We start from the raw sequence: 56,083 nt of genomic DNA, 5'->3' as shown, positions 1-56,083 counted from the left end.
GCAGGCGGAGCGGTATTGTGTCCCAGCAACTCTGCGAGGAAGGGACCCGCTTCCCGGTAGCGTTCGAACAACGCTCCGGTGAGGGCTTTGGTTCCCCGCAGCGGCTCCCTGGTGGGGACCCGCTGGAGCCGCCCATATCCGGGAACGTCGAAGATCACCGAGTCCCAGCTCGCGCCCACCACGTCCTTGCCGAAGCTGCTGATGCACTTGCCCCGGAAGAATGCGCGGGTATCGGCCGGGGGCTCCCCGACGGCGGCGGCGATCGCGGCGTCGTCCACGATCCTTTGCATACGGCCCCTCGCAAGGAAGCGGTAGTACAGCCCTTTTTCGGGCCGGATGTCGGACCATTGCAGGTCCACGAGTCCCAGCCGGGCGTCATCCCAGTCCAGGTTGTCCCGCTGGCGGTATCCGTCCAGGAGCGAGAGTTTCGCGAGCCACTCAACGGAACTGGCTGCAGCCGCCCGGTTGCTGTCCAGTTGGGTGAGCACGGTGGCCCACCGCTCCAGGACATCATGAGTGTGTCCGTCCCCGTCCACGGCATCGCCGACGCCCGTATCCTGTGCCAGCTTGGCTGCGGCCTCGTGGTACATCCACTGCAGGTCCAGGGCGGTGACCCGCCGGCCGTCGAGCAGCCGCAATGTTGCCGTCAACGACGTATCATGGCTGACCGTCTGGAGGGCCTGCACGGGTTCGTAAACCTCGACTTTTGGCGCCAGGCCTGCCTCGATCAGGCTGAGGACCATGGCAGTTGTGCCGAACTTCAGGTAGTTGGATACCTGGCTGAGGTTGGCATCGCCAATAATCACGTGCAGGCGCCGGTACTTGTCCGCGGTGGCGTGTGGCTCGTCGCGCGTGTTGATGATGGGCCGGCGGATGGTTGTTTCCAGGCCCACCTCCGCCTCGAAGAAATCCGCCCGCTGGCTGATCTGGTAGCCGGAGGCGGAAGCGTCCTGGCCAATCCCCAGCCGGCCCGCCCCGCAAAAGATCTGGCGGGTCACGAAGAACGGCGTCAGCCCCCGCACGATGTCGCCGAAGGGCACCGAGCGCGGCATGAGGTAGTTTTCGTGGGAGCCGTAGGACACCGACTTGTTGTCCGTGTTGTTCTTGTACAGGTTTACCGGCGGGAGGTCAGGGTCCGCGGCCAGCCGCCGTACGGCCGCCAGCCCCACCAGGTCGCCGGCGGCATCCCAGGTGACTGCGTCACGCGGGTTGGTGACCTCGGGGCTCGAATACTCGGGGTGGGCGTGGTCCACGTACAGGCGGGCACCGTTGCCGAGGACCATGTTCATCAGGAGCGTGCCGGACTCGTCCTGCCCGTCGAGTTCGAGTTCCTCACGGCCGTACGCCAGGGCTACCGCCTCGGCGTCCAGGACGGGCGGCTGGTCGGTCAGCTGACTGGGGTGTGCCGCGCCGCGGTCCAGGGTCCAGCCGCGGGCGTCGTGCAGCGGCTCCTCGTCGGTGTAGTCCCAGCGCGTTTCGGCGCCCCCGGCGGCGCGCTGCCGGGTGACCTGGGCGTAGGCCTGGACCACCCGGGCACTCATCATGGTGGCGTTGGCGGAAGGCGCGGACGGGGCATGGATGCCGTATTCGGTTTCCGCGCCCATCACCCGCATGGCCCCGCCGGCGGGGAGTGCTCCCCCGGCGGCGGGTTCCGGTGCAGCCGTCATAGATACTGTCCCGTGGTGGGCATGGTTTCGATCGACTTGCCAGGCTCCTGGCCGGCCTTGCCCTGCACGATGGTGCGGATGTAGGTGATCCGCTCGCCCTTCTTGCCGGAGATCCGGGCCCAGTCATCGGGGTTGGTGGTGTTGGGCATGTCCTCGTGCTCACGGAATTCGTCCACGACAGCCCGGAGCAGGTGCTCGATCCGGAGCCCCTTCTGGTGGGTGGTCAGGAGGTCCTTGATGGCGTACTTCTTGGCGCGGTCCACAACGTTCTGGACCACGGCGCCGGAGTTGAAGTCCTTGAAGTACAGCATCTCGGTGTCACCGTTGGCGTAGGTGACTTCCAGGAATTCGTTCGACTTGTCAGTGGAGTACATGGCCTCCACCGTCCGCTGGACCATGGCGTCCACCGTTGCCTGGACATCACCGTCGTGCTCGGCCAGGTCGGATTCGTGGAAGGGCAGGTCGGTGGTGATGTACTTGTTGAAGATATCGGCCGCCGCTTCGGCGTCCGGGCGGTGGATCTTGACTTTGACGTCCAGCCGGCCGGGCCGGAGGATGGCCGGATCGATCATGTCCTCGCGGTTGGACGCGCCAATGACAATGACGTTGTCCAGCCGCTCCACGCCGTCGATTTCGCTCAGCAGCTGCGGCACGATGGTTGTTTCGACGTCGGAGGAGATGCCGGTGCCGCGCGTGCGGAACAGCGAATCCATCTCGTCGAAGAACACTACTACCGGGCTGCCGTCCGAGGCCTTTTCCCGTGCCCTGGAGAAGATGAGGCGGATGTGCCGTTCGGTTTCGCCGACGTACTTGTCCAGGAGTTCCGGACCTTTGATGTTCAGGAAGTAGCTCTTGAGGTCCACGTTGCCGGAGCGCTCCGCGGCGCGGGCGGCGAGGGAGTTGGCAACGGCCTTGGCGATGAGGGTTTTGCCGCAGCCCGGAGGCCCGTAGAGCAGGATGCCCTTGGGCGCCTTCAGCCCGTGTTCCCGGTAGAGGTCCGGGTGCAGGAACGGAAGTTCGACGGCGTCGCGGATCTGCTCGATTTGCGGGCCGAGGCCGCCGATGTCCTCGTAGGTGATGTCCGGGACTTCTTCCAGGACGAGGTTTTCCACCTCGGAGCGGGGCACCTTTTCCAGCGCGTATCCGGTCCGGGAATCGATGGAGAGCGCATCGCCCACGCGGAGTTTCTCGGCAAGGAGGGCGCCGGAGAGGCGGACCACCCGTTCTTCGTCGGCGCGGCCCACCACCAGGGCGCGGTCCGCACCGAGCATTTCCTTGAGCGTGGCCAGTTCGCCGGCCCGTTCGTAACCGAGTCCGGCCACGATGAGGAGTGCTTCATTCAGCAGGACTTCCTGGCCCACGGCGAGCTGGTTGATGTTCACCAGCGGGCTGATACCGACACGCATTTTCCGGCCGGCGTTGAAGATGTCAGCGGATTCCTCCGTGGCAGCCTGCCCGCTGCTGCCGGGAGCCGGAGGGCGCTTGGGGTTCAGTTGGAGGATGGTGCCGAAGCTGTACGGCGGCTGTCCTTCCTGGTCCAACGCGTTCTTCAGCCGGAGGATCTCGGCTTTCGCGGTCTCAAGCATACTGACCAGCTTGGTGTTGTTCTGCGTTGCGGCAGCCAACTGGCGGTCGATGTGCCTGAGCTTGTCCCGGAGGATGTTGACCTGGCGGTCGGCAACCGAGAGGTCATTGGCGGCAGACTGCTCTGCCGGTGTACGTCCGGAGTCCTGGTTTGGAGTCTCCATTTGTATCAGCCCCTTCCTGCGCTTCTATTAAGACATTAGCCCCAAGAAGGCAGGTAGGGACGGCGACTCCCGAAATGTGGACTAGTTCGTGACCTCAGGGCCGTCCTTGACATTGGTCCCGGCAATCGCGTCGCGGGCGGCGCGGCGCAGCTTCTTGTCGGACACCAGCCGCTCCCCCACGGCGCCGGGCGTCCAGGCGTTGACGTCTTCTTCGTTGAATTCGGTCTTTGACGGGCGGCGCTTGACCGAGATGCCGGTGACGCCGTCGGCCAGCCTGCGCGTGACCAGGAGGAAACCGGTGTGGGCCACCATGCGGTGGTCGGGGCGGACGGCCAGTCCCTCGAGGTGCCAGCCGCGGACCAGGGACTCCCAGGCGTCCGGTTCGGTGAAGCGCCCGTCTGCACGGATGGCTTCGGCCGTGCGGGAAAGCTGGGTGACCGTGGCGACGTAATTGATCCAGACGCCGCCGGGGGCCAGGACGGTGGCGACGGCGTCGAGGCACTCCCAAGGTGCCAGCATGTCCAGGACCACGCGGTCCACTGAGCCGGGCGCCTCGCTGCGGACCACTTCCTCCTGGAAGTCACCGAGCGAGATCTGCCATGCGGGGTGCGGGCCGCCGAAGATGGTTTCCACGTTTCCGCGGGCGATGTCCGCGAACTCCTCGCGCCGTTCGAAGGAGTGCAGGTAGCCCTGGTCGCCTACGGCGCGGAGCAGGGAGATGGAGAGGGCGCCGGAGCCCACACCTGCTTCCACCACGCGGGCGCCCGGAAAGATGTCCGCCATGGTGACGATCTGGCCGGCGTCCTTGGGGTAGACGACGGCCGCGCCCCGCGGCATGGACAGCACGAAGTCGGAGAGCAGCGGGCGCAGGGTCTGGTACTGCTGGCCAACGTTGTTGACCACCACGGAGCCGTCCACCTTGCCGATGATGTCGTCATGGTTGAGGAAGCCGCGGTGGGTGTGGAACGCGCCGCCGCGCTCAAGGGTGACGGTGTTCATGCGTCCGCGCTCGTCGGTGAGCTGGACGCGTTCGCCTTCCCGGAACGGCCCGCGGCGCCTGGCCGCTCCCACCGGCTGCGAGCTGCCGGCGGCGGCGCCGGACCCGGCTGCTGCTGTGGCGTCGTTGACGGCGGTTTCGCTGCTCATGATGTTCCTCGCTCCTGTAAACCTGTGGGCCGCGCAGAGATGTCCTGTGGCAGACATGGTGGCTTCTGCGGCGGCGATGCACACCGGCAGGTAACTCTACCGGTTCTGGCCCTGCGGGCGCCTATCGGGCCGCGGCCGCTTCCCCGTAATGGCTGCCAGCACCGCCTCCTGCGAGAGCAGGCCGGTGACCCTGCCGTTATGGTCGATCACGGCGTAGTGGTGCCCTGCCACCTGGGAAAGGAAGGTGATGAGCTCCTGTCCTTTCGCCCATTCCGGGACGTAGGCGCCGGGGGCCAGCGCAAAGGAGACTGCTGTAACGGGGGTGGAAGGGGCGGCAGCAGGCGGAACGGCAGCCAGTGCCGTGGCATCCACCACAGCCTGGGGCCGGCCGTCAGGTCCGTACACCACCACGAAGCTTTGTCCCGCGGCCCCGTGGCGCAGTGCGTCCTGGACCGTCGCGGTAGCGGGAAGTCCGACGGCGGGGCTCGCCAGGGCCTGCGCGCTGACCAGTGGCAGACGGCGGCGGAGCGTGCCCTGCTGGATTGAAGCGGAGGCGCCCATCCACAGGAACCCTCCCACCAGGACGGTGATCAGGACCAGGCTGAATTCAGGTTCTTCGCCGGCGAGCAGGGGGCGGAGAAGGAACCAGTACGCAATGGCGATCACGATGATACGGCCGCCCCAGCCGGCGGCGATGGTTCCCTTGGCTTGGCTTCCGGTGGCCTTCCAGACTGCAGACTCCACCAGCCGGCCGCCGTCGAGCGGCAGCCCGGGCAGCACGTTGAAAACGGCGATCAGGAAGTTGGCCCACATGAAAATGTTGATGAGGATATCCGCCACACTGCCCAGCGTTACAGAGGAAAGCAGCAGCCAGGCGCCGCCGGCCAGCACAAAGTTGGCTGCAGGCCCAGCCAGGGCCACCAGCACCGACCTTCCCGGCGAAGCGGTGAAGCTTTCGAACTGGGTGTGGCCGCCCCAGAGGTTAAGGACAATCTTCTGCGTGGGCCAGCCGTAGATCCTGGCGGTCAGGGCGTGGGCCAGTTCGTGGACAAGCACGGAAATCAGGAGCAGGACTGCGTAGGCGAACGCAATGATGTAGGCGCTGGCGCCGAGTGCAGGGTTGCTGCGGCTAAGGACCGGGCCGTAAGCGATCACTGTGAAGGCGGCGATGATGAACCACGAGTAGGCGAGCACCACGGGCACGCCGGCGATCCGGCCGAGCGGGATGCCTTCGCGGCGCACTGGAGTGGGAGTCTCAGTCACGGGCATGTCCGACGGCGGAGGCCGGCTCCCATGCGTTGCCTGCGGCAAGGGCCTGGCTTGCTGGCAGGAGGGCCTCCAGGTCAGGCAGGGACCGGCCGGAAAGGGAGTCCCACAGCGTGTAGCGGCTGTCCTCCGGCAGCGCAACAATGTGGGGTATGGCCACCGTGGGCACCCCAGAGGCAACGGCTGCTGCCACGCCCGGCGCCGAGTCCTCCAGCGCCACGCAATGCTGGATGCCCAGGTCCGGGTCGCGTTCCTGCAGCCGCTCCACCGCCGTAAGGTAGGCCTCGGGGTGGGGTTTTCCCCGGGACACGGTATCGCCGGTCACGAGGATTTCGAAGTACGGGCGGGGCAGGCTGTCCACCACCTGCCGTGCTAGGGGGCCCTCGGACATGGTGACCAGGGCGCACCGGACCCCGGCCTGGTGAAGCTCCTCAAGGAGTTCCCGTGCACCGGGCCGCCAGGGCACCTGCTGCCGTACGCTGCTGATGACCGTGGAGGTAAGGCTGTCGATGATCTCGCGGATCCCCATCCGGACCCCGGCCTCCTGGAGGAGCCCCGCCGAAAACGTGAGGGACTGACCCACCAGCTGCATGGCCTGTTCATGGGACCATGAGCCGCCATGGGCTTCCACGAGTGCGCGCTCCGCGGCGATCCAGTAGGGCTCGGTGTCCACGATGGTCCCGTCCATATCCCAGAGGACGGCTTTGAGCGGGGTACTTGAGGCAGGCGATCGCATGTGCCCAGTCTACGGGGACTTGCTGGACGGACTCTGTGGGCTTACGCCCTTGGCCGAATCCGGGATGGTTCCCGGCCGCTGGATGTGTATCCGGTGATTTGCGGCGCTTCAGTCATGCGCGGGGAAGCACCTTGGACGTAGGGTGAAGAAATGAATAGCTTCGAGGGAGACACCGACGCACCGGGTGCCGGACCCGAGCGGGAACGGTTCCTGCAGCCCGTGGCTGACGGGGAACGCGTAACCGTGATGCTTGCCGCCTTTGAAGGCTGGAACGACGCCGGGGAGGCGGCCAGCGATTCGCTGCGCTACCTGAACAAGCTGTGGGGTGGCAAGAAGGTGGCGTCCATAGACGCCGATGAGTACTACGACTTCCAGTTCACCCGCCCTACGGTCCGCAGGAATGCCGCCGGCGAACGCAAGATCAAGTGGCCCTCCACCCGTATCTACAAGGCAAGCGCACCCAACTCCAATGTGGACGTTATCTTCGTCCAGGGTACGGAGCCGTCTTATAAATGGCGCGCCTACACCGCCGAGTTGCTGGTGCATGCGGAAGCGCTGAACGTTGACTACGTGGTGTTGGTGGGTGCCCTGCTGGCGGACGTCCCGCACAGCCGGCCCATCCCGGTCAGCACGTCCTCCGACGATGCGCTGCTGCGGGAACGCATGAACCTTGAAGCCTCGCAGTACGAAGGTCCGGTGGGCATTGTGGGCGTTTTGGCCGAGGTGGCGCTTCTGGCGGGCATTCCCACCGTTTCGCTGTGGGCCGCCGTACCGCACTATGTGGCGCAGGCGCCGTCACCCAAGGCACAGCTGGCCCTCCTGCACCGGATCGAGGAACTGCTCCAGGTGCCGCTGGATACGCACGAGTTGGCAGAGGAAGCGGATGCCTGGGAGCGGGGCGTGGACGAACTTGCCACCGAAGACCCCGAGATCGCAGCGTATGTCCGTCAGCTGGAGGAAGCGAAGGACACCGCGGACCTGCCGGAAGCAACCGGGGAATCCATTGCCCGCGAGTTCGAGCGCTACCTGAAGAGACGGGGCCAGGACAGGCCCTGACCCGGCAAAACCCGATACAGCAAAGGGACCTGACGGGAAAAACGTTCCCGTCAAGTCCCTTTGCTGTTAAGCCCCGGAACCGTGCGTGAAGGCCTAGAGGCAGATGCCCAGGAGGGCGTCCACCGCATCCTTCACGAGGTCCCGGTCGGCGGGGCTGGCGGCAGCACCGCCGTCGTTCGCCTCGCGTGCCCACCGCGACACTGCGGCAACGGCCGCCGGTGCGTCAAGGTCAGCGGCCAGCGCAGCCCGCATGTCGGAGACCAGCGGTTCGGCGGAACCTGACGGGGCGTGCTCGAGGGCCCGGCGCCAGGCCGCGAGATCGGCTTTCGCAGCGCCAAAGCCTTCGTCAGTCCAGGACCAGTCGGAGCGGTAATGGTGGGCCAGGATGGCGAGCCGGATGGCGCCGGGGTCCTCCCCGGCGGCCCGCAGCTTGGAAACCAGCACCAGGTTGCCCTTGGATTTGCTCATTTTCTCGCCGTCGAGCCCCACCATGCCCGCATGCGCGAAGTGCCTGGCCAGCGGCACACCCGCGAGCGAGAACGCGTGGCCGGCACCCATTTCGTGGTGCGGGAAGATCAGGTCAGAGCCGCCGCCCTGGACGGTGAACGGGGACGGCAGGTACTTCTGCGCGATCACTGTGCATTCGATGTGCCAGCCGGGCCGTCCCGCGCCGAGGCTGCCGCCGGGCCAGCTCGGCTCGCCGTCGCGTGCCACGCGCCACAGCAGGGGGTCAAGGGCCTGGCGCTTGCCTGCACGGCCGGGATCGCCGCCGCGTTCCGCGAAAAGCTCCAGCATTTCGCTCTCCGGCAGTCCGGAAATGCTGCCCAGGCTCCATGCTCCCGGTGCCACAGACTGCTTGCCGGCCGCTTCGACGTCGTAATAGACGTCACCATCCGGCTCCCCGTTGGTGCCCTCAACCGTGTAGGCCAGGCCGAGGCTGACCAGCCGCTCCACCTCGGGCACGATCAGCCCAATGGATTCAACCGCACCCACGTAATGGTCCGGGGAGAGGACGTTGAGCGCTTCCATGTCAGTCTGGAACAGCTCAATCTGGCTGGCGGCGAGGTCCCGCCAGTCCACTCCGGTGGCCGTGGCCCGTTCCAGCAGCGGATCGTCGACGTCGGTCACGTTCTGGACGTAGGAGACTTCCTTGCCAGCATCGCGCCACGCCCTGTTGAGCAGGTCGAAGGCCACGTAGCTGGCTGCGTGGCCCATGTGCGTGGCGTCATAAGGGGTGATGCCGCAGACGTACATGGACGGCCGGGCCTCAGGCTCAAGTTCCACCTCGCGGCCTGCCGCGGTATCGAACAACCGGATGGCAGGCATGCTTCCGGGCAGGGCAGGAACGGGGCGGGAAGACCAGGATTTCACACACCAAGCCTAGTGCTAGGCGCTGATGACTCCGAAACCGAGCAGCAGGTACAGGCCCAGGCCCAGCAATATGCGGTACCAGACGAACAGGCGGTAGCTGCGGGTGGAGACGAATTTCAGGAACCAGCCGATGATGATGTAGCCCACCACGAAGGCGATGGCCGTCGCCAGGGCCGTTTCAGGCAGTCCGTAGGGTCCGGTGATGCCTTCCTTGGAGACCACCTTGTACAGCTGGTAGAGCCCGCTGCCGAATACTGCGGGGATGGCGAGAAGGAAGGAGTAGCGCGCTGCGGCCTCACGGGTATATCCCATGAGCAGGCCGAGCGTGATGGTGCCGCCGGACCGGGAGACGCCGGGAATCAGTGCCATGGCCTGCGCGAACCCGTAGAGGATGCCGTGCTTGTAGGTGAGGTGGTTGAGGTCGCGCTTCTGCTTGCCGACCGCGTCAGCGATGGCCAGGAAGAGGCCGAAGACGATGAGCATGGTGGCCACGATCCACATGCTGCGCAGCACCGACTCGATCTGATCCTGGAACAGCAGGCCGAGCACGATGATGGGAAGGCTGCCCAGGATGACCAGCCAGCCCATCCGGGCGTCGGGATCCTGCCGGGACACTTGTCCACGCAGAGAACCTGCCCAGGCTTTGGCGATCCGGACGATGTCCCGCCAGAAATACACCAGCACAGCCGTTTCGGTACCCAGTTGGGTGATGGCGGTGAAGGCTGCCCCCGGGTCAGCGGCGTTGGGAAGGAATTGACCCACGATCCGCAGATGCGCGCTAGAAGAAATTGGAAGAAATTCGGTCAGTCCCTGCACAAGGCCCAGCAGGGCCACCTCAAACCAGTTCACGCTAAGACCCTACGGCATGGGTACGGGTGGTTCTGCCCGTAAGCTTGCTGCTATGCAGCAGCGTTACGTCGGCAACAGTGGATTGCGTGTTTCAGCCCTCTCGCTCGGCACCATGGACTGGGCCGGCGAGACCGACGAACAGGACGCTTCCGAGCTGCTGCGCACCTTCCTCAACGCCGGCGGGCGGCACGTGGATACGGCAGCCTCCTACTCCGAAGGACGCGCCGAAGCCATGCTGGGTTCGCTGCTGGGCGACGTGGTGGCCCGGACCGAGGTCACCATCTCCACCAAGGCGGGAATGACGACGCCGGATGGCCGTCGCGCCGTCGATACCTCCCGTAACGCGATGCTCACCGGGCTGGAGGCCAGCCTGGCCAGGCTCGGCACCGATTACGTGGACATCTGGTTCGCCCAGGCCTGGGACGGGAACGTTCCGCTGGAGGAAACCCTGTCTGCCCTGGAGTATGCGGTCCGGACAGGCAGGGCCCGGTACGCGGGTGTGTCCAATTTCACCGGCTGGCAGGCGGCGAAGGCGGCGGCTGTTGCGGGCTTCCCGCTGGTGGCGGTGCAGGCGGAATATTCGTTCGTCCAGCGGAAGCCGGAAGCCGAGCTCATTCCGGCCGTGGAGGATGCCGGCCTGGGCCTGATGGCCTGGGCTCCGCTGGGCCGCGGCGTCCTGACCGGAAAGTACCGCGGCAGCATTCCGTCCGGGTCCCGGGGCGCTTCCGCTTCCGGGGCGGCGTATGTGGAGCCGTACCTGGCAGAGCAGCCCTCCCGGACGGTAGAAGCGGTCTGCATGGCAGCAAAAGGGCTGGGCAGGTCACCGCAGGATGTGGCGCTTAGCTGGCTGCTGTCGCAGCATGGCGTGTCCACCGCGATCGTGGGCGCACGGACACCCGTGCAGCTGAAGGAAATACTGGAGGCGCAACTTGCGCCGCTGCCGCCTGAAATTGCCCTGGCCTTGGAGGACGTGTCCGCGGTGCGGTAGCTTCAGTCCGATCCGCTGTCCCGGGAGTTACTCCTCGACGATCTCCAGATCCTCGTCGTCCACGTCGCTCTCCTCGTCCTCTTCGTCCTCGTCATCAAAGACCTGCAGCGGGGTTACTTCGTTGTAGGCCTCGTACAGTGCATCTTCATAAACTTCGAACGCATCTGCCACTGCGAAAAATGCTGCCTCAACGGACGGATCACCATCTCCGCGGCGGTTGGATGCTGCTATAAGGTGTTCTTCCAAAGCGGTGGTCAGGGACGAAAGCGCGACACGCGGATCGATGCTCATGACTTCACGTTAGCCGGAAAAGGACGAAAATGGAGAGCAATGAAGGAACAATTTCTCACCAGCTCGGTCCAGCGGGAACGGGACTATTTGAGGCAGTACGAGTACCTCGTACTGACGGTGAGTGCCGACGATTCGCTTCATGACGCACGGCGCCGCCTGGTGGAACACTCCGAGTACGGCAAGTGGGAACTGGAACGCAGCAAGCTGTATGTGGGCGGCGGCCGGCGGTTCTGGCTCCGCCGCAAGGTGTTGCAGGTCCAGCGGACCGTCTAGGCATTCATCCGCCCAGCGGACCGTCTAGGCATTCATCCGCCCAGCGGACCGTCTAGTTCTCGAGTGGCCCCAGCCAGGCGTTCGCCACCGTGTTGTGGGCTGATTCGTCGTCGGACGGGTGGAACATGCCGGCGAGGACATCCCGGTAGAGCCGCTCAAGTTCGGAACCACGGAAATAGCTGGATCCGCCGCTGACCCGGATGGCCAGGTCCACCACCCGCCGGGCCGTCTCGGTCGCATTGACCTTTAGCCCCACCAGCTTCGGGAACCACTGGGCGCCATGGTCAGCAACGGCGTCCACGTCCGCGGCCACCGATTTCAAATGCGGGTAAAGGTTGTCCATGGCCATTGCTGCCTCGGCAACCTTCCAGCGGATGTCCGGATCCTGGGCGTAACTCCGGCCGCCGTTCTTGAATGAGGTGCGGCGCGTAACGGTTTCGACGCCCACAGCCAGCGCCCGCTCCCCCAGTCCCGTGTAGACGGCGGCCAGCAGCGTTTCAAAGCAGGCAAAGATGGCGAAGACCAGGGGATCCGGGTTGGGCCCGACGGGAAGCTTGCGGAAGATCCGTTCCGCAGGGACCTGCACGCCCTCGAGGACAGTGGTGGCGGACTGGCTGGCACGCATGCCCAGGGTGTCCCAGTCATCGAGGATGCGGTAGCCGGCCGTCTCGCGGGTGATGAACCCGTGGACGAGTTCGCCGTCGCCGCCCCTTGCCTCCGGATCCTTTCCGAAAATCCCCAGCCGCGTCCAGGCCGGTGACAGGCTGGTGAAGATCTTCGTGCCCGTGAACGAGTAACCGCCATCCGGAAGAGGAGCAGCTTCGGTGCGGGAATCGAAAAGGACCGCGTCGTTTCCAGCCTCGGAATTGCCGAATGCGAAGACCTCGCCCTCTGCCGCTTCCTTGAGGACGAACTCCAGCGAGCTGTCCCCGCGGGTCTTCAGGACATGGGCGACGCCGGTCCATACCAGGTGCATATTCACGGCCAGGGCGGTGGCCGGGGCAGCCGTTGCGAGCCTTCGCTGGCACTGCGCCGCCGCTTCCAGGCCAAAGCCCATGCCGCCGTCGGACGCGGAGACAAACAACTTCAGGTGACCTGCGGCAGCAAGCTCCTGCAGGTCCTCGTGGAAAAAGCTGTTGTCCCGGTCGTAGCCGGCTGCCCTATTGCGGATCCGTTCCAGGAGGGAGTCCGGCAGCACGTCTTCAGGCGTCATCGGCTTCCTTGGTCAGTAGTTGGTGAGCAAGGTGTTGAGGACCCTGGCGCCGAACTTGAGCGAGTCCGCGGGAACGCGCTCATCGACGCCGTGGAACATGCCGGTGAAGTCGAGTTCGTCCGGCAGCATCAGGGGTGCGAAGCCGTAGCCGGTGATGCCCAGCCTGCTGAGGGATTTGTTGTCCGTGCCACCGGACAGGGTGTAGGGCAGTACCTTGGCTCCGGGGTCTTCGGAGTGGAGGGCGTCGATCATCGCGTCCACGAGGTTCCCGGCGAAGGGCACCTCAAGGGAAACATCCTGGTGGACGTAGCTGACATCGACGCCGGTTCCGGCCAGTTCGCGGACGATCTCCAGGACCTGCTCCTGCTGGCCGGGCAGGGTCCGGCAGTCTATGAGGGCTTCTGCCGATTCTGGGATGACATTGTGCTTGTAGCCACCCTTGAGCAGGGTGGGGTTGGTGGTGTTCTGGAGGGTGGCGCCCACGAAACGTGACACCGTGCCCAGCTGGTCAAGCAGGCGGTCCGGATTGTCGGCGTCGAACTCCACTCCCGTGAGTTCGGTCACGCCGTCAAGGAACTGGCGCGTGGTGGACGTCAGTTCGATGGGCCACTTGTACTCGCCGATGCGGGTGACGGCCGCGGCCAGGCGGGTGACGGCGTTGTCCGTGCTGATCTGGGAGCCGTGGCCGGCGCGGCCGTGCGCCACGAGGCGGAGCCAGGAGATGCCCTTTTCCGCCGTCTGCAGGAGGTAGGTGCGCTGGCCGCCTATAGTGGCGGAGAACCCGCCCACCTCCGAGATCGCTTCCGTGGCCCCCTCGAAGAGTTCGGGGCGCTTGTCCACAGCGTAGCGGGCGCCCAGGGCCCCGCCTGCTTCCTCATCGGCGAAGAAGGCGAAGATGATGTCCCGCTTGGGCTTCTTTCCTGTCCGGGCGAAGCTGCGCAGGACGGAAAGGATCATGGCGTCCATGTCCTTCATGTCGACGGCGCCGCGTCCCCAGATCAGCCCGTCCTTCAGTTCGGCACCGAACGGGTCCACAGACCACTGGTCGCGAAGGGCGGGGACGACGTCCAGGTGGCCGTGCACCACCAGGGCGCTGGCGGACGGATCCTCGCCTGCCAGGCGGGTCACCACGTTCGCCCTGCCCGGGGCGGACTCGAAGATTTCTGCGTCCAGGCCCACTTCCTCGATCAGCCCGGCGGCGTATTCAGCGGCCGCCCGCTCCCCCGGCACGGACCCGTCCCCGTAGTTCGAGGTATCGATCCGGATGAGTTCCTGGCAGATCCGGACAACTTCATCCTCGGGCAGGACGTCAGGCATTGAGAGCTCCTCGTTAGGGAATGACTGGCTGGCACGGGCGGAAACCGCTGCCCTCAGCCTACCCAAATGGCCCGATTCGTTGTTCCCGGAAAGTCGTGTTAGAGTTTTTCTCGCTGCTTCGGAGAGGCGCGAAACACCGGAAGGTGTGAACGGCTCCCGGAATACCACCTGCGCGGGTGGCGGAATGGCAGACGCGCTAGCTTGAGGTGCTAGTCCTCGAAAGGGGGTGGGGGTTCAAGTCCCCCTCCGCGCACAAACGGAAGCCCCGGAAAATCACAGATTTTCCGGGGCTTCTTCGTGCCCTCCCCCATACCCTCTCGGGCAGGGTGTGTTGGATACGACATTGCCGCAGGTCCCCGTCCTCCGGATGCGCGTTTGCCGCTCCCGTGCCGGGGAGTAGCGGGTGAGTGACCGCGGCGCGGGCGCAAAAACACCGGATCCGCTCATGCCACACCTAAGCTGGTCCAGTGGATCCGAGTCCCTCCCCCAGCCCCGTCCAAGTCATAGTGGACACCGGTCCGGCTGAGTGGTGACAGATTCTGGCGGCCCTGGGTCCGCTGGCCGTGCTGCTTGGTGCCCTGCTTGCCGCTTTCATCGGGTGGAACACCCTCCGGCAGCGGACCACGGCCGACGAGAAGGCCCTCGCGCAGAAACGGGAGGCTGACAACCGGGCAGAATGGTGGAAGCGTACGCAGTGGGCGATCGACAGCTCGATGTCCGACGAGCCTGACCGGGCGAAGCTGGGGCTTCGGGTGATGTCGGTTCTGGCCGAGAGCACCCTTGCGGGGCCGGAGGAACTGCAGATCATCACGTCCGCGTGGGTGGACCCGCTGGAGGTAGCCGAGCAAACCCGGGCGGAATTGCGTCACCAGGCGCGTCCGGGCAGGGTGGACGATGGGCCGGAACCGGGCGACAATGAATGAACAACCAAGGATGAGGTGTAGGAGGCGATGAGCATGATGACCGCCCCGGAATCAGACCGCGACCATGACTCGAATGGCGCCGCGGTGAAAGAACCCAAGCATGCCGCTGGCTCCGCGAAACTCTCCCACCGGCCCGCGTCCTATGACCGCGGTGTGCAGATCGCGGCTGCTCAGTTGAGGCTGGTGACTGACCGCCGGCTCGGAAGAACCACTCCGGAGTGGATCAAGGAACTCGCCCGGGAAGAACCGCAGGCGTCATAACACGAACTTTCCACACGGAAGAGCCAGCTCCACCGCGAACGGGGGCTGGCTCTTCTTGTTGCGGAGTCTGCTACGTCAACATTTGAGTGGAACCCGGCCAGGGCGGTCAGCAGCCTGTCCCCCATTCAAAACAGCTGTAGTGCCTCCTGCAACATCCGGTTGGCCCTGGGACTCAAAGCGCTCGTCGCCGATCAGGTATGCCCAAACGGCCGTGCCCACAACTTCACGCCGGTCCAGCCAACTCAAGGCCTTAGCCGTCACTGCCGCTTCGTATTTCTCGTCAGCCCGCGAGTCCTGGCTATGTAGTGTCTTCAGGATCTTGCCGGCCTGTGCGTGCGTATCCCCGTCCAGTTCAAGTCCGGTGCCCCCGACCAGTTTCCCGTCCAGGTACTCAAGAACCAGAAGGTTCAGCTCCCGGCTGGAGTCCAGCAGCCGGGCCACCCGGCCCTGGCTGACCAGGGGCCCGATGTAGGAGGAGTGGGCCGTGATTTCCCGGCCAATATGGTGGTTGTCCTGCCCTGCAGCTTTGACGATGACATCCGTATCGCCGTCGCGTACGTGCAGTACTTTGGTGTCCACCTGGCACCATGACAGGTCAGCGATGAGCTCGGGCGAGCCGTGCCGGGAGCTGACCAATTCTGCCTGCTGCTGTGACAACCGCCCGGCATCCCATCGCCCCATGCGTCGGAGCCTACCAACATGTCGCCCCGGAAGCGCAGGTGGTTGTTTTGAACAACCTGGGTGCCCACCATGGAAACGTGGACATGAAGCACAGCCGGCACGGACCTGCGTTTGCGCTCTGCCTGCTGAGCCTGCTTTGCAGCACTGCCGGGTGCGTCTATGACTACCCCGAGCCCTTGGAGCCCACTGCTTCCGGACCGCCGGTTACGCCAACAGCAGGCCGCCCGTCTCAAACAGCCACCCTCGAGCCTTACAGCGATCCGCAGATCCTGGAGCAGGAGGCCCAAAATTACGCTGAGCTGTACCGGCTCCTTAGGGCATCGCCGGGTCCAGTCCTCCTCTTTGAGGTAGGGCCACTGGACGGACCTGTCAGGGGCTTCGGCGCGACGGCTGCGGTGCCTGCCTCCGGGCGGTACACCGTCACAGCAGCCTGCGTCGGCGCCTCCGGGGCGAGGGTCTCGGTGGGCCAGGAGCATCCAGGGGCCCCTTTTCGGCCGGTGGAACTCGCGCTGGACTGCACCGGAACCACTTCCGAAGTTATGACCCTTCAACAGGGGTCCGTGTTTGCTCATCTGGTGTTGCCCGGCCCGGGAGATACGCCGTGGACCGGGGCAGTGGGCGGCGTCCGTGTGACTGGGGCGGGTTGACGCGTCTAACGTTCCCTCTGTGCTTACTCCCCGTCGTCCTTGGACTCGGGCCGGTATCGGTGGCCCATGGCAGCGCAAAAATCATGATCGGATAACACCCGTCGAGCTGCCATTACGGGTCCGTAACCCTTGGCGCCGGAGCAGCTTTCAGTGGCACACCTGCTCCTACACTGAGCCATGGATACGATCACTGGTGTGGCCCTCATTATCGGGGGCGCCTTGGCCTGGATAGGCATGACGGTTTTCGTTATCCTGAGGCTGCGGCGCCGCCGGAACGGGTCGACCCTCGTGGCCTCCGCTCCCCGGCCTGCTGACAGCGGGAGCCTGCACTACAGGCCCTGGCGGCGCGTCCGTCCAGCGACGACGCGGACTTCCCCCCGTCGCCACCACAGACCGCGCCTGAAAAAAGTCCGGTGATGACCCTTTCCGCTCTCCGCCGCAAACCCCAACAGTTTGCTGGCAGCAAAAAGCCCGCCTCCAGGGAAGCGGGCTTCTTGCTGCTTAGGCCGGGGCTAATAGCCAACCGGCCGGTCGAAGCGCTGCCCGGCAGGGTTGGACGGCAGGATCGCCATAACGATCAGGGCCAGTGCGCCGAGGAATGGCACCAGAATCAGCAGGGCCACCCAGCCGCTCAGGTTGGCATCATGCAGTCGGCGGACCAGCAGGGCGATGGACGGAACAATGACGGCCAGTCCCCATACGATCAAAAGGATGCTCCCCACGAGCGCTCCGGGGCCGGGAACCGGCGTGCCGTCGGCTGTCACCGTGGATCCGGCAGCGCCGGCCACGGAGGTGATGACGTTGAGGACGGCTCCTACGGCAAAGGCAACAAGCGCCCACCACCAGTATTCGCTCCGGCTGGCCCGGCCGGAGAAGGTGGCGTACTTCTTGAAAAAGCGCCGGACGGCCACGGGCAGCGTGGCCCCGTAGTAGGGCGCCCACAGCGGCGGCTCCCCGGCCGTGCCGGGCTGGTAGGACTGTTGCTGCTGGCTCGGGTATTGCGGATAGCTCATGGTTTCCCCCGGAAGTTTGTTGAGTGACGAGACCAGCCCATCCTAGGACCACCCTGCACCCAAAGTCCTTTCGATGGATAAACTTCATCAAATATTTTCCTGGCTTTGTCGCTGGTAACTGCCGGCGGCCCGCGGCACCATGGGCAGATGGAGGAGATGACGACGGCGGATGCCATTCCTGGCCACGTGGTCTTGCTGGGTGATTCCATCTTTGACAATGCCGCCTACGTTGACGGCGGCCCCGACGTCGTTAACCAGTTGAGGCAGGAACTGCCATCCTGGCGGTGCTCGCTGTTGGCCCTCGACGGCGACACGATAGCGGGCGTCCACCGGCAGCTCCGGGCGCTGCCCGGGGACGCAACCCATCTCGTGGTCAGTGCCGGCGGGAACGATGCCCTTGGCTATGCCCCATTGCTGGAGGAGAAGGCCCCCTCGGTTGCAGGGGCGCTCGCAATGCTGGCACGGGCACAGGAAAGGTTCGCCGCGGAATACGACGCCATGTTCAAACAGTTGGCGGCAACCGGCCTGCCCTGCGCTGCCTGCACCATTTATGACACGCCCCCATCCGGACCAGACCATCCGGTCCTCAAGGCAGCTTTGTGCCTTTTCAATGATCCGATTACCAGGGTGGCCTTCTCCCGGCGGGCAACCCTGATTGACCTCCGCCTGATCTGCAGTGAAGACGGGGATTACGCGAACCCGATCGAACCCTCGTCACAGGGCGGGCTCAAGATTGCCAAGGCCGTCGCAGAGTTCGCGCGAATGCCGCAGCAAAGCGCGAACTCCGTTGTGGTGCTGGGGCGGCCGCAACAGCGGCACCCGCTGCACTAATGGGGCCTTAATCTCCGTGGATGCCTGCCCCGTTCCCCCGGGTCTGCACCGGATACTGCCGGACGGAACTGAACCCGGCGGTGCTCTATACGCTCCGCGCGCTTCTGCTGCCGGCGCGCCTTGCGCTCGGAACGGTCGATGGCCGAAAGGATGCTCAGCGTCACCGTGACCCACAACAACGCTGCCAAAAACACCAAGCCAATTTCCATCTCAGTGCCCATGCTTAATTTTAGGCTGCCGCAGCCCCGCCGGCGGGGCTGCGGCGACAATTTATGAGCGGTCCCGCCGATCAGGGTGATCACCACCTAGAACAGGCCCAACTCCCGAACGGCAGCCAGAACGTCCGGGACCTTAATCGCCAGCAAAGCAGGGTCCGGCTCCGCTGAGAACGTGTCACCCCGCCGCAAATCCGCACGCGTCAGGACAATATGCGGGCCCGGCGGAGGCCCCCAGATTTCAGGCGGCGCGGGCCCGAACAGCACCACGGACGGGGTGCCGTACGCCGAGGCCAGGTGCGCGGCCCCGGTATCCGCAGAGATCACCAGGCGTGCCGCGGCGATCGTCGCCGCGAACTCCCCCAGCGAAAGTTCACCGGCCAGCACAGCCCCGGGCGCGAGGCCGGCCCGGCGGCACACGTCCATGGCCCTGTCCTTCTCCCCGCTGCCCCCCGTAAAGACGACCTTGTGGCCAGCTTCCACCAGGATGGCGGCAACCGCAGCGAAACGCTCAGCCGGCCACAGCCGGCTGCCGTAGGCTGCCCCGACGTGCAGGACCGTGGCGCCGGGAACGGGGCTGGGGACGTGCGGCAGGTGCAGGCCTACATCCAACGGGTCCGCGTCGATGCCATGCCACTCCAGGAGCCGGACCCAGCGTTCCCGTTCATGCAGTTCCGCGCGCCACGGCGGCCCTTCCCGGTCCGGGCTTCGATGCCCGATGGTCCGCCGGGCCTTGAGGGCGTCGATCCGTCCCTGGCTTTCCGGGCCGCTTCCGTGCAGATTGACCGCAACATCCACCACTCCCGCTTCCACGGCAAGCGGCTCGTCAAGGCCGTGGGTGGGCAGCAGTTCGTAACCGCCCACCAGGCCCAAAGCTTCCGAAAGCCACCCCTGCGCCGCATACCGCAGCCTGTGTTCGGGATACGCCCGCCGGAGCGCCTTCAGCGCCGGGACAGCAACCAGGAGGTCACCCAGCTTCAGGGCACGCAGGACCAAAAGCTCCGGTTTTCCATCGATGACGTCGCTGCCAGGTTCAAGGTTCTGCCCTACGCTCATGCGCCCTGCCTGACTGCTGCCGTTGCCATCAGGCTCCGCACATCCTCGTACACATCACGCACCGGGACGCCTGCAACAATGGAGTCGTTGTGCACGCAGCGCGGGGCGGTCCAGCCCACCTGCGTGACATCGATGCCGCAGGTGGGGCACGTGGTCACCCAGGCGGCATGGATCCGGTGCAGGCTTCGGCCCAGTGCCCCAGCATTAATAACGTTCCCTGCCCAGAAGATTCCTACCGTGGGCACGCCGAGGGCTTGGGCAAGGTGGCGGGGACCGCTGTCATTTCCGACCACCACGGCGGCTTCCGCCATCAGGCACACTAACCCGGCCATGTCCAGTGCCCCGGCCACCGAGGTGACGGCTGCCGATGCCGCCTGTTCCGCAATCTGCTCCGCCAGTTCCTGCTCGCTCTTGTCCCCGACGATCACCACCCGGCAGCCGTCGGCCGCGCAGGCGGCTGCAAGTTCGGCGAATTGCCCAACCGGCCAACGACGGCGGGGATCAGTCGCGCCGGGATGGATCACCACGAGGGGCTGGCCGCCGTCGTCCGTACCGTTATATTTGCCGCGCAACTTTGCGTGAGGTTCGAGGCGGGCCTCGAGGTCAACCGGGAACGCGCCGGCGAACCCCGCCACCTCCACTGCCCGGAGGGGTTCGTGCTGGTAGTAGAGGTATGGAACAGTCCGTTCCAGGCTGGCGGCGTCGGGCGTCCGGGTACCCACCGTGTGACGGGCTCCGAGCCGGAGCAGGAAAGGGTTTGAATATCTGCCCCCGCCGTGCACCTGGACGGCGAGATCGAAGTGCCGGGCCCGCATGTCCGCAAAAAAGGCCTCCAGCGCTTCCGGGTCTTCATCACCGGGACGGACTCCCTCTGAATACGGGAGTATGCACACCTCGTCCACCGGACTTTTCACTGCCGCCAGCAGCGACTTATGGATTGGTGAGCCCAAGAGGGTCAAGGTGGCATCCGGATATGCCGCCTTCAGGGCGGCCATGGCCGGGATGGCGAAGATCAAGTCGCCCAAACCGCCGCCCCGCAACACAGCGATCCTGGACACGGAATCGAACTTTTCCAGCACCGGGCCGACTCCTACGCCAACCTGCCCGGCACCACCGAACTCTGCAGTGAGCTGCTCCACATACGCCCCTTCGATTCGGGCGGAGATCGCGCCGCTTGCCGCGGGCCTCCGCTGCCTGCGCGGCCATCACACCCGCCGGGTGTGATGGCCGCCTCCCCTGAACCCGTACCCAGGCGGGGGCAAATATACTCCGCCTATTGGGGAATAGCCGTCCGATGCTGTACGTTTCATACGCGACAGGCGAACCAAAGAAAAGAGAAGCACCCAAAGTGGCAACCGATTACGATGAACTGCGCTCCGACGTCAAGGAATCGCAGGACAACTCCCTCGAGCAGCTCCAGTCAGCAAATGCTCCCGACGCGCGCAGCGTCGTCCTTGAGCTGGATGAAGCTGACGGGCTCGACGGCGCCGGCGTTCCCGGTGGCGAATTCGTCGCCGAGGAGCTCGTGGTACAGGTCATTCCGCAGGCTGACGACGAGTTCACCTGCTACTCCTGCTTCCTTGTCCGCCACCGGTCGCAGATTGCCCGCCAGAAGGATGGGCACAGCTACTGCACCGAGTGCGAGGGCTAGGAAGACAGGCCAGACGCGGCGCTGCGGATTAGTCCGTGGCCCCGCCGGCTCGAATGGCACGCTGCCCGGCAGCGTGCCTTTCCGCTTTTAAGCCGGCTTCAAGGCAACGTCCAGCAGCCGCTAGTACTGTAGGCGGCTATGGAATTGTGGCAAACCCTGGTCGTCTCGCTCCGCCGTACGGAGGTTCCGGCCATTACCTTCCAGGAGCTCCTGCTGGTGCTGCTCGTGGCAACGGCGCTCTCCATTCCCCGGCGCTCCTGGCGCTACTTCGGCCTGCTGGCAACAGCGGTCCACGAGCTGGGCCACGCCTTCGCCGCAGTCACCAGCGGGCAACGGCTGTCCGGCATCAGGCTTCGGCTCGACCATTCCGGAACCACCACCAGCTACAGCCGGAGCAGGGCCGCGGCGGCCTGGTCCTGCTTCTGGGGTTACCCCGTGCCCGCCATCGTCGGCGCCGGATTCGTGATCGCCGGTTTCAGCGGATGGGGACCGGCAGCGATTGCGGCCAGCACCCTTGTCCTGGCGGCATCCATGCTCTTCCTCCGGAACGTGGCGGGATTCCTTGTCACCGCCCTTGCCATTGCCTGTGCGCTGGTCCTCATCCTGCTGGTGCCGGACGCTTTCGTGGGCCATGTCGCCGTCGTCCTGGGCGTGGCCATGCTGGTGGCAGCCGTCAGGGACCTTTTCAAACTGGCAAACGTCCACCTCCGCCGCAGGGACCGGCTGGGGACGTCCGACGCCTACCTCCTGTACCGCGCCACCGCCGTGCCGTCCGCTGTATGGATTGCCCTGTTCGCCGTTCTTGTGGCCGGCTCCTGGTTGGCCGCCTGGCAGCCCATCTCCCTTATCCTTGCCCGGGGCGCTTAGGCTAGTGCCATGAGCCAGGAAACGGACAGCATCCAGCAGGCCGCCAGCGGCACGACGGCGAACCACAGCACCCGTGGCGCGTACGTGACCGGGGGTGCCGAATTCACCCGGGATACCAACTACATCGAGGACCGGATCACCCGGGACGCCAGGCCCGGGGACAACGGAGAGCCGGGCTGGCTGGTGGAAGCGGGGCGTTACCGCCTCATTGCAGCGCGCGCATGCCCCTGGGCCAACAGGGCTGTGATCGTCCGGCGCTTGCTGGGCCTGGAGGACGCCATTTCCCTGGGACAGCCTGGCCCCACCCATGATGCACGTTCCTGGACGTTCGACCTCGACCCGGGCGGTGTGGATCCGGTCCTGGGGATCGAACGGCTTCAGGAAGCATATTTCAAGCGTTTCCCGGGATATCCCCGCGGCATCACGGTCCCCGCGATCGTGGACGTCGCGAGTGGAGAGGTGGTCACGAACAATTTCCCACAGATCACCCTCGATTTTTCCACTGAGTGGACCGAATTCCACCGGCCAGGGGCGCCAAGGCTCTACCCGGAAAATTTGCGCGAAGAGATCGACCAGGTCAATAAGAGGGTGTTCACCGAGGTGAACAACGGGGTGTACCGGTGTGGCTTTGCCGGGTCTCAGGAGGCCTACGACACAGCCTACGAGCGTTTGTGGGCCGCCCTGGACTGGCTGGAGGACCGGCTGTCCCGCCAGCGCTACCTGGTGGGAGACACCATTACGGAAGCAGACGTCCGGCTTTTCACCACGCTGGCGCGCTTCGACGCCGTCTATCACGGCCACTTCAAATGCAACCGCCAGAAGCTCACCGAAATGCCCGCGCTCTGGGCTTACGCAAGGGATCTGTTCCAGACGCCCGGCTTCGGGGACACCACCGACTTCGTGCAGATCAAGCAGCACTATTACATCGTCCATGAAGACATCAACCCCACCGGGATCGTCCCTGCCGGTCCCGACCTTGGCGGATGGCTCGAAGAGCACGGCCGCGAGGCACTGGGCGGCCGGCCTTTCGGGGACGGGACTCCCCCGGGCCCCGTCAGGAAGGGTGAGGAAGTGGCAGCAGGACACGGAGCCGGCCACTAGAAGGAAAGCGTTTTCTGGATAGACTGTCCGGGTGCAGACACCCCACGGCTTCGTAGCGCCCGGTTTTGACAACGTCCTGGACCTGTTCGAGTCCTTCCTCGCCGAGAATCCCGGCTACAGCGCGCAGGTGGCTGCCTATCATCACGGGACGCGCGTTGTAGACATCACCGGCGGCCCCCACATGAGCCCGGATACCCTTACCGGGGCATACTCCTGTTCCAAAGGCGTGGCAGCGATGGTCGTGGCCCTGCTGGTACAGGACGGACTCCTTGACCTGGACAGCACCGTGGCCAGCTACTGGCCCGAGTTCGCTGCACATGGCAAGGACCGGCTGCTGGTCCGCGAGGCCCTGTCCCACCAGGCGGGGCTGATGGGCCTTGAGGGAGGGTTCCGCCTGGACGAGTTCACTACGCCTGCTGCAGCGGAGCGGCTGGCTGCGGCCAAACCCACCTGGCAGCCAGGGCGCCAGTTCGGTTACCACGCCCTGACCATCGGGATCCTCATGGAAGAGCTGTGCCGGCGTGCGGCGGGCGAATCACTGCAAAGCCTCTATGAGCGCCGGATCCGCAAGCCGGAGAACGTCGACTTCTTCCTGGGCCTGCCGGCAGACCTGGAACCGCGTTACCGTGACGTCCTCTACCAGGAACCGGCCGGGCAGCCCTGGCTCGATCCACTCAGTTTGGATGGCCTGAACAGCAACGCTCCGGTCAGCAACATCATGGAGCTCCCCAACATCCGCAGCGTCCGCGCGGCAGGAATGTCAGCAGCCGGCGGCGTAGGATCGGCGGAAGGCCTCGCCAGGCTCTATGCTGCCGCCACCACCGGCGCGGAGGGCGAACCGCCGTTCCTCACTTCCGAAACAATTGACCTGATGGCGGAGGAACAGGTGTGGGGGCTCGACCGGTCCTCAGGGCTGGATAACGCTTTCGCCGTCGTCTTCATGAAGCCGCACCCCTCCCGGAACTTCGGCAGCCACCGCGCTTTCGGCCATGAAGGGGCCAACGCCGCGTTGGGTTTTGCCGACCCCGCCTACTCCCTGTCCTTCGGCTACATTCCCCGCCGGCAGGAGGACGGACGCACCCCTGGAAGGGCCCACCGGCTCGCTGCAGAGGTACGCCGTTCGGCGGCTGCATTGTCCTAGGAGTACTTCGACAGCCCACCTTTCGCGTGCTCTTCCGCGCCTGACCAGCGGCTTTGGACGCTCCCGGAATGCGCCATAGTGTGGAACGGATGGGTAATACTCAAGTACGGCAGCAAGTCCGGTGGGCCAGGGGAACCCGTCTTCTGAAGCAGTCGTTGGAAGGACTGTCGGCGGCATTCGCCGCCCAGCGGCTCCAACTGGCGGCGAAGGCCGCCGTTGCGGCCGGACTGGCTTTCGCCATCGCGCCGTTCATGCCGGGAGCCGCCGCCAACTATCCCTACTACGCACCGCTGGGCGCTTTGGTGGCGATGTACCACAACGTTGCCGGCTCTGTAAGGCAGGGCCTGCAGGCCCTGGTCGGGCTCGCCCTGGGCATCGGCATAGCCATCGTCCTCGTCACCATCACCGACCCGTCCCCGCTCGCCGTCGCAGCGCTAATGGGGATTGGTGTGCTGCTCGGTGGACTCCCCCGCATCGGGTCAGGCAGCGATTGGGTTCCGACGGCGGCCCTGCTGGTCCTGCTGGTGGGCGGTAGCAATGCGGACGACTTTTCGTTCGGATACCTTCTGCAGATGGGCGTGGGCGTGTCGGTGGGCATCGCCGTGAACTTCCTGCTTTGGCCGCCGCTGCACTTCAAGGCAGCAGCAGCCAGCCTGGACGATCTCCGGCGTGCCCTCGGCCGGCAACTGACCGATATGGGAACGGCCTTGAAGGAGGAATGGCCTCCGGAGCATGAAGACTGGTCCCGCCGGTCGGACGAACTTGCGGAGGCTGCCCGTTCCGTTCGGCACCTGGTCGACGAAGCGGACGCAAGCCGCCGGGCGAATCCCCGCCGGAAACTCCACCCGCGGGACGTGGACCTTGACTACCGGACCCTGCGTGAGCTTGAACGCGTGACTTTCTATATCCAGGACATGACCGATGTGCTCTCGGACGTGATCTGGGTCAGAGACGTGCCTTACGCGGTGCCGGTACAGGACAGCGGCCCGCTTGCTGATGCCATGACGGCGACCGGTGAGCTGCTGCACTCGTACACCGACAGCGATGAGCCGACGCAGCGCGAGCGGTTCCAGGCCGCGAGGGATGCGGTGGAGGCCAGTATGGCCGCCACCGCGTCCCGGAAAACAACGGGTGACACGGTTCCGGCGTCGGAGTCGATCCTGCTGAGCCTCCACCGCATCCTGCGGGCCGTCGGGCGGGCCGACTAAAGCGCGGTGACGGAACCGCTGAAATGGCGTCGGCCGGACCGGGGGTTCCAAGCGACAAAGCGCGAACGCCGCCAGGCCCCCGAATCGTCCTGCTCGCTTCCAATCTCCAGGGCCACCCTGCATGGGAGGAACACCGGCGCGTCGAAATCGACGTCCCAGGTGAAGGAATCGCCGCGGATGGAACCGACGTCGGCGAGCGCGCGTGAGGCCAGGTACATGCCATGGGCGATGGAACGCCGCATGCCCAGGGCTTTCGCCGACAGGACGCTGAGGTGGATCGGGTTGAAGTCGCCGGACACGGCGGCGTACGCCCGTCCCGCGTCCACACCCAGTTGCCACAGCGCGGTCGGATCCGGCGCCTTGAAGTCGCCCTTCGGCGGTGCCGCCGAGGGCTTATCGACTCCGGGCAGGAACACCCCCTTGGCCAAATACGTGGAGGTTCCCCGCCAGGAGATGTCCTCTTTTCCTGCGAGGCGCACCTCCGCGACGACGTCCACTTGCGTACCTGCGCGGTGACCCCGGAGGTTCTCCACCCTGGCCGTGATGTCCAAGGCGTCCGTGAACAGGACGGGGGAGCGCTGTTCCACGCTGTTGTGCAGGTGGATCATGCCCAGCAAGGGCAGCGGGAAGTCATCCCTGTTCATCACGCTCATGGCCACCGGGAAGGACAGGGCGTGGATGAACCCGGCGGGCAGGACGTCACTGGCCGTCTCTCCCAGGAGGTGCTGGTAGGCGGTCAGGTTGGCCACATCCACGGTCACACCACGGACTTCATGGCTCTCCGACGGAAGGGCCGCCTGGTCGTGGGTCCCCAGCAGCCGGCGCCTGGCCGCCTGGGCGGCCGCGTTGACATACAGCTTGGACAGCGACGGCATGTCGCCGAGGATGACCGGCTGCGCGGGCGTCATGCCCCCACCATGTTCTGCCCGCAGACCCGCAACACCTCACCGTTGATGCCCCCGGCGGCGTCACTGGCGAGGAACGCTATGGTTTCGGCGACGTCGGACGGCTTGCCGCCCTGCTGCAGGGAGTTGGCCCGGCGGGCCACTTCCCGCAGGGCGAACGGAATCCGCTCGGTCATTTCGGTCTCGATGAACCCCGGCGCGACGGCGTTAATGGTGCCACCGGCAGTCACCAGCAGTGGTGCCGTTGCGCGGACCATCCCCATCACTCCCCCCTTGGACGCGGCGTAGTTGGTTTGCCCCCGGTTGCCGGCAATGCCGCTGGTGGAGGCAACAGAAACAATACGTGGTGCCGGCCCGAACTGTTCAGATGCGAGCAGTGCCTCATTGATCCGCAACTGGGCGGAGATGTTGATGTTGATCACCGAACTCCAGCGCCCGTGGTCCATGTTGGCCAGCAGCTTGTCCCGGGTGATGCCTGCGTTATGGACCATGATGTCCAACCGCCCATGCCGCTGCACGGCATGTTCCAGGATCTTCTGGCCGGCGTCTTCCCGGGTGATATCCAGCTGGAGGGCGGTCCCCTTCACCGCATTGGCCACAGCAGCCAAATAGTCTCCTGCCGAGGGCAGGTCCACCAGCACCAGCGTTGCGCCGTCGCGGTGCAGCGTGCGGGCAATCTGGGCACCAATGCCCCTGGCGGCCCCGGTCACCACGGCCACCTTGCCTGCCAGCGGCCTCTCGACGTCGTCCGGAAGGCTTCCTGCGGCGCTGGATACGGTCAGGAACTGGCCGTCCACATAGGCCGAACGGCCGGAAAGGAAGAACCGCAGCGCAGCCAGAACAGAAGGACTGGCTGCCTCCACTCCCCCGGCGAGGAGGATACCGTTCCCGGTGGCACCGGCACGGAGCTCCTTTGCCAGGGAGCGGAGGAACCCGTCCACGGCCTGCCGGGCAGCGGCCGCCGCCGGCGTGTCTGCCTCCCGGGACGGGCGCGAAACGGTCACCACGCGGGCAGAGGGGCCGAGGTCCCGGAGGGAGCCCGCTGCGGCAAGGACCGGCTTCTCAAGATCCTGGGGATGCGCCACCTCGTCCAAGACCAGAATGATGGCGCCAAGCTTTTCCCGCGGTACGGCATGCCGCCGGACATCGAGGTCCCATGACAAAAGTTCTGCGGCCAGTTTGTCGGCCGCTGCCGATTCACCCAGGACTACAACAGGTCCGGTAACCAGTGGTTGCCCGGGTTCATACCTGCGCAGGACTGCCGGCTGCGGCAGTCCCAGCTTCCTGGCCACATTCTTGCCGAGCCCCTGGTTCACCAGCTGGGCGTACTTGTCCGTCATCAGGTTCCCCCTACAGCGATTCGAGAAGAGCGACGACGCCCTGTCCACCGGCCGCGCAAACAGAGACCAGGCCCCGGGCCGGGCGGCCGTCGACGTTGCCCTTTTCGTGCAGCTGTTTGGCGAGTGAGGCCACAATCCTGCCTCCGGTAGCGGCGAAGGGGTGCCCGGCTGCCAGCGACGATCCGTTGACATTGAGGCGTGCCCGGTCGATCTTCCCGTATGCCCCGTCCAGGCCGAGCCGGGTCCGGCCGAATTCCTCGTCCTCCCAGGCGGCAAGCGTGCTGAGAACAGTGGCGGCGAACGCCTCATGGATCTCGAAGTAGTCGATGTCCGCCAGGGTGAGGTTGTGCCGGGCCAGCAGCCGGGGCACAGCGAAGACCGGCGCCATCAGCAGCCCGTCCTTGCCGTGCACAAAGTCCACCGCAGCGGCCTCGGCGTCCACCACCGCGGCGAGCTTGGGAAGGTCGCGGGCGTCGGCCCACTCGTCCGAGGCCAGCAGGACGGTGGAGGCGCCGTCGGTCAAAGGGGTGGAGTTGCCGGCCGTCATGGTCGCATCGGAGCCCAGGCTCCTGCCGAATACCGGCTTAAGGGACGCCAGCTTTTCCATCGAGGTATCAGCCCGGAGGTTGCCGTCCCGCGTGAGCCCGCGGTATGGCGTGATGAGGTCGTCGAAGAATCCCGAGTCGTATGCCGCGGCGAGGTTGCGGTGGCTGTTCAGGGCCACCTCGTCCTGCGCCTCACGGGAGATCTTCCACTGCGCCGTGGTGAGCGCCTGGTGTTCCCCCATTGAAAGGCCCGTCCGCGGTTCAGCGGTACCCGGCGCCAGCGGGGCCAGGTCCTTGGGCCGAAGGCGGCTGAGGATCTGCAGCCGCTGGGGAAGGGTCTTGGCGCGGTTAAGATCCAGGATCACTTCCCGGAGCCCCTCGCTCACCACCACCGGCGCATCGGAGGCGGAGTCCACACCGCCGGCAATTGCCGAGTCGAGCTGTCCCAGCTTGATCTTGTTCGAAAGCCCCACCACGGTTTCCAGTCCCGTGGCGCAGGCCTGCTGCAGGTCATAGGCCGGCGTCTCCGGGGACAGGGCCGAACCCAGGACTGCCTCCCGGGTGAGGTTGAAATCCCTGGAGTGCTTCAGGACCGCACCGGCCGCCACCTCACCCAGCCGTTCATCCTGGAGCCCGAAGCGTGCGATCAGGCCGTCAAGGGCCGCCGTCAGCATGTCCTGGTTCGAAGACTTGGCGTAGGCGGCACCGGCACGGGCAAACGGAATCCTGTTTCCTCCCACAACCACCGCCCTTCGGAAGGCGGGGGTTGAACTGGCTGCGGCGCCTGGTGCTGCGGGGCCGTTGATGGACTGTCCGTCAATGGACATGGCTGTCTCCTCTGGTCACAAGCAATTACCGATACCCAGCGTACCTGATACGCTGGGTATCGTGAATATTTCGGAACCCTCCCCTCACGCGTCACCTGCCGGGCCAAGCGCCGACGGCAGATCGTCACGCTGGCAGACCCACCGGGAGGAGCGGCGGCGCGAACTGATCAAGCAGGCGCGGCGCGCGGTGCACGCGTTGGGCAGCGACGCCTCCATGGAAGACATTGCCGCGGCTGCTGGAACATCCAAGTCGGTTTTCTACCGCTACTTCGGAGACAAGGCCGGCCTGCAGCAGGCCGTGGGCGAAGTAGTCCTCGACCAGATGCAGCGCCGCATCCGGGAGGCCGCCCAGAGCGCACTGACGCCTCGGGAGGGGTTGCTGGCCATGGTGGCGGCCTACTTGCAGATGGCCGACACGAGCCCGAATGTCTACACCTTCGTGACCCGTTCCGCTGCCGCGGAGTCTGCCGACGCTGCCCCGGGAGGGCCGGTGTCCGGCGCCCTGGGACACTTCTTTGACGCCGTGGCGGAGATGATCGCAACGCCCATGCGCTCGCATCTGGGCGACGGCAAGGAATCCGTCATCGGTTACTGGCCCAAGGCAGCCATCGGCCTGGTCCGCAATGCGGGCGAACAGTGGCTGAGCACGCCTGATTCCCCCGCAAAGCCGGGCCAGGAAGCCATGGCACGGCAGATCACCGCCTGGCTTTGCGTTGGCATTGCCCCCGAACTGACCCCTTTAAGCACCACCAAACCGCCTGTCAGCACCAGCAAAGGATATTGACATGACCGAAGTAGTGGACCGCCCCGCCGGCAAGGGCCACAAGCCTGCCACCACGGCCCACCCCGTAAACGACCACGCCCAGCCTGCGGTCAACGTTGACGCGCTGGGCAGGCAGCTCCTCGGCAAGTGGGCGGCCGTCCGCCTGCAGTCAAGGGACCTGGCAGGGCGTCCCGAACTCCACAAGGTCGAGGGGCTTCCGCATACTGAGCACCGCGCCCGGGTGTCCGGGCAGCTGCAGTACCTTGTGGACAACAGTGCTGTCCACCGCGCCTTCCCCTCCGCATTGGGCGGCTCCGACGACCACGGCGGCAACATCGCCGGGTTCGAGGAACTTGTCGTGGCCGACCCGTCCCTGCAGATCAAGGCAGGTGTGCAGTGGGGCCTCTTTGGTTCGGCCGTCATGCACCTGGGCACGGAAGAACACCACGCCAAATGGCTTCCCGGCATCATGAGCCTGGAAATCCCTGGCTGCTTCGCCATGACCGAAACCGGCCACGGCTCCGATGTGGCCAGCATTGCCACCACCGCCACCTACCACCCGGAATCCGAAGAGTTTGTGGTGCACACTCCTTTCCGCGCCGCCTGGAAGGACTACATCGGAAACGCCGCCATCGACGGGCTGGGAGCAGTGGTGTTCGCGCAGCTCATCACCCGAGGGGTCAACCATGGCGTCCACGCTTTCTACGTCGACCTTCGCGATCCCCGGACGAGGGAATTCCTTCCGGGCATAGGCGGTGAGGATGACGGCGTCAAGGGCGGGCTCAATGGCATCGACAACGGCCGGCTGCACTTCACGAACGTCCGCATCCCCCGTGCCAACCTCCTGAACCGCTACGGTGACGTGGCCGCCGACGGCACCTACTCGTCCCCCATCGCGAGCCCGGGCCGCCGTTTCTTCACCATGCTCGGCACCCTGGTCCAGGGGCGGGTTTCCCTGGACGGGGCGGCAGTGGCTGCCTCCAAGGTAGCCCTCAAGGCAGCCGTCCACTACGCCGCCGAGCGCCGCCAGTTCAACGCGTCCAGCCACACGGACGAAGAAGTCCTGCTCGACTACCAGCGCCACCAGCGGCGGCTGTTCACCCGGCTCGCCACCACGTACGCCGCCGGTTTCGCCCACGAACAGCTCCTGCAGAAGTTCGACGACGTCTTCTCCGGCGCCACCGACACAGATGCGGACCGCCAGGACCTGGAAACCCTCGCCGCGGCACTGAAACCGCTCAGCACCTGGCATGCCCTGGATACGCTGCAGGAATGCCGGGAAGCCTGCGGCGGCGCCGGCTTCCTGATCGAGAACCGGTTCGCATCGCTGCGGGCGGACCTGGACGTCTATGCCACTTTCGAGGGGGACAACACCGTCCTGCTGCAACTGGTGGCCAAACGCCTCCTGGCCGACTACGCGAAGGAATTCCGCAGCGTGGATTTCGGCGTCCTGGCCCGCTATGTGGTGGGCCAGGCCACCGGCGCTGCCATCCACCGCACCGGGCTGCGGCAGGTGGCCCAGTTCATGGCGGACACGGGTTCGGTGCAGAAGGCGGCGATTGCCCTGCGTGACGAGGAAGGCCAGCGCGCCCTCCTCACCGACCGGGTACAGACCATGGTGGCTGAGGCGGCAGCGGCGCTGAAAGGCAGCAACAGGCTCTCGCAGGAACAGGGCGCCGCGCTGTTCAACCGGCATCAGAACGAACTGATCGACGCAGCGCAGGCCCATGCCGAGCTGCTGCAGTGGGAGGCCTTCACGGAGGCGCTCCGCGACGTCACCGATCCTGGCACGAAAACAGTGCTGACCTGGCTTCGGGACCTCTTCGGCCTCAGCCTGATCGAAAAGAACCTGTCGTGGTACCTCATGAACGGCCGTCTCTCCATGCAGCGCGGCCGTACCGTGGGTGAATACATCAACCGGCTGCTGGTGAAGATCCGCCCGCACGCCCTGGACCTGGTTGATGCCTTCGGCTACGGCGACGAGCACGTCCGGGCAGCCATTGCCACCGGCGCCGAGAAGACCCGGCAGGACGAAGCCCGGGCGCACTTCCGGACCCAGCGGGCCAGCGGCAAGGCACCTGTCGACGAAAGGGTGCTGCTGGCCAGGACCGCGGCCGGGCGCCACAGCTGACCCAGGCCCTGCTGCTGACTGAGGACAAGACGACGGCGCCGCCTCCCCGCGAGGGAAGCGGCGCCGTCGTCGTTCTGTTGTAAGGAACGGTCAGCGTGCCGCGGGCAGCACCGAGCGGTACACCTCAAGCGTGGTTTCGGTGATGGACTCCCAGGAGAAGTGCTTCTCGGCGCGGAGCCGGCCCGCCTGTCCCATGGCGCGGGCGCGTTCGGGGTCCGACACCACCTCGGTCAGGGCCGCGGCGAACTCGCTGACGAACTTCTCCGGGTCCAGCGGCGTGCCGGTGCCGTCTGTGACCTGCTCCAGGTCCACCAGCAGGCCGGTCTGGCCGTGCTCGACCACTTCGGGGATGCCGCCCGTGGCGCTGGCAACGACGGCGGCGCCGCAGGCCATCGCCTCGAGGTTCACGATGCCCAGGGGCTCGTAGATGGAGGGGCAGGCGAAGGCGGTGGCGTGGCTGAGCACCTGGATCAGTTCATGCCGGGGCAGCATACGTTCGATCAGCACGACGCCGGTCCGCTGGCTTTGCAGGTCCTCGATCAGCCGGGCGGTCTCGGCGGCCAGTTCCGGGGTGTCTGCGGCGCCGAGGCACAGGACCAGCTGGACGTCGTCGGGCAGCTTCGCTGCGGCCCGGAGGAGGTATGGCACACCCTTCTGGCGGGTGTTCCTGCCCACAAACACGACGCTCGGCTTGGCGGGGTCGATGCCCAGGGCACGGACGGCGTCGTCGTTTTCGTCCCGGTTCCACAGCTCGACGTCGATGCCGTTGTGCACCACGCGGACCTTGGCCGGATCCACGCTGGGGTAGCTGCGCAGGATGTCCTGGCGCATGCCTTCGGACACCGCGATGATCGCCGCTGCTGCCTCGTAAGCGGTCTTCTCGACCCAGGATGAGAGCGCGTACCCGCCGCCGAGCTGCTCGGCCTTCCACGGACGCAGCGGCTCCAGGCTATGGGCGCTCAGGACGTGCGGGATGCCGTGCAGCAGCGAGGCCAGGTGCCCTGCCATGTTGGCGTACCAGGTATGCGAATGGACCAGGTCCGCGCCCTCGACGTCCGGAACGATCCGCAGGTCCACGCCGAGCGTCTGGACGGCGGCATTAGCCGAGCCCAGATCCTCCGGCACGGAGTAGGACGTCACATGGGCGCCATGGTAATCGGCGTCGCGGGGAGCCCCAAAAGCACGAACCTGCAGGTCAACGTGCTTACTAAGCACCCTGCTCAATTCGGCCACATGCACCCCGGCGCCGCCGTAGATCTCCGGCGGGAACTCTTTAGTCACAATGTCTATTCGCACAAGACCCAAGGTAGTCCTTCACGCATAACTGTTCTAGTGTGAAGGAGTCCGGGCATGCCGGACTGTTTGGGGAGATACGAAGGCGTACAGGAGCGACCACTATGCCGTTGAACAAAAAAGTCCTGGCCATTGTCCTCGCAGGCGGCGAGGGAAACAGACTGATGCCACTGACGGCAGACCGCGCGAAACCGGCGGTGCCCTTCGCGGGCAGCTACCGCCTTATCGACTTTGCCCTGTCCAACCTGGTGAATTCCCGCTACCTGCAGATCGTCGTCCTGACCCAGTACAAGTCGCATAGCCTGGACCGACATATTTCCGAGACCTGGCGGATGTCCACGCAGCTGGGCAACTACGTTGCCTCGGTGCCGGCGCAGCAGCGCGTCGGCAAGAGCTGGTTCCTGGGCAGCGCCAACGCCATTTACCAGTCCTTGAACCTCATCCACGACGCCAACCCGGACATTGTGGTGGTGGTCGGCGCCGACCACGTGTACCGCATGGACTTCGCCCAGATGGTGGCGCAGCACGTCAGCAGCGGTGCCAAGGCTACCGTGGCCGCCGTCCGCCAGCCCCTCAACATGGCCAACCAGTTCGGCGTCATCGAGGTGGACCAGAACGATCCGCAGAAGATTGCCGCGTTTGTGGAGAAGCCCGCCTCCACGCCCGGCCTGGCAGCCGATCCCACCCAGTTCCTCGCCTCCATGGGCAACTACGTGTTCGACGCCGACGCCCTGGTGGACGCCCTGCACGTGGACGCCGAGCGGCTGGACACCAAGCACGACATGGGCGGGGACATCATCCCCTACTTCGTCAACCAGGGCGAGGCGGGCGTCTACGACTTCACGCTGAACGAGATTCCCGGATCCACCGAACGGGACCGCACCTACTGGCGTGACGTTGGAACCATCGACTCCTTCTACGACGCGCACATGGACCTGATCTCCCCGCTGCCGGTCTTCAACCTCTACAACTCCGAATGGCCCATCTACACCCGCCAGAGCATCTCCCCGCCGGCCAAGTTCGTCCGCGGCCAGAACAACACCGTGGGCACGGCGCTGGACTCCATCGTCTCCAGCGGCGTGGTCATCTCGGGCGGCGTGGTGGAGGGCTCTGTCCTGTCCAACGACGTCTACGTGGCAACCAGCAGCCGCGTGATCGACTCCGTCCTGATGGACAAGGTGCAGGTGGGTGCGGGCGCAGTCATCAACCGTGCCATCATCGACAAGAACGTCAAGGTTCCCGCCGGGGCAGCCATCGGACTTGACGCCGACCTGGACCGGGCGCGCGGCTTCAAGGTCACCGAGTCCGGCATCACCGTCCTCGCCAAAGGCCAGAAAGTTCCCGAACCCGGGGAAGAGGAGAGGCAGCTGGCAGCCAGGAACCTGCACCTCGTCCCCAACGCGGTCAAGGCTGCCGCGGCACAGTACCCGGATGTCCGGGAGTCCGTGGACAAGGTTGCCCAGACCCACGCCGCTGCCGCTGCTGACGCCGGACCCCGGGCCCGGCTCTCCTAGCTGCTAACTGGCTTTTCCACGGTGGGCGGCACCCCAACGGGTGCCGCCCACCGTGTTTAAGCTGCCGCTTCGAGCTGTAAAATTAGCCTAATGAGCTCCCCCGACCTGACCCCTGAGGAAATCCAGGCCTGCCTCAAGGTCCTGAACACCATCCACGCCTATGACGAGGAGCACCCGGACTACGTGTCGGTGCGCCGCGCCACCGGGAAGATGTTCAAGGCCGTCAAGCGGCACCGCCGGGTCACCAAGCGGGACCTCATCGCCGAAGCCGACCGCGCCGTCCTCGCCCAGACGGCAACCGCCGCACCAGACAGGATCGACGACGAAACACGCGGCAACAAGCTGGCTCCCTCCGCCACCGGGAAAGTGGCCGGGCACCTCATCCGGTCCCGGCCGTGCTACATCTGCAAGCAGCACTACACACAGGTGGACGCCTTTTACCACCAGCTGTGCCCGGAGTGCGCTGCCTTCAGCCACAGCAAGCGCGATGCCCGGACAGACCTGACCGGCCGTCGTGCTCTGCTGACCGGAGGCCGGGCAAAGATCGGGATGTACATTGCGCTGCGGCTGCTGCGCGACGGCGCCCACACCACCATCACCACGCGTTTCCCCAAGGATGCCGCGCGCCGCTTCGCCGCCATGGAGGACAGCGCCGACTGGCTGCACCGGCTACGCATCGTGGGCATCGACCTCCGCGACCCCGCACAGGTCATGGCACTCACGGATTCCCTCAACGGGGCAGGTCCGCTGGACATCATCATCAACAACGCGGCGCAGACGGTCCGACGCTCCGGCAACGCCTACAAGCCGCTGGTGGACGCCGAGGACGAGCCCCTGCCCGCCGCGCTGGAGCGGGCGAACGGCGGTCCCGAACTGCTGACCTTCGGCCACGCGCACGACAAACACCCCTTGGCGCTGGCCGGCAGCGTCACGGAGCATCCCGTGCTGGCCGGTGACGCCATCACATCGCTTGCACTGTCCACCGGCTCCGCTTCACTGGAACGCATCGCGTCCGGGACGGCGATCGACGCCGGCGGGCTGGTGCCGGACCTCGCCACGATCAACAGCTGGACCCAGGTGGTGGACGAGGTGGACCCGCTGGAGATGCTCGAAGTGCAGCTCTGCAACGTCACGGCCCCGTTCCTGCTGGTCAGCCGGCTGCGGGAAGCCATGAAACGGTCCACGGCCCGGCGCAAGTACATCGTCAACGTCTCCGCCATGGAGGGCCAGTTCTCCCGCGCCTACAAAGGCCCGGGGCACCCGCACACCAACATGGCCAAGGCTGCGCTGAACATGATGACGCGGACCAGTGCGCAGGAAATGCTGGAGACGGACGGGATCCTGATGACCGCCGTCGATACCGGGTGGATCACCGACGAGCGCCCGCACTACACCAAGGTCCGGCTGATGGAGGAAGGCTTCCACGCCCCCTTGGACCTGGTGGACGGCGCCGCCCGCGTCTACGACCCCATCGTCATGGGTGAGAACGGCGAGGACCAGTACGGCGTGTTCCTGAAGGACTACAAACCCGGCCCCTGGTAGAGGTAAGCTCGCGGCATGAACGCCGAGCCAGCCTCCACTCAACAGCCGCCGTCCGCAGTCGAGAACCTCGAACACCATGAATGCTGGGCCATGCTCCGCACGGTATCCGTCGGCAGGCTCGCCATCGTGGTCGACGGGCGCCCGGACATCTTCCCCATCAACTACACCGTGGACGGCGGCACAGTGGTGTTCCGTACCGGCGAGGGCACCAAGCTGTCCGGCGCCTCGGGCGACTCTGCGGTGGCGCTTGAAGCCGACGGGGTGGATCCCTCGACGGGCATGGCCTGGAGCGTGGTGCTCAAGGGCTCCTCTGCCGTGGTCAGGGGCACTGAGGAAGTCCTGGACACGGCCCGGCTGTACCTTTTCCCCTGGCAGGCCGGGCACAAGGACGCCTTCGTCCGGATCACACCGGACAGCGTGACCGGACGCCGGTTCAAGGTGACCGAACCCCTGACCTGGTGGACCCAGCACAGCAGCGCTGCAAAGTCCTCACCGGAATAATCCGGCCAGGGACCCTGAGCCGGGCCCCGGGCGTGGTCAGGCGAGCTGGGTAATCTCCACGGTCACGCTTAGGGCCGACCCGCCGCCGCCGGAGAGGATGCCCTTGAGCGGGGAGACGTCCCGGTAGTCACGCCCCCGTGCAACGGTAACGTGGAAATCGCCGGCGGGCTTGTGGTTGGTGGGGTCCCAGCTCCGCCATTCACCGTCCCACCACTCAAGCCAGGCGTGGGACTGTCCGGCGACAGTCTCCCCGATGCCGGCGCTGGAGCGTGGATGCAGGTAGCCGGAGACGTAGCGGGCCGGTATGCCGCAGCTGCGCAGCGCCCCGATCGCAAGGTGGGCCAGGTCCTGGCAGACGCCCTGGCGCTGGCCCCAGGCCTCTTCTGCGTTGGTGGTGACGCCGGTGGATCCGGACATGTAGGTCATCTCACCGCGCATCCACGCAAAGATCGCCATGGCGGCCTCGTGCGGGTTCTTCCCGGCAACCACCTGCGGGATGATTCCCAGGACCTCCCCGCCGGGGCCGCTGAGCCGGGACTGCGGCAGCCAGTCGCTGAACGTGTTCAGCGTTTCCGGCGACGCGAGGACGTCCCAGCCCGCGATGTCCGCCTCGGACGGGATCTTCTCGGCCCGGTGCACCTCGACAGTGATGTTGGAGACCACCTCCAGGTGCTCATGCGGCATCTGCATGTCGAAGGCCGTGACCCGGGTGCCCCAGTAGTCGCGGTAGGTGCTGACGGCCGCCTGCGACGGCGAGACCTTCACCACCGATTCCAGCACCACCTGCTGGGAGTCCGTCAACGGCGTCATCCTTGCCTCGTTGTAGGACAGGGTGACGCGCTTGTTGTACTTGTACGCCGTCTTATGGGCGATGCTCAGCCGGGTCATGAAACTTCTCCCACCCAGGCCAGTTCGTCCGCCTGATTGAAGTACTTACGGGAAATGGCGTCCGAAGCCTGGGACACTGCCTTCTGCACGCGCTCCATGTGTTCGGGCAGCTCGGACATGAGGTCGTCGGTGCGGTGGAACTCAAGGAACGTGCGGGCCTGGCCAACGATGCGGCGGGCGTCGTTGATGAAGCCCACCCGCTGCGCGGAGGGATCGAGTTTGGCCAGGCATTCGTCGGCGTCGCGCAGGGCGTAGACGATGGAGCGGGGGAACAGCCGGTCCAGCAGCAGGAACTCGGCCGCGTGCTGGTCGCCGAAGGCGGCGCGGCGGGTCCGGAGGAAGGACTCGTAGGCGCCCGCGCAGCGGAGCATGTTCACCCAGGACATGCCTGCAGACAGGACGTCCCGGGTGGACAGCATGCGGGCGGTCATGTCCGCGCGTTCCAGGGAGCGGCCCAGCACCAGGAACAGCCAGCTCTCGTCATGGCTCACGGTGGTGTCCGCCAGGCCGCTGACCATGGCGGTGCGTTCCAGGGTCCAGTTGCAGAACCGGTAGGTGCCCACCACGTCCTTGCGGTGCTGGCTCAGACCGTAATAGGTGGTGTTGAGGCTTTCCCAGAGGCCGGAGGACACTGTTTCGCGGGCACGCCGTGCGTTCTCGCGGGCAGCCCCGAGGGAGCCGGCGATGGATGTGGCGCTGGTCTTGTCATACGCCAGGGCGTGCAGGAGTTCCGGCAGCCCGAAGTCCTCGTTCTGCGGCCGGGCGCCCATGACGGCCAGGAGTTCCTGGGCCACGCTCTTGCGTTCTTCCATTGGCAGGTGGTTCAGCCGCTCCAGGTGGACGTCCAGGATGCGTGCGGTGCCGTCCGCCCGCTCCACATAGCGGCCGATCCAGAACAGGGATTCGGCAATTCGGCTAAGCATTCGCGGCTACCTCCTGCGGGCCCGAAAAGGGAAAAGACTTCTGCGGGGTTGCATCCCGGCTCACTGCTGCTGCTCCGACTGGCGGTCGCGCCAGTTGCTCTCCACCGGCCATACGGAGACCCGCTCGCGCACCGAGATGGACGTCCGGGGAACGGTTTCCACCGGCATCTGCGGCGAATCGGCCAGGACCCAGGTGTCCTTGGAGCCGCCGCCCTGGCTGGAATTCACGATCAGCGACCCTTCCTTCAGCGCCACCCGGGTGAGCCCGCCGGGCAGCACCCAGACGTTGTCGCCGTCGTTCACCGCGAAGGGGCGCAGGTCCACGTGGCGGGGACCGAACTTGTCGCCGCTGAGGGTGGGCACGGTGGAGAGCTGGAGCACAGGCTGGGCGATCCACCCGCGGGGATCGGCGATGATCCGCTGCTGGAGCGCGTCCAGCTCGTCCTTGGAGGCGTCCGGGCCGATCACCAGGCCCTTGCCGCCGGAGCCGTCCACCGGCTTGACCACCAGCTCGGCAAGGTTGTCCAGGGTGTACTCCCGGGCCTCCTTCTCCTCGAGGCGGAACGTGTCCACGTTCGCGATGATGGGCTCCTCGCCGAGGTAGTAGCGGATCAGGTCAGGAACGTAACTGTAAACCAGTTTGTCGTCCGCGACGCCGTTGCCCACGGCGTTGGCGATAGTGACCCCGCCGGCGCGGGCGGCGTTGACCAGGCCCGGGCAGCCAAGCATGGAATCGGCGCGGAACTGCAGGGGGTCCAGGAAGTCGTCGTCGATCCGCTTGTAGATGACGTCCACGCGCTGTTCACCGGCGGTGGTGCGCATGTACACACGGTTTCCGCGGCAGATCAGGTCCCGGCCCTCCACCAGTTCCACGCCCATCAGGCCCGCGAGCAGCGTGTGCTCGAAGTAGGCGCTGTTGAACACGCCGGGGGTCAGGACCACCACGGTGGGGTCGTCGACGCCGGCCGGTGCCGTTTTGCGCAGGGCCGACAGGAGCCGGCGCGGGTACTCCTCCACCGGGCGGATGAGCTGCTGGCCGAACGCCTCCGGCAGGCCCTTGGCCATGGCGCGGCGGTTTTCCAGGACGTAGCTGACGCCCGAGGGGACGCGAACGTTGTCTTCCAGGACCCGGAACGTCCCGGCAGCGTCACGCACGACGTCGATACCGGAGATGTGCACCCGGACGCCGCCTGCGGGCTCGAAGCCGTGGACCTGACGGTGGAAGTGCGCGCTGGTGGTCACCAGCTGGCGGGGGATCACGCCGTCGGACACCACGGTCATCTTGTCGTACACGTCGTTGAGGAACGCCTCCAGCGCGCGCACGCGCTGCGCGACGCCGCGTTCCAGGACATCCCACTCGGCGGCGGGGATGACCCGCGGCACGATGTCCAGCGGGAAGGGGCGCTCCTCCCCCGCGAAGTCGAAAGTGACACCACGGTCCAGGAAGGTGCGCGCCATCGAGTCGGCGCGGGCACTGACATCAGCCAGGGAGAGCTTGCGGAGTGCGTCTGCCACCTGCCCGTACGAGTCCCGTGCCTGCTGGCCTGGGGCGAACATCTCATCGTAGGCTCCGGTCCGGGCTGCGGCCTCGGAGTACTCCTGGAATAGGTCTGGCATGCCCAATAGCCAACCATCTTTTTGTTTCGAACTCATAAACCGGCCTTCATTTGGCGTGTTGGCCGGGGCCGCCGGTTCGCTGATTCCGCGCCGCATCCGGCACAGTAGGGAGGTGCCTGTCAGCAGAAGCCATCCAGCGCCCGGTGAGGGACACCCCCGACGCGCTGACCGGCTGCTCCCTGGGCTGGCCACCGCTGCGGTGGCCCTGGTGGCCGCATTCCTGGTCCACGCGGTGGTTCCGGTCCTGCCGGCGATGACCATGGCCGTGGTGCTGGGAGTCCTGGCGGCGAACCTTCCCCTGGCGGGTGTGTGGACCGCGGGACGGGCAAGGCCGGGCCTTGATTTCGCCGGCAAGCACCTGATGCGCGGCGGGATTGTCCTGCTGGGGCTGAAGGTCAGCGTCATGGACGTCCTGGGGCTGGGCTGGCTTTCCCTGGTCCTGATCACCGGGGTGGTGGCGGCGAGCTTCGGCGGCACCTACCTGATTTCCCGGCTCTTCCGGCTGCCCCCGGTGACGGCGCTCCTGGTGGCCACCGGGTTCTCGATCTGCGGCGCCTCAGCCATTGGCGCCATCGCCGCCGTGCGGCGCATCCGGCATGTGGACACTGTCCTTCCGGTGGCCCTGGTGACGCTGTGCGGGACGCTCGCCATCGGCGTCCTGCCCCTGCTGGTGCATCCGCTCCAGCTCACCGCTCCCGTCTTCGGCGCCTGGACCGGCGCGTCCGTGCACGACGTCGGCCAAGTGGTGGCCACGGCGCAAACCGCAGGCACCGCGGCGCTGGGCATCGCCGTCGTCGTCAAGCTCACCCGGGTCCTGCTGCTGGCACCGGTGGCCGCCATGGCCGGCACGCACCAGCGCTTCGCGGCCCGCCCGGACAGCAACGGGACGGACGCCAAGCTGCCCCCGGTGGTGCCGCTGTTCGTGCTCGGCTTCGTGGCGATGGTGGGACTCCGGTCCACCGGCTGGGTGTCCGGAGAGTGGCTGGAAGCGGGGGCGGTGCTGCAGGACGTCCTGCTGGGCGCGGCGCTGTTCGGACTGGGCTCGGCCGTGCGGATCCGAACCCTGCTCCTGACTGGTGGGCGGGCGCTCCTGGCGGCCCTTGCGTCATGGCTGCTGATTGCCGCCCTGGGACTCGCTGCCGCCCTGCTGATCGCGCGCTGATCCCGCTCCGGCACCGTGATTAGATAGCTGGGTGTCGAATCAGAATCTGCAGCGCGATGAGGCTGCCGGACGGTCAGCCCTGATCACCACCACCAGCTACGACGTCTCGCTGGACGTGCGGCAGGCGGCTGATCCGGACGTCCCGGGCTACACCAGCCGCAGCGTCATCACCTTCTCCGCTGCCGAGGCCGGCACGTCAACCTTCCTGGACTTCATCGGCGGCGGCGTCCACAGCGTGTTCCTCAACGGCAAGGGCCTACGCGTTGAGGACGTAGTGGACGGGGCCCGGATCCGGCTGGACAACCTGCAGCTCGAGAACCAGGTCACCGTCACGGGCACCGCCCTGTACAGCCGCTCCGGCGAAGGGATGCACCGCTTCGTGGATCCCGCCGACGGCCAGTGCTACCTGTACACGCAGTACGAACCGGCCGACGCCAGGCGGGTCTTCGCCAACTTCGAGCAGCCCGACCTCAAGGCCACGTTCACGTTCCACGTCATGGCGCCGGCGGACTGGCAGGTAGCATCCAACGGGGTGGAAACGGCACGCACCCTGCTCACTAGTGACCCCGCCACCGCCCGCTGGGACTTCGCCACCACGGAGCCGATGTCCACCTACATCACCACCGTGCTGGCCGGACCCTATTTCAAGGCGGAGGACCGCTGGCAGGCAACGCTCGACGACGGGACCTCCCTGGACGTCCCGCTGGCCCTTTACTGCCGGGCGTCCATGGCGGAATCCTTCGATGCGGACGAGCTGTTCCGGCTGACCAAAAACGGGCTGGACTTCTTCAACCGGCTCTTCGCCTACCCCTACCCGTGGGGCAAGTACGACCAGGCGTTCGTGCCGGAGTACAACCTGGGCGCCATGGAGAACCCCGGCCTGGTCACCTTCACCGACAGCTACGTGTTCACGTCCCGCGCCACCGACGCCCAGTACCAGGGACGCGCCAACACCCTTCTGCACGAAATGGCGCACATGTGGTTCGGCGACCTGGTGACCATGCAGTGGTGGGACGACCTCTGGCTCAAGGAATCCTTCGCCGACTACATGGGCACCCTCGGCGTTGACCGGGCCACGGACTGGGACTCCGCCTGGGTGAGCTTTGCGAACAAGCGGAAGGCGTGGGCGTACGTCCAGGACCAGCTGCCCACCACCCACCCCATCGTGGCGGACATCCCCGACCTTGAAGCGGCCAAGCAGAACTTCGACGGCATCACTTATGCCAAGGGCGCCTCGGTGCTCAAACAGCTGGTGGCGTACGTGGGCTTTGACGCCTTCATCGCAGGCTCGCGGGAGTACTTCCGCAAGCACGCCTACTCCAACACCACCCTGGCGGACCTCTTAGAGGCACTCAGTGCCGCCTCCGGCCGGGACCTGAGCGATTGGGCACGGCAGTGGCTCCAGACCTCGGGCATTTCCACCCTCGCCCTGGACATCACGCCGGATGCAACGGACGACGGCGCCATCGGCAGTGCGGCCATCGTCCAGGAGGCTGCGGACCCCGTCACGGGACGGGACGAGCCCCGGCCGCACCGGCTCCGGGTGGGGCTGTACGATTTCGACGCTTCCGGCGCCCTGGTCCGCACCGGAAGCGTGGAAACCGACGCCAACGGCTCCTCCACGCCCGTCCCGGAACTGGCGGACAAGCCGCGGCCCGCGCTGCTGCTCCTCAACGACGACGACCTGACCTATGCCAAAGTCCGGCTTGATCCGGTCTCCCTGGACACTGTCCTGGAGTCACTGGACAGGATCACCGACCCCATGGCCCGGGCCTTGTGCTGGTCGGCGCTGTGGGACTTGGCCCGGGGCGGGGAAAGCCCGGCGGCACGCTACGTGGAGGCGGTGGCAGCGTACGGCCCGGCGGAAACCGGCATCGGAGTCCTGCTGAACATCCTTGAGAACGCCTGCACCGCCGTCGAACGCTACACGCCCGCTGCCGGACGGGAGGGCGTACGGTCCCCGTTCCTGGCGGCTGTCAATGCTGAGCTGGACCGTGCCGTCCCCGGGTCCGACCACCAACTGGCATGGGCCAGGACGGTGGGCACGCTCAGCAGGCGTGACACTGCCCTGCTCCCCCGCCTGCGCGGGCTGCTGGACGGCTCGGCACCCGTCGGGGGCCTGGCTGTGGACGCCGAACTGCGCTGGCATATCTGGCACGCACTCGCCGCCAACGGCCAGGCAACCCTTGCCGAACTCGATGCTGAACTGGCGCGGGACACCACCGCTTCCGGGCGTGCCGGCCACGCTACAGCGGTCGCCGCCCGGCCGGACCCTGCCGTCAAAGCCGCCGCATGGCAGGAAGCGGTCCACGGCAACGCACTCTCCAACCAACTGCTCAGCGCCACCATCAGCGGCTTCACCACCGCCCCGGCCGGCCTCCTGGATCCGTACGTGGAACCGTATTTTGAGTGCCTGCGCGGCGTGTGGGACGGGCGGAGCATCGAAATCGCCACCAGGATCGTCCGCGGCCTGTTCCCCCTGAACCAGGACCTGGCGGAGGGCATGGAACCTGCACACCACCCGGTGCTCCGCAGGACCGACGAATGGCTGGCTGCCCATGCCGACGCCCCGCGGGCGCTGCGCCGCATCATCGTGGAGCAGCGCAGCCACCTGCTCCGGGCACTCACCGCACAGGCCGCCGTCGTGGTTCCATCCCGCTGACTAGGGAACCCGGTGGAGCCATTCCTCGGTGCCGAACTTCGTGGCCACGCGTTCACGGGCCAGGGACAGTTCATTCTCGGTGAGTGCTGAGGTGGTGGCCCCGTACCGCCCGGTGAACACCTCCGCCATGGCCTCGATGATCGCCGTCCGGGCCAGGCCGGTCTGCCGGCGGAGCGGGTCCACGCGCTTCTTTGCGCTGCGGATCCCCTTGTCCGAGAGTTTCTCCTTGCCGATCCGGAGTACCTCCACCATCTTGTCGGCATCAATGTCGTAGCTCATGGTGACGTGGTGCAGCATGCCGCCGTTGGCGAGCCGCTTCTGCGCCGCCCCGCCGATCTTCCCCTGGTCCGTGGCGATGTCGTTGAGCGGCACGTAGAAGGCCGTGATGCCCAGCTTCTCCAGCGCTGCCATGACCCAGGCGTCCAGGTAGGGGTAGGAATCGGCGAAGCTAAGCCCGTCAACGAGCGTCTGCGGCAGGTACAGCGAGTACGTGATGCAGTTGCCGGCCTCCATGAACATCGCTCCCCCGCCGCTGATCCGGCGGACCACCTTGATGCCGTGCTTTGCCACGCCGCCGGGGTCCACCTCGTTCCGGACGGACTGGAAGCTGCCGATGACCACGGACGGCTCCTGCCAGTCCCAGAACCGCAGGGTGGGGTTGCGCCGGCCGGCACCGACTTCCTCGGTGAGGACCTCATCCAGGGCAACGTTGATCTCGGTGGGAAGCACTGTGGGCGGGATGACGTTCCAGTGGTGGTCGGTCCAGGAGGTGGCCTTGGCAAGCGCCCGGCGCACCGTGACGGCCACGGCGTCGGCGGAGAAGCCGAACAGGGCGGCCTCCGCCGGAAGCGCTGCCGTAACGGCCTCAGCGAGCTCGGCGGCGGGCGTGGTTTCGGGCAGGCCGGTCAGCGCACGGTTAATGGCCAGCAGGGCCTCGTCCGGTTCCAGGAAGAAGTCACCGCTGATGGAGACCTCCGCCAGGTGCCCGTCCGCCACGGACAGGTCCGCCACCACCAGCTTCCCGCCCGGCACCTTGTACTCGCCGTGCAGGTTCTTGCTGGATTCAGGATGCGGAAGGGGGTGCTGGCTCATGTCCTCCATCCTGCCGCACATGGGCCTGCGGTGTTAAAGCAGGAAGGCCCGCACCGTTGCCGGTGCGGGCCTTCCGAAGAAGCTTGGAGGAAGAATTACTTCTTGCCGCCGAAGCCCTTGAAGCGAGCGTTGAAGCGCTCGACGCGGCCGGCGGAGTCCATGATGCGCTGCTTGCCCGTGTAGAACGGGTGCGACTCGGAGGAGATTTCGACGTCGATGACCGGGTAGGTGTTGCCGTCTTCCCACTCGATGGTCTTCGAGGAAGAAACGGTGGACTTGGTCAGGAACTTCGTGCCGGAAGCCAGGTCGTTGAAAACAACAGCTTCGTACTTCGGGTGGATATCAGACTTCATAATGGGACCTTCGTTCACGCGCTGGATTTTGCCAGCTGCCAGGTATGAATGGGATGGTTCCTGCCGGGGCCGAAACGGAATCGGCAGGACAACCAGCTATCAATCATAGCGGACGCCAGTGGTGCTGACGAACCGGCTACGGGCGTGCCCGCAGCTCCCAGAAGGCCACGGCTGACGCCGCAGCGACGTTGAGTGAATCCACCCCGTTCCGCATGGGGATCTTCACGGCTAAGTCGACGGCGGCAAGCGTCTCCGCGCTCATTCCGGCGCCTTCGGTGCCGAGCACCAGGGCGAGCTTGTCCGGGTTCCGCGCCGCCACAACGTCTACGTCCTGGGCATCCGCCGTGAGCTCCAGGGCGGCCACTTCGAAGCCGTGGTCCTTGAGGACCTGGAGGTCCCGCGGCCAGCTGTCCAGCCGGGCCCAGGGAACCTGGAACACCGTTCCCATGCTGACGCGGACACTCCGGCGGTAGAGGGGGTCCCCGCACCGCGGCGAAACCAGGACGGCGTCGATGTCCAGGGCGGCGGCGGACCGGAAGATGGCGCCCACGTTGGTGTGGTCCACGATGTCCTCCAGCACAGCCACCCGCCGGGCGCCTGCGAGGAGTTCAGGCAGCGGGACTGGGGCCGGACGGTGCATGGCGGCCATGGCGCCCCGGTGCAGGTGGAAGCCGGTGATTTCCTCGAGCAGCGCCGCCTTGCCGATGAAGGCCGGGACGCCGGGGTAGGCGTCCAGGACGTCTTGCAGGTCCTCAAGCCACTTCTCGGCCAGGAAGAAAGACCGCGGCTGGTGGCCGGCGGCGAGGGCGCGGCGGAGGACGCGGGATGATTCGGCGATGTACATGCCCTCCGCCGGCTCGCGGAGCTTGCGCAGGTGGACGTCGGTGAGCCGGGTGTAGTCGGACACCCGGGGATCGTCCGCGGACTCAAGATAGTGGATTGTCACCGGGCGATTATTTCAGGAGATTCGCGATCAGGAATCCCAGGGCCACCAGGCCCAGGACCAGGATCACGGCGCGCAGCACTGTCGGTGCGAGCCGGCGGCCTATCTTCGCCCCGAGAAGACCGCCAATGCTTGAGCTGACGGCAATCAGCAGCACCACCAGCCAGTTGATCCGGTCGAAGGCAAAGAGCAGGTAGGAGACGGCGGCCACCAGGTTGACGCCCAGCACCAGGATGTTCTTCATGGCGTTGGCGTTCTGCATAGTGCCGGTGAGGAAGACGCCCAGGATCCCCACCAGCAAGATTCCCTGCGCCGCCACGAAGTAGCCGCCGTAGACCCCGGCAAGGTAAACCAGCGCCACCAGAAGGACACCGTGCTGTTTGTCCCGCACTGCGTGCTCGGGATTCTCTTCGCGGTTCCGGACCCAGGCTTGCAGGCGGGGCTGGAACACCACCATCAGGAGTGCCAGGACAATCAGCACGGGGGCGGCGTAGTGGAAGACCTGTTCCGGCAGGTGCAGGAGCAGCCAGGCGCCGGAGACGCCGCCCAGCAGCGACGCGGGCAGGAGCCGCATCAGCTGCCGGCCGCGGCCCTTCAATTCCCGCCGGTATCCGAAGGCTCCCGCGGCGCCGCCGGCCACAAGCCCCATGGCGTTGCTCATGGAAGCGACCACCGGTGTGATGCCCAGTGCGATGAGCACCGGGAACGTCACCAGCGTGCCGGAGCCCACCACCGCATTGATGGTGCCGGCCCAGAGACCGGCAATGGACACAAAGATGCTGCTGAGCAGGTCCAACGTGATGTTTGCCGCTTAGCGGCGCGCGGTGGCGGTGTAACGGCCCGCGCTCTCCGTGACATCAAGGTCGAGGCCGAACGTGGTGCTGAGGTGCTCATCGGTGAGCACTTCGGTGATCGGGCCTGCGGCAACTACGCCGCCGTCGCGCAGGAGCATGGCATGCGTGAAGCCTGGCGGGACTTCCTCCAGGTGGTGGGTCACCAGCACCATCGCCGGCGCCGCCTCGTCGCTGGCCAGTTCGCCGAGCTTGTGCACCAGCTCCTCGCGGCCGCCGAGGTCCAGGCCGGCGGCAGGCTCGTCGAGCAGCAGCAGTTCGGGGTCCGTCATGAGGGCACGGGCGATCTGGACGCGCTTGCGTTCGCCTTCGGACAGGGTGGCAAAGGTCCGGTTCAGCAGCGGGCCCATTCCCCACTCGTTCAGCAGGCGGAAGGCGCGGCGTTCGTCGTCGCGCTCGTAGCCTTCCCGCCAGCGCCCGGTGACGCCGTAGGCGGCGGTCACCACAACGTTGAGGACGTTCTCCTGTTCGGGGATTTGGGTGGCGAGGGCTGCCGAGGAAAGGCCGATGCGGGGGCGGAGCTCGAACACATCAACGCGGCCCAGGGTCTCGTCCAGGATGCCGGCGGTTCCGCTGCTGGGGTGGAGCCGTGCGGCTGCGATCTGCAGGAGGGTGGTCTTTCCGGCACCGTTGGGGCCTAGGATGACCCAGCGTTCGCCTTCATTGACTTCCCAGTCAATCTTGTCCAGCAGGGTTTTCTTACCTCGGACAACACTGACGGAAGACAATTCCAGAACATCACTCATAGGAGTAGACACTAGGACAAAAAAGAGGCCGACTGATAACCGGTGGCGGGGCGCCGAAACACCGCGTCCACCGCCGGGATTGCGCAGTTGCGGGGCTGTGCGCAATGAATGCAAAGGACCCGGCAGCGGCTCGATAAGATTGCAGGCATGACTTCGAACGTGACTGCGGTCAGCTATGGCCAAAATATGACTCCAAACGGGCTGGAGCAGCTGCGTTCCGTTCTGGCCGCAGCCGGCGCCGCGGTGCTGCGGGAAGACTCCCTGGGTGACGAACGTTACCGCGTGCAGGTGGCGGAACTGGCCCTTCCGGATGCCACCGCCGCCGGCCTCGCCGCCCTCCGCCGGACCGTGGCCGAAGCCGGCATCGAAGGCCAGGACACCGCCCTTGTTCCTGCCTGCCTGCGGTCCGCCCCGCGCAAGCTGCTGATCATGGATGTGGATTCCACCCTGATCCAGCAGGAGGTTATCGAGCTCCTCGCAGCGTATGCCGGCAAATTCGAAGAGGTGGCCGCCGTCACCGAAGCCGCCATGCGGGGCGAACTGGACTTCACCCAGAGCCTGCACGCCCGCGTGGCCGTACTGGCGGGGCTGCCGGCCGACGTCGTCCTTTCCGTCCGGCAGGAAGTGAAACTCAGCGAAGGGGCCGCCGAGCTCGTGGCCGCGTTCAAGGCGGCAGGGCATGTGGTGGCCGTGGTGTCCGGCGGCTTTAACCAGATCCTGCAGCCGATCGCTGAGGAGCTGGGCCTGGACTACTGGCAGGCGAACGAACTGGAAATCGTCGACGGCGTGCTGACCGGCAAGGTGCTGGGTGCCGTGGTGGACCGCGCTGCCAAGGAGAAATACCTGCGCGAATGGGCGGCCGCCGAGGGCATTGCCCTCGAACACACGGTGGCCGTGGGCGACGGCGCCAACGACCTGGACATGCTGGGGGCGGCCGGCATTGGCGTGGCCTTCAACGCCAAACCCGCCGTCCGGGCGGTGGCGGACGCCGCGGTCAACATGCCCTACCTCGACGCGGTCCGGCACGTCGCCGGCGTCTGAACGTCTTTCAATAACGCAAGAGAAGAAGGAGTCCGGTGCGGGTGCACCGGACTCCTTCTTCTTTGGCTCGTTGGGCTACTGCTGCGCGCCCTTGCCGAAGTAATCTGCGCCGCCGGCGTACTCGGTGTGGCCGGATTCGACGTCGGCGGTCGCCATTCCTGCCACCACCTGCGCGAACTCCTCCACGGAGTACAGCTTGCCGGCCTCTGCGCGGCGGGCCTCAATGGCACCGGGCGTGGAGCGGTCCAGCAGCGTGGCGGTGACAGTGCCCTCGATCATGTCGCCGGACACCACCACCAGGGAGATGCCCTTCTCAGCCAGGCTGGGGATGAGCTCGCGCAGGGCGTCCTCGCCGGCACGCTTGCTGCGGGCCACGGGCTCGTAGGCGGGCATGGTGGAGACGGTGTTGATGAAGTGCGCCTGGTGGCTGGTCACGAAGACCACGCGGGAGCCTTCCTTCATCAGCGGCACCGCAGCGTTAAGCATGTTCAGCTGGGCGTCGCGGTTCAGCTTGAGCGCGTAGTCCTCACCCATGCCGGTTTCCATGCCGCCGGAGGCGTTAAGGACCAGGATATCCAGGGAACCAAAGTTCTCCATCGCCGCGGAAGCCAGGGCCTGGACGCCTTCCTGGGTGGTGAGGTCCGCGCCCACAGCCACGGCGCGCCCGCCGTCGGCCTCAATTCCCTGGACCACCTTGTTGGCGCGCGGTGCCTTCTGGCGGTAGTTCACCACGACGGCGGCGCCCTCGCCGGCGAGGATCTTGGCTACCTCAGCGCCGATGCCGCGCGATGATCCGGTGACGATGGCGGTCTTGTTGTCCAGCAGTCCCACAGGGGCTCCTTTTTGTTCGATACGTCTAAATCCATGAAGGCCTGCTGTCCATCATGCCAGCGGCCGGTGCCGATTCCGTTGTCCGGGTCCCACAAAGAAGCCCCGCAGGGCTAGTTTGGCGGGAGGGGTCAGTGGCCCATACCCAGGCCGCCGTCCACCGGGATGACCGCGCCGGAGATGTAGGCGGCCTCGTCGCTGGAGATCCAGCGGACCACGTTGGCCACCTCGGAGGCCTCGGCGAACCGGCCCGCCGGGATGCTGGCCAGGTAGTCCTTCTGGGTGGCTTCGGGGAGCTCGGCGGTCATGTCCGTGTTGATGAAGCCGGGGGCTACCACGTTGGCGGTGATGCCACGGGACCCGAGCTCGCGGGTCAGGGAGCGGGCGATGCCCACCAAACCTGCCTTGGAGGCGGAGTAGTTGATCTGACCCGGGGCGCCGTAGAGGCCGGACACGGACGAGATGAGGACAATACGGCCCTTGCGGAGCCGGATCATGCCCTTGGAGGCGCGCTTGATCACACGGAAAGCACCGGTGAGGTTGGTGTCGATGACGGACGTGAAGTCGTCCTCGCTCATGCGCAGCAGCAGCGTGTCCTTGGTGATGCCGGCGTTGGCCACCAGAACCTCAACGGGGCCGTGGGCGGCTTCGACCTCCTTGAAGGCTGCGTCCACGGATGCCTCGTCAGTGACGTCCGCCTTGACGCCCAGGATTCCGTCCGGCAGCTGTGACTCGCTGCGGTAGGTCACGGCAACCTTGTCCCCGTTGGCCAGGAATGCCTCGGCGATGGCCAGGCCGATGCCGCGGTTGCCGCCGGTGATGAGGACGCTGCGGGGGGCGGAAACTGCTTCAGTCATTAAGACACTCCGGAATTCTGCGGCACGCTGCGCCGCGGTAGCAAAGGTGGGATGGGCTGCCTGATGATCTTATCGCCAGGGCCGGCGCGGGTTTGGGTGCCACTGCCGATGGTGAGAGAATTGATGCAAGCCTTTGGAGCGTGATAAGCCACCGTGACCCTTGAAAACCATGCGGGACAGACCGAGGCCGGAGAACCCGGGCGGTTCTCCGGTGACTCGGAGGTCCACAGCATTACGGATGCCGCGGGCGCGCACTCCGAGGACATGCGCAAACGCATGATCCAATACGCCCTGGCGATGGGCATCCGCATGGTGTGCCTGATCCTGATCTTCGTGGTTGACGGCTGGTTCAAGATCATCGCGGTTGCCGGCGCCGTGTTCCTGCCATGGATCGCGGTGGTCATCGCGAACGGGAGCGACAAAGCCGAGGCGCACAGCGATTCGCTGCTGGACTCCGCTCCCCTGGCGGAAATAGAGAGCCCGGTGCAGCCCGCCCGCGACGAGGGTCCCGGCGGCGAGGTACTGCAGGGCGAGTTGATCAACGACGACGGGACCGAACCCGGGGAGGAGCGGCAGGCATCATGAGCATCTTCGACTTTGCCGCAGGGACCGATCCTGCAGTGGCCGAAACAAGGGCAGTCTGCTCCCGCAAAGCGTGCCGGTCCGGCGCCTCCTGGCAGCTCCTATGGAACAACCCGAAGATCCATACCCCTGAGCGGCGCAAGATCTGGCTGGCCTGCGCAGAGCACCGGGACTGGCTGGAGGACTACCTGCAAACGCGCGGGCTGTGGAAGGAAACCCTCCCGCTCGACGCCGGTTCCCCGGACAGCGCCTGGGAGCAGGAAAGCTGAATGTACCGTTTCCTTTTTTCCAGCAAGTGGCTGGGCTATCTCCTGCTGGCCGCGATCTTCGCCACCGCCTGCGTGTTCCTGGGCCGCTGGCAGATGGACCGCCGGGCGGAGACGCTCGCCGAGATCAACCGCGTGGTGACCAACTACTCCGCCACTCCCATTCCCTTTGAACAGGCACGCGACCAGTTCACCCGCCTGGATCCGGCCAAGGAGTGGACCCAGGTGGAGCTGAAGGGCTCCTACGACGTGGCAGGCCAGCGCATTGTGCGGAACCGTCCCCTGAACGGGCAGCCCGGCTACGAGGTTGTGGTCCCGTTCCGGCTGGAGTCCGGCGAAACCGTGGTGGTGGACCGCGGCTGGCTCCCCATCGGCAACAAGAACCCCGGCAGCCCGGACTCGGTGCCGGCGCCGCCCTCCGGTGACGTCACCGCCGTCGTGCGTTTGAAGCATCCTGAACCCGAACTGCAGCGCGGGGCGCCGGAAGGCCAGCTGGCGTCCATCGACCTGGTCGCCTATTCCAGGGAACTCGGCTACCCCCTGCTGACCGGCGCGTACGGGCAGCTTGCGTCCGAGATGCCGCCGGCAGCCGAAATGCCGGCCGCCTTCCCAAAGCCTTCCACCGAGGAGGGCACGCACCTTTCCTACTCGCTGCAGTGGTTCGCCTTCGGCATCCTGATGTTCGTGGGCTTCGGCTACGCCGCGCGGCAGCAGGCGCGCAACGCGGCCATCGACGCCGAGGATGACGCCCTGGATGACGGAACAGTCCATTCCGCCGCGTCCGCCCGCCGTCGTCCGTCCCCGCCGCGGAAGCGGAAGAAGGCGACGTCGGAGGAAGAGGAAGACGCGCTCCTGGACGCGCAGGGGTACTGACCGATGACAGAAAACGGCAGTGCCAGCCCCGTTGCGCTGGTGAAGTCCGCGCTGGTGGCTGCCGGCGTCGGGGATACCGTGCGCAGCTTCCCGGCCGGGGTGCCTACGGCGGTGGCCGCGGCCGAAGCGCTGGGCTGCGACGTCGCGGCGATCACCAACAGCCTGGTTTTTGACCTGAACGGTGAACCGCTGCTTATCCTGGCCAGCGGGGCGGCAAGGGTGGACACTGCCCTGGTGGCGGGCCACCTCGGTGAGGGAAGGGTCCGCCGCGCCTCACCGGAGTTTGTACTGGAGCATACGGGCCAGGCGGTGGGCGGCGTGGCGCCGGTGGGCCATCCACGGAAGATCCGGACCCTCCTGGACGAGTCCCTCAGCGACCAGGAGCTCCTTTGGGCCGGCGCAGGTGACCACACCACGATGTTCAGCATCACCTACGACCAGCTCCGCGATATCACCGAAGCCCGGGAACTCCGGGTCCGCTAAGCGCTAGGCGAGCGTGATCAGGTCGAGGTAGTCCTCGTTCCACAGGTCCTCAACGCCGTCCGGAAGCAGCACCACACGCTCGGGGTTGAGGGCTTCCACCGCACCCTCGTCGTGGCTGACCAGGACGACGGCGCCCGTGTAGTTCCGCAGGGCGCCGAGGATTTCGGCGCGGCTGGCGGGGTCCAGGTTGTTGGTCGGTTCGTCGAGGAGGAGGACGTTGGCGCTGGAGGCCACGATGGTGGCCAGGGCCAGGCGCGTCTTCTCACCGCCGGAGAGTACGCCGGCGGGCTTGTCTACGTCGTCCCCGGAGAACAGGAATGATCCCAGGATGCCGCGGACCTCGGCGTCCTTCATGTCCGGCGCGGCCGAGCGCATGTTCTCCAGGACCGTGCGGTCGTGGTCCAGGGTTTCGTGTTCCTGGGCGTAGTAGCCCACCTTGAGGCCGTGGCCGGGGACGATGTCGCCCGTGTCCGGCTGGTCCACGCCGGCGAGCATCCGCAGCAGCGTGGTCTTGCCGGCGCCGTTGAGGCCCAGGATGACCACCTTGGAGCCGCGGTCGATGGCGAGGTCCACGTCGGTGAAGATTTCCAGCGATCCGTAGGACTTGCTGAGCCCTTCGGCCGTGAGCGGGGTCTTGCCGCACGGCGAGGGATCCGGGAAGCGGAGCGCTGCCACGCGGTCATGCTCGCGGACTGCCTCCAGGCCGCTGAGGAGCCGCTCGGCACGCTTGGCCATGTTCTGCGCGGCCACCGCCTTGGTGGCCTTGGCACGCATTTTGTTGGCCTGGTCCATCAGGACCTGGGCTTTCTTTTCGGCGTTGGCGCGTTCGCGCTTGCGGGCACGCTCGTCCGTTTCGCGCTGCTGCAGGTAGCGCTTCCAGCCCATGTTGTAGAAGTCGATCTGGGCGCGGTTGGCGTCCAGGTGGTACACCTTGTTGACCGTGGCCTCGAGCAGTTCGACGTCGTGGCTGATGACGATCAGGCCGCCCTGGTGGTTCTTGAGGAAGTCGCGGAGCCAGGAGATGGAGTCGGCATCCAGGTGGTTGGTGGGCTCGTCGAGGAGCATGGTTTCGGCACCGGAGTACAGGATGCGGGCCAGTTCCACGCGGCGCCGCTGCCCGCCGGAGAGGGTCCTGAGCGGCTGATTGAGGATCCGTTCGGGCAGCGCAAGGTTGGAGGAGATGGCCGCCGCTTCGGCTTCAGCGGCGTAGCCGCCGCCGGCAAGGAATTCGGCTTCGAGGCGGTCGTACCGGCCCATGGCCTTCCGCTGGACCTCGGCGTCGTCGCTGGCCATGTCCGCCTGGGCCTTTTTGAGCTTCCCGACGACGATGTCCAGGCCACGTGCCGAGAGGATGCGGTCCCGCGCGAGCTGCTCCATGTCGGGAGTCCGCGGGTCCTGCGGCAGGTAGCCGATCTCGCCGCTGCGGGTGACCTTGCCGGCCGCGGGAAGCCCCTCCCCCGCCAGGACGCGGGTCAGGGTGGTTTTCCCGGCGCCGTTGCGGCCCACGAGGCCGACTTTGTCGCCCTTGTCGATGCGGAAGCTCACCTGGTCCATAAGGAGCCGGGCGCCGGCGCGCAGTTCGAGGTCCTGGACGGTAATCACAGCAGGTATGGCCTTTCACAGCAGGGAGTAGCCGCAACCCGGAGCATCTGTGGCGGGCCTGGGCGGCAATGGCCGCAGAAACGGCCCTTTCAAGTCTACCTTGCTGCGTGAGCACAGTGACGGCAGAGGGGGCGTCACCGCCGGACGCTGTCGGCTTAACCGTCGGGACCGTCTGCGGAGGCTTGGGAGAATGGATGCGTGGAATTCAACCGGCTGCTGCAGATCCGCCGCATCTATGCCCAGCCTGCTGCGCTGGAGCTCCCCCGCGGCAAGGAAGTCATCGCACGCTGGCCGGATGCCGCCGTCGTCCTTGTCGACAGCCACTGGAACATCCCGGAAATCCATGGAGACGAAACCAATGTGCCGCGCTGGTCCCGGATCAAGACCGAGGCGCTGGTCCTCGGAGTCAAGAAGGCGCTGACGGTCAAGCCGAACGGCCGGTCCGCGGACTTCATCGCGCCGTCAACAGCGAACGGCTGCGCCATGGCCTGCGCCTATTGCTACGTGCCCCGGCACAAGGGCTACAGCAACCCCGTGACGGTGTTTGCGAACATCGAGCAAATCGCCGCAACCCTGGAGCGGCACGTCGGACGCCAAGGTATGAAGCTCGAGGCCAACCAATGCGACCCGGACCTCTGGGTCTACGACATCGGAGAGAACAGTGACTGTTCCGTCGACGCGTTGATCAGTGACAACGTCAAAGACCTCGTCACGCTCTTCCGCGACCTGCCCACGGCCAAGCTGTCCTTCGCCACCAAATACGTGAACAATGCCATGCTGGACTGGGACCACGGAGGCCACACCCGGATCCGTTTTTCACTGATGCCGGCAGATTTGGCGAAGTCAGTTGACGTCCGGACGTCGCCGGTGGCTGAACGGATGGCGGCCATCAACGATTTTGTGGATGCCGGGTATGAGGTGCACGTGAACTTCTCCCCCGTCATCATCACGGACACCTGGCTCACCGATTGGGCCGAGCTGCTGCGCCAGCTCGATGCCACCCTGACGCCCTCTGCAAAGGCCCAGCTGGCAGCGGAAGTCATCTTCCTGACCCACAACGAGGGCCTCCATGAGGTCAACCTGGGGTGGCATCCGCAGGCCGAGGACGTGCTGTGGCGACCTGACCTTCAGGAATCGAAGGTTTCGTCCAATGGCTTCCGCAACGTCCGCTACCGGTCGGGGGCCAAGGGCCGCTATGTGCGGCAGCTGACCGCACTCATTGAGGAGATCGCTCCTTACTGCCGCATCCGCTATGCATTCTGAGTTCAATGGCCGCCCTGCCGGGGCTAGACTTCGATCATGACCGGTGCCCGTTACCGTCTTCTGGCCTGGCTCGTCGCCCTTGCCGCTGTCCTGGGGGCCTGCGCGCCCGCCGTCGGCCTTAAGGACTCTCCCACCGGCCAGGCGACGCCCGCGGTCTCCGCCAGCCCGGCCGCG

Annotated in this window: 53 protein-coding genes and 1 tRNA gene (1 of these 54 cut by a window edge); 25 read left to right on the top strand and 29 right to left on the bottom strand. The window is 66.2% G+C overall.

All coding sequences use genetic code 11. The annotated features are described in order from the left end of the window. The 5 genes from dop to AC5RTT_RS03000 form a co-directional block, all read right to left on the bottom strand. A protein-coding gene (dop, locus tag AC5RTT_RS03020; protein ID WP_494143957.1) for a depupylase/deamidase Dop crosses the window boundary here: on the bottom strand, positions 1–1,667 show its 5' portion. 7 nt of this gene lie to the left of the window's left edge; the window shows 1,667 of its 1,674 coding nt (coding positions 1–1,667); it begins with the start codon at positions 1,665–1,667; its stop codon lies off the left edge, out of view. After that, the gene (arc, locus tag AC5RTT_RS03015; protein ID WP_494009176.1) at positions 1,664–3,415 is read right to left on the bottom strand and encodes a proteasome ATPase; all 1,752 of its coding nucleotides are present in this window, start codon (positions 3,413–3,415) and stop codon (positions 1,664–1,666) included. Before arc ends, dop begins: the two co-directional genes overlap by 4 nt. 81 nt (positions 3,416–3,496) lie before the next feature. Continuing rightward, entirely contained in the window at positions 3,497–4,561 is a 1,065-nt protein-coding gene (locus tag AC5RTT_RS03010) for a tRNA (adenine-N1)-methyltransferase (RefSeq protein WP_494009175.1), read from the bottom strand. Between the two features lie 96 nt (positions 4,562–4,657). Next, positions 4,658–5,830, bottom strand: coding sequence for a site-2 protease family protein (locus AC5RTT_RS03005; RefSeq protein ID WP_494143956.1), 1,173 nt, complete (start codon positions 5,828–5,830; stop codon positions 4,658–4,660). Further along, positions 5,817–6,563 (bottom strand): HAD family hydrolase, encoded by a 747-nt coding sequence (locus AC5RTT_RS03000; protein WP_494143955.1) that lies wholly within the window; start codon positions 6,561–6,563, stop codon positions 5,817–5,819. The genes AC5RTT_RS03005 and AC5RTT_RS03000 overlap by 14 nt, the downstream gene beginning before the upstream one ends. A 150-nt stretch (positions 6,564–6,713) precedes the next feature. Between AC5RTT_RS03000 and AC5RTT_RS02995 the strand changes: the two genes are divergently transcribed. Further along, positions 6,714–7,619 (top strand): PAC2 family protein, encoded by a 906-nt coding sequence (locus AC5RTT_RS02995; protein WP_494143954.1) that lies wholly within the window; start codon positions 6,714–6,716, stop codon positions 7,617–7,619. Positions 7,620–7,712: 93 nt separating this feature from the next. On the opposite strand, the gene mshC is transcribed toward AC5RTT_RS02995, so the two are convergent. Both mshC and AC5RTT_RS02985 read right to left on the bottom strand, forming a co-directional pair. Beyond that, the gene (gene mshC / locus AC5RTT_RS02990; RefSeq protein ID WP_494143953.1) at positions 7,713–8,990 is read right to left on the bottom strand and encodes a cysteine--1-D-myo-inosityl 2-amino-2-deoxy-alpha-D-glucopyranoside ligase; all 1,278 of its coding nucleotides are present in this window, start codon (positions 8,988–8,990) and stop codon (positions 7,713–7,715) included. Between the two features lie 15 nt (positions 8,991–9,005). Continuing rightward, on the bottom strand, positions 9,006–9,839 hold the full coding sequence (locus AC5RTT_RS02985; RefSeq protein WP_494143952.1) for an undecaprenyl-diphosphate phosphatase: 834 nt from the start codon (positions 9,837–9,839) through the stop codon (positions 9,006–9,008). Between the two features lie 52 nt (positions 9,840–9,891). On the opposite strand from AC5RTT_RS02985, the gene AC5RTT_RS02980 reads away from it, so the two are divergent. After that, positions 9,892–10,827 carry an aldo/keto reductase gene (locus tag AC5RTT_RS02980; RefSeq protein ID WP_494143951.1) on the top strand — a complete coding sequence of 312 codons (936 nt, stop codon included), beginning with the start codon at positions 9,892–9,894 and terminating at the stop codon, positions 10,825–10,827. Positions 10,828–10,854: 27 nt separating this feature from the next. On the opposite strand, the gene AC5RTT_RS02975 is transcribed toward AC5RTT_RS02980, so the two are convergent. After that, complete coding sequence (locus AC5RTT_RS02975; RefSeq protein WP_013600974.1) at positions 10,855–11,118, bottom strand: hypothetical protein; 264 nt, start codon at positions 11,116–11,118, stop codon at positions 10,855–10,857. 39 nt (positions 11,119–11,157) lie between these two features. On the opposite strand from AC5RTT_RS02975, the gene AC5RTT_RS02970 reads away from it, so the two are divergent. After that, the gene (locus AC5RTT_RS02970; RefSeq protein WP_494143950.1) at positions 11,158–11,391 is read left to right on the top strand and encodes a DUF5703 family protein; all 234 of its coding nucleotides are present in this window, start codon (positions 11,158–11,160) and stop codon (positions 11,389–11,391) included. Between the two features lie 52 nt (positions 11,392–11,443). Here the strand turns inward: AC5RTT_RS02970 and AC5RTT_RS02965 are convergent, their stop codons facing one another. Both AC5RTT_RS02965 and AC5RTT_RS02960 read right to left on the bottom strand, forming a co-directional pair. Continuing rightward, positions 11,444–12,604 (bottom strand): acyl-CoA dehydrogenase family protein, encoded by a 1,161-nt coding sequence (locus AC5RTT_RS02965; protein ID WP_494143949.1) that lies wholly within the window; start codon positions 12,602–12,604, stop codon positions 11,444–11,446. Between the two features lie 12 nt (positions 12,605–12,616). Further along, a complete protein-coding gene (locus AC5RTT_RS02960; RefSeq protein WP_494143948.1) occupies positions 12,617–13,921 on the bottom strand; it encodes a M20/M25/M40 family metallo-hydrolase in 1,305 nt (434 codons plus the stop codon). A gap of 170 nt (positions 13,922–14,091) precedes the next feature. On the opposite strand from AC5RTT_RS02960, the gene AC5RTT_RS02955 reads away from it, so the two are divergent. The 3 genes from AC5RTT_RS02955 (at position 14,092) to AC5RTT_RS02945 (ending at position 15,105) form a co-directional block, all read left to right on the top strand. Next, positions 14,092–14,174 (top strand) — tRNA-Leu (locus AC5RTT_RS02955). 310 nt (positions 14,175–14,484) lie between these two features. After that, complete coding sequence (locus tag AC5RTT_RS02950) at positions 14,485–14,844, top strand: hypothetical protein (RefSeq protein WP_494143947.1); 360 nt, start codon at positions 14,485–14,487, stop codon at positions 14,842–14,844. 27 nt (positions 14,845–14,871) lie between these two features. Then, positions 14,872–15,105, top strand: coding sequence for a hypothetical protein (locus AC5RTT_RS02945; RefSeq protein ID WP_494143946.1), 234 nt, complete (start codon positions 14,872–14,874; stop codon positions 15,103–15,105). A 75-nt stretch (positions 15,106–15,180) separates the two neighbouring features. Here AC5RTT_RS02945 and AC5RTT_RS02940 read toward each other — a convergent pair whose 3' ends face one another. Continuing rightward, a complete protein-coding gene (locus AC5RTT_RS02940) occupies positions 15,181–15,786 on the bottom strand; it encodes a hypothetical protein (protein WP_494143945.1) in 606 nt (201 codons plus the stop codon). A 1,159-nt stretch (positions 15,787–16,945) separates the two neighbouring features. Further along, a complete protein-coding gene (locus AC5RTT_RS02935) occupies positions 16,946–17,446 on the bottom strand; it encodes a DUF805 domain-containing protein (protein ID WP_494143944.1) in 501 nt (166 codons plus the stop codon). A gap of 147 nt (positions 17,447–17,593) precedes the next feature. On the opposite strand from AC5RTT_RS02935, the gene AC5RTT_RS02930 reads away from it, so the two are divergent. Continuing rightward, positions 17,594–18,277 (top strand): SGNH/GDSL hydrolase family protein, encoded by a 684-nt coding sequence (locus AC5RTT_RS02930; RefSeq protein ID WP_494143943.1) that lies wholly within the window; start codon positions 17,594–17,596, stop codon positions 18,275–18,277. Between the two features lie 305 nt (positions 18,278–18,582). Here AC5RTT_RS02930 and AC5RTT_RS02925 read toward each other — a convergent pair whose 3' ends face one another. Further along, entirely contained in the window at positions 18,583–19,548 is a 966-nt protein-coding gene (locus AC5RTT_RS02925) for a glycosyltransferase family 9 protein (protein WP_494143942.1), read from the bottom strand. Continuing rightward, complete coding sequence (locus AC5RTT_RS02920) at positions 19,545–20,687, bottom strand: glycosyltransferase family 9 protein (protein ID WP_494143941.1); 1,143 nt, start codon at positions 20,685–20,687, stop codon at positions 19,545–19,547. Before AC5RTT_RS02920 ends, AC5RTT_RS02925 begins: the two co-directional genes overlap by 4 nt. Before the next feature lie 209 nt (positions 20,688–20,896). On the opposite strand from AC5RTT_RS02920, the gene AC5RTT_RS02915 reads away from it, so the two are divergent. The 5 genes from AC5RTT_RS02915 (at position 20,897) to AC5RTT_RS02895 (ending at position 25,516) form a co-directional block, all read left to right on the top strand. Beyond that, entirely contained in the window at positions 20,897–21,199 is a 303-nt protein-coding gene (locus AC5RTT_RS02915) for a DUF4193 domain-containing protein (RefSeq protein WP_009358564.1), read from the top strand. A 138-nt stretch (positions 21,200–21,337) separates the two neighbouring features. Further along, complete coding sequence (locus AC5RTT_RS02910; RefSeq protein ID WP_494143940.1) at positions 21,338–22,066, top strand: M50 family metallopeptidase; 729 nt, start codon at positions 21,338–21,340, stop codon at positions 22,064–22,066. 9 nt (positions 22,067–22,075) lie between these two features. Then, positions 22,076–23,167 (top strand): glutathione S-transferase family protein, encoded by a 1,092-nt coding sequence (locus tag AC5RTT_RS02905; protein ID WP_494143939.1) that lies wholly within the window; start codon positions 22,076–22,078, stop codon positions 23,165–23,167. A 31-nt stretch (positions 23,168–23,198) separates the two neighbouring features. Continuing rightward, positions 23,199–24,308: a serine hydrolase domain-containing protein gene (locus AC5RTT_RS02900; protein ID WP_494143938.1), complete on the top strand. Its 1,110-nt coding sequence runs from the start codon at positions 23,199–23,201 to the stop codon at positions 24,306–24,308. Positions 24,309–24,397: 89 nt separating this feature from the next. Next, the gene (locus tag AC5RTT_RS02895; protein WP_494143937.1) at positions 24,398–25,516 is read left to right on the top strand and encodes an FUSC family protein; all 1,119 of its coding nucleotides are present in this window, start codon (positions 24,398–24,400) and stop codon (positions 25,514–25,516) included. Here the strand turns inward: AC5RTT_RS02895 and AC5RTT_RS02890 are convergent. From AC5RTT_RS02890 to AC5RTT_RS02880, 3 genes are read right to left on the bottom strand one after another with little or no spacing between them, the layout of a single operon-like run. Beyond that, positions 25,513–26,424: a MaoC family dehydratase gene (locus AC5RTT_RS02890; protein WP_494143936.1), complete on the bottom strand. Its 912-nt coding sequence runs from the start codon at positions 26,422–26,424 to the stop codon at positions 25,513–25,515. The genes AC5RTT_RS02895 and AC5RTT_RS02890 overlap by 4 nt on opposite strands. After that, the gene (locus AC5RTT_RS02885; RefSeq protein ID WP_494143935.1) at positions 26,421–27,761 is read right to left on the bottom strand and encodes a 3-oxoacyl-ACP reductase; all 1,341 of its coding nucleotides are present in this window, start codon (positions 27,759–27,761) and stop codon (positions 26,421–26,423) included. Before AC5RTT_RS02885 ends, AC5RTT_RS02890 begins: the two co-directional genes overlap by 4 nt. A gap of 10 nt (positions 27,762–27,771) precedes the next feature. Continuing rightward, on the bottom strand, positions 27,772–29,133 hold the full coding sequence (locus tag AC5RTT_RS02880) for an acetyl-CoA C-acetyltransferase (protein WP_494143934.1): 1,362 nt from the start codon (positions 29,131–29,133) through the stop codon (positions 27,772–27,774). Between AC5RTT_RS02880 and AC5RTT_RS02875 the strand changes: the two genes are divergently transcribed. Both AC5RTT_RS02875 and AC5RTT_RS02870 read left to right on the top strand, forming a co-directional pair. Further along, positions 29,132–29,917 carry a TetR family transcriptional regulator gene (locus AC5RTT_RS02875; protein ID WP_494143988.1) on the top strand — a complete coding sequence of 262 codons (786 nt, stop codon included), beginning with the start codon at positions 29,132–29,134 and terminating at the stop codon, positions 29,915–29,917. The genes AC5RTT_RS02880 and AC5RTT_RS02875 overlap by 2 nt on opposite strands. 1 nt (position 29,918) lies before the next feature. Continuing rightward, positions 29,919–32,027 (top strand): acyl-CoA dehydrogenase family protein, encoded by a 2,109-nt coding sequence (locus tag AC5RTT_RS02870; RefSeq protein WP_494143933.1) that lies wholly within the window; start codon positions 29,919–29,921, stop codon positions 32,025–32,027. Between the two features lie 90 nt (positions 32,028–32,117). Here the strand turns inward: AC5RTT_RS02870 and glgA are convergent, their stop codons facing one another. Continuing rightward, positions 32,118–33,323, bottom strand: coding sequence for a glycogen synthase (glgA, locus tag AC5RTT_RS02865; protein ID WP_494143932.1), 1,206 nt, complete (start codon positions 33,321–33,323; stop codon positions 32,118–32,120). Positions 33,324–33,424: 101 nt separating this feature from the next. Here glgA and glgC point away from each other — a divergent pair, with 101 nt between their 5' ends. The 3 genes from glgC (at position 33,425) to AC5RTT_RS02850 (ending at position 36,877) form a co-directional block, all read left to right on the top strand. Then, entirely contained in the window at positions 33,425–34,834 is a 1,410-nt protein-coding gene (glgC, locus tag AC5RTT_RS02860; protein ID WP_494143931.1) for a glucose-1-phosphate adenylyltransferase, read from the top strand. A 90-nt stretch (positions 34,835–34,924) separates the two neighbouring features. After that, complete coding sequence (locus AC5RTT_RS02855; protein ID WP_494143930.1) at positions 34,925–36,376, top strand: SDR family NAD(P)-dependent oxidoreductase; 1,452 nt, start codon at positions 34,925–34,927, stop codon at positions 36,374–36,376. A gap of 15 nt (positions 36,377–36,391) precedes the next feature. Continuing rightward, on the top strand, positions 36,392–36,877 hold the full coding sequence (locus tag AC5RTT_RS02850) for a pyridoxamine 5'-phosphate oxidase family protein (protein ID WP_494143929.1): 486 nt from the start codon (positions 36,392–36,394) through the stop codon (positions 36,875–36,877). A gap of 36 nt (positions 36,878–36,913) precedes the next feature. Here AC5RTT_RS02850 and AC5RTT_RS02845 read toward each other — a convergent pair whose 3' ends face one another. From AC5RTT_RS02845 to AC5RTT_RS02835, 3 genes are read right to left on the bottom strand one after another with little or no spacing between them, the layout of a single operon-like run. Then, on the bottom strand, positions 36,914–37,765 hold the full coding sequence (locus AC5RTT_RS02845; protein WP_494143928.1) for a transglutaminase family protein: 852 nt from the start codon (positions 37,763–37,765) through the stop codon (positions 36,914–36,916). Further along, on the bottom strand, positions 37,762–38,688 hold the full coding sequence (locus tag AC5RTT_RS02840) for an alpha-E domain-containing protein (protein WP_009358288.1): 927 nt from the start codon (positions 38,686–38,688) through the stop codon (positions 37,762–37,764). Before AC5RTT_RS02840 ends, AC5RTT_RS02845 begins: the two co-directional genes overlap by 4 nt. A gap of 60 nt (positions 38,689–38,748) precedes the next feature. Next, a complete protein-coding gene (locus AC5RTT_RS02835; protein WP_494143927.1) occupies positions 38,749–40,305 on the bottom strand; it encodes a circularly permuted type 2 ATP-grasp protein in 1,557 nt (518 codons plus the stop codon). A 112-nt stretch (positions 40,306–40,417) separates the two neighbouring features. Here AC5RTT_RS02835 and AC5RTT_RS02830 point away from each other — a divergent pair, with 112 nt between their 5' ends. Together AC5RTT_RS02830 and pepN are read left to right on the top strand one after the other, a co-directional pair. Beyond that, positions 40,418–41,467, top strand: a complete 1,050-nt coding sequence (locus AC5RTT_RS02830) for a YeiH family protein (protein WP_494143926.1) — start codon at positions 40,418–40,420, stop codon at positions 41,465–41,467. Positions 41,468–41,498: 31 nt separating this feature from the next. Beyond that, on the top strand, positions 41,499–44,129 hold the full coding sequence (gene pepN / locus AC5RTT_RS02825) for an aminopeptidase N (RefSeq protein ID WP_494143925.1): 2,631 nt from the start codon (positions 41,499–41,501) through the stop codon (positions 44,127–44,129). On the opposite strand, the gene lplAB is transcribed toward pepN, so the two are convergent. The 5 genes from lplAB to AC5RTT_RS02800 all read right to left on the bottom strand — a co-directional run bounded on the left by lplAB (position 44,130) and on the right by AC5RTT_RS02800 (position 48,114). After that, positions 44,130–45,221 carry a lipoate-protein ligase LplAB gene (lplAB, locus tag AC5RTT_RS02820; RefSeq protein ID WP_494143924.1) on the bottom strand — a complete coding sequence of 364 codons (1,092 nt, stop codon included), beginning with the start codon at positions 45,219–45,221 and terminating at the stop codon, positions 44,130–44,132. A gap of 95 nt (positions 45,222–45,316) precedes the next feature. Next, positions 45,317–45,574: a type B 50S ribosomal protein L31 gene (locus tag AC5RTT_RS02815; RefSeq protein WP_066275740.1), complete on the bottom strand. Its 258-nt coding sequence runs from the start codon at positions 45,572–45,574 to the stop codon at positions 45,317–45,319. 136 nt (positions 45,575–45,710) lie between these two features. After that, positions 45,711–46,520 (bottom strand): TrmH family RNA methyltransferase, encoded by an 810-nt coding sequence (locus tag AC5RTT_RS02810; protein ID WP_494143923.1) that lies wholly within the window; start codon positions 46,518–46,520, stop codon positions 45,711–45,713. A gap of 7 nt (positions 46,521–46,527) precedes the next feature. Beyond that, complete coding sequence (locus tag AC5RTT_RS02805; RefSeq protein ID WP_494143922.1) at positions 46,528–47,313, bottom strand: sulfite exporter TauE/SafE family protein; 786 nt, start codon at positions 47,311–47,313, stop codon at positions 46,528–46,530. Between the two features lie 15 nt (positions 47,314–47,328). Next, positions 47,329–48,114, bottom strand: coding sequence for an ABC transporter ATP-binding protein (locus AC5RTT_RS02800; RefSeq protein ID WP_494143921.1), 786 nt, complete (start codon positions 48,112–48,114; stop codon positions 47,329–47,331). 147 nt (positions 48,115–48,261) lie between these two features. Here AC5RTT_RS02800 and serB point away from each other — a divergent pair, with 147 nt between their 5' ends. Continuing rightward, the gene (gene serB, locus AC5RTT_RS02795; protein WP_494143920.1) at positions 48,262–49,155 is read left to right on the top strand and encodes a phosphoserine phosphatase SerB; all 894 of its coding nucleotides are present in this window, start codon (positions 48,262–48,264) and stop codon (positions 49,153–49,155) included. 75 nt (positions 49,156–49,230) lie between these two features. Here serB and AC5RTT_RS02790 read toward each other — a convergent pair whose 3' ends face one another. Together AC5RTT_RS02790 and AC5RTT_RS02785 are read right to left on the bottom strand one after the other, a co-directional pair. Continuing rightward, entirely contained in the window at positions 49,231–49,986 is a 756-nt protein-coding gene (locus AC5RTT_RS02790) for an SDR family oxidoreductase (protein WP_494143919.1), read from the bottom strand. A gap of 128 nt (positions 49,987–50,114) precedes the next feature. After that, on the bottom strand, positions 50,115–50,840 hold the full coding sequence (locus tag AC5RTT_RS02785) for a beta-ketoacyl-ACP reductase (RefSeq protein ID WP_494143918.1): 726 nt from the start codon (positions 50,838–50,840) through the stop codon (positions 50,115–50,117). 153 nt (positions 50,841–50,993) lie between these two features. On the opposite strand from AC5RTT_RS02785, the gene AC5RTT_RS02780 reads away from it, so the two are divergent. From AC5RTT_RS02780 to AC5RTT_RS02765, 4 genes are read left to right on the top strand one after another with little or no spacing between them, the layout of a single operon-like run. After that, positions 50,994–51,425, top strand: a complete 432-nt coding sequence (locus tag AC5RTT_RS02780) for a DUF3099 domain-containing protein (protein ID WP_494143917.1) — start codon at positions 50,994–50,996, stop codon at positions 51,423–51,425. After that, entirely contained in the window at positions 51,422–51,691 is a 270-nt protein-coding gene (locus AC5RTT_RS02775) for a hypothetical protein (RefSeq protein WP_494143916.1), read from the top strand. Before AC5RTT_RS02780 ends, AC5RTT_RS02775 begins: the two co-directional genes overlap by 4 nt. After that, complete coding sequence (locus tag AC5RTT_RS02770) at positions 51,692–52,561, top strand: SURF1 family cytochrome oxidase biogenesis protein (protein WP_494143915.1); 870 nt, start codon at positions 51,692–51,694, stop codon at positions 52,559–52,561. A gap of 3 nt (positions 52,562–52,564) precedes the next feature. Then, the gene (locus tag AC5RTT_RS02765; protein WP_494143914.1) at positions 52,565–53,044 is read left to right on the top strand and encodes a YbaK/EbsC family protein; all 480 of its coding nucleotides are present in this window, start codon (positions 52,565–52,567) and stop codon (positions 53,042–53,044) included. A 3-nt stretch (positions 53,045–53,047) separates the two neighbouring features. Here the strand turns inward: AC5RTT_RS02765 and abc-f are convergent, their stop codons facing one another. Beyond that, positions 53,048–54,646: a ribosomal protection-like ABC-F family protein gene (gene abc-f / locus AC5RTT_RS02760; RefSeq protein WP_494143913.1), complete on the bottom strand. Its 1,599-nt coding sequence runs from the start codon at positions 54,644–54,646 to the stop codon at positions 53,048–53,050. Between the two features lie 198 nt (positions 54,647–54,844). Between abc-f and AC5RTT_RS02755 the strand changes: the two genes are divergently transcribed. Beyond that, positions 54,845–55,909 carry a spore photoproduct lyase family protein gene (locus tag AC5RTT_RS02755; RefSeq protein WP_494143912.1) on the top strand — a complete coding sequence of 355 codons (1,065 nt, stop codon included), beginning with the start codon at positions 54,845–54,847 and terminating at the stop codon, positions 55,907–55,909. Positions 55,910–56,083 lie beyond the last annotated feature (174 nt).

The sequence above is a fragment of the Arthrobacter sp. Y3221157 genome (assembly GCF_059089865.1).
Note: the sequence above shows the minus strand (reverse complement) of the source record. Positions and strands in the feature narration are given on the sequence as shown.

Excerpts from the sequence above, each read along its gene's own strand:
- arc (WP_494009176.1), bottom strand. The coding sequence starts at position 3,415 with ATGGAGACTCCAAACCAGGACTCCGGACGTACACCGGCAGAGCAGTCT.
- AC5RTT_RS03010 (WP_494009175.1), bottom strand. The coding sequence starts at position 4,561 with ATGAGCAGCGAAACCGCCGTCAACGACGCCACAGCAGCAGCCGGGTCC.
- AC5RTT_RS03005 (WP_494143956.1), bottom strand. The coding sequence starts at position 5,830 with ATGCCCGTGACTGAGACTCCCACTCCAGTGCGCCGCGAAGGCATCCCG.
- AC5RTT_RS03000 (WP_494143955.1), bottom strand. The coding sequence starts at position 6,563 with ATGCGATCGCCTGCCTCAAGTACCCCGCTCAAAGCCGTCCTCTGGGAT.
- AC5RTT_RS02995 (WP_494143954.1), top strand. The coding sequence starts at position 6,714 with ATGAATAGCTTCGAGGGAGACACCGACGCACCGGGTGCCGGACCCGAG.
- AC5RTT_RS02980 (WP_494143951.1), top strand. The coding sequence starts at position 9,892 with ATGCAGCAGCGTTACGTCGGCAACAGTGGATTGCGTGTTTCAGCCCTC.
- AC5RTT_RS02975 (WP_013600974.1), bottom strand. The coding sequence starts at position 11,118 with ATGAGCATCGATCCGCGTGTCGCGCTTTCGTCCCTGACCACCGCTTTG.
- AC5RTT_RS02970 (WP_494143950.1), top strand. The coding sequence starts at position 11,158 with ATGAAGGAACAATTTCTCACCAGCTCGGTCCAGCGGGAACGGGACTAT.
- AC5RTT_RS02965 (WP_494143949.1), bottom strand. The coding sequence starts at position 12,604 with ATGACGCCTGAAGACGTGCTGCCGGACTCCCTCCTGGAACGGATCCGC.
- AC5RTT_RS02960 (WP_494143948.1), bottom strand. The coding sequence starts at position 13,921 with ATGCCTGACGTCCTGCCCGAGGATGAAGTTGTCCGGATCTGCCAGGAA.
- AC5RTT_RS02945 (WP_494143946.1), top strand. The coding sequence starts at position 14,872 with ATGAGCATGATGACCGCCCCGGAATCAGACCGCGACCATGACTCGAAT.
- AC5RTT_RS02940 (WP_494143945.1), bottom strand. The coding sequence starts at position 15,786 with ATGGGGCGATGGGATGCCGGGCGGTTGTCACAGCAGCAGGCAGAATTG.
- AC5RTT_RS02935 (WP_494143944.1), bottom strand. The coding sequence starts at position 17,446 with ATGAGCTATCCGCAATACCCGAGCCAGCAGCAACAGTCCTACCAGCCC.
- AC5RTT_RS02930 (WP_494143943.1), top strand. The coding sequence starts at position 17,594 with ATGGAGGAGATGACGACGGCGGATGCCATTCCTGGCCACGTGGTCTTG.
- AC5RTT_RS02925 (WP_494143942.1), bottom strand. The coding sequence starts at position 19,548 with ATGAGCGTAGGGCAGAACCTTGAACCTGGCAGCGACGTCATCGATGGA.
- AC5RTT_RS02910 (WP_494143940.1), top strand. The coding sequence starts at position 21,338 with ATGGAATTGTGGCAAACCCTGGTCGTCTCGCTCCGCCGTACGGAGGTT.
- AC5RTT_RS02905 (WP_494143939.1), top strand. The coding sequence starts at position 22,076 with ATGAGCCAGGAAACGGACAGCATCCAGCAGGCCGCCAGCGGCACGACG.
- AC5RTT_RS02895 (WP_494143937.1), top strand. The coding sequence starts at position 24,398 with ATGGGTAATACTCAAGTACGGCAGCAAGTCCGGTGGGCCAGGGGAACC.
- AC5RTT_RS02890 (WP_494143936.1), bottom strand. The coding sequence starts at position 26,424 with ATGACGCCCGCGCAGCCGGTCATCCTCGGCGACATGCCGTCGCTGTCC.
- AC5RTT_RS02885 (WP_494143935.1), bottom strand. The coding sequence starts at position 27,761 with ATGACGGACAAGTACGCCCAGCTGGTGAACCAGGGGCTCGGCAAGAAT.
- AC5RTT_RS02875 (WP_494143988.1), top strand. The coding sequence starts at position 29,132 with ATGGCTGTCTCCTCTGGTCACAAGCAATTACCGATACCCAGCGTACCT.
- AC5RTT_RS02880 (WP_494143934.1), bottom strand. The coding sequence starts at position 29,133 with ATGTCCATTGACGGACAGTCCATCAACGGCCCCGCAGCACCAGGCGCC.
- AC5RTT_RS02870 (WP_494143933.1), top strand. The coding sequence starts at position 29,919 with ATGACCGAAGTAGTGGACCGCCCCGCCGGCAAGGGCCACAAGCCTGCC.
- glgC (WP_494143931.1), top strand. The coding sequence starts at position 33,425 with ATGCCGTTGAACAAAAAAGTCCTGGCCATTGTCCTCGCAGGCGGCGAG.
- AC5RTT_RS02855 (WP_494143930.1), top strand. The coding sequence starts at position 34,925 with ATGAGCTCCCCCGACCTGACCCCTGAGGAAATCCAGGCCTGCCTCAAG.
- AC5RTT_RS02850 (WP_494143929.1), top strand. The coding sequence starts at position 36,392 with ATGAACGCCGAGCCAGCCTCCACTCAACAGCCGCCGTCCGCAGTCGAG.
- AC5RTT_RS02845 (WP_494143928.1), bottom strand. The coding sequence starts at position 37,765 with ATGACCCGGCTGAGCATCGCCCATAAGACGGCGTACAAGTACAACAAG.
- AC5RTT_RS02840 (WP_009358288.1), bottom strand. The coding sequence starts at position 38,688 with ATGCTTAGCCGAATTGCCGAATCCCTGTTCTGGATCGGCCGCTATGTG.
- AC5RTT_RS02835 (WP_494143927.1), bottom strand. The coding sequence starts at position 40,305 with ATGCCAGACCTATTCCAGGAGTACTCCGAGGCCGCAGCCCGGACCGGA.
- lplAB (WP_494143924.1), bottom strand. The coding sequence starts at position 45,221 with ATGAGCCAGCACCCCCTTCCGCATCCTGAATCCAGCAAGAACCTGCAC.
- AC5RTT_RS02815 (WP_066275740.1), bottom strand. The coding sequence starts at position 45,574 with ATGAAGTCTGATATCCACCCGAAGTACGAAGCTGTTGTTTTCAACGAC.
- AC5RTT_RS02800 (WP_494143921.1), bottom strand. The coding sequence starts at position 48,114 with ATGAGTGATGTTCTGGAATTGTCTTCCGTCAGTGTTGTCCGAGGTAAG.
- serB (WP_494143920.1), top strand. The coding sequence starts at position 48,262 with ATGACTTCGAACGTGACTGCGGTCAGCTATGGCCAAAATATGACTCCA.
- AC5RTT_RS02785 (WP_494143918.1), bottom strand. The coding sequence starts at position 50,840 with ATGACTGAAGCAGTTTCCGCCCCCCGCAGCGTCCTCATCACCGGCGGC.
- AC5RTT_RS02775 (WP_494143916.1), top strand. The coding sequence starts at position 51,422 with ATGAGCATCTTCGACTTTGCCGCAGGGACCGATCCTGCAGTGGCCGAA.
- AC5RTT_RS02770 (WP_494143915.1), top strand. The coding sequence starts at position 51,692 with ATGTACCGTTTCCTTTTTTCCAGCAAGTGGCTGGGCTATCTCCTGCTG.
- AC5RTT_RS02765 (WP_494143914.1), top strand. The coding sequence starts at position 52,565 with ATGACAGAAAACGGCAGTGCCAGCCCCGTTGCGCTGGTGAAGTCCGCG.